This is a genomic window from Xanthomonas translucens pv. cerealis (assembly GCF_006838285.1).
Classification (GTDB): Bacteria; Pseudomonadota; Gammaproteobacteria; order Xanthomonadales; family Xanthomonadaceae; genus Xanthomonas_A; species Xanthomonas_A cerealis.
The window spans coordinates 2345169-2402839 of sequence record NZ_CP038228.1 but is presented as its reverse complement, the minus strand read 5'-3'; the positions used below and the strand labels follow the sequence as shown (position 1 = coordinate 2402839).

The window sequence follows — 57671 nt, the reverse complement described above, 5'->3', positions numbered from 1 at the left end:
TGATCGCCAAGAAGTGGCTGGCGCAGCGTTATGGCGTGCGCGTGCGCGGCTACTTGTCGCAGCTTGGGCCGGTGTTGCCGCACGGCTTCGCCTGGGACGCGGTCGAGGACAACGCGTTCTTCTGGCCGCATGCGGCGCAGGTGCCGGAGCTGGAACGCTACATGGACGCGCTGCGCAAGTCCGGCGATTCGATCGGGGCCAAGGTCACCGTGGTCGCCGACGGCGTGCCGCCGGGCTGGGGCGAGCCGATCTACGGCAAGCTCGACGGCGAACTGGCCGCCGCGCTGATGAGCATCAACGCGGTCAAGGGCGTGGAGATCGGCGACGGCTTTGCCGTAGTGGCGCAGAAGGGCACCGAGCACCGCGACCTGATCGCGCCGGACGGCTTCCAGTCCAACCATGCCGGCGGCGTGCTCGGCGGCATCGCCACTGGCCAGCCGATCGTCGCCTCGCTGGCGTTCAAGCCCACCTCCAGCCTGCGCCTGCCCGGCGCCACGGTGGACGTGGACGGGCAGGCGGTGGACGTCATCACCACCGGCCGCCACGACCCCTGCGTCGGCATCCGCGCCACCCCGATCGCCGAGGCGATGATGGCGCTGGTGCTGATGGACCAGGCGCTGCGCCACCGCGCGCAGTGCGGCGACGTCGGCAGCGTCGCCCCGCACATCCCCGGCGGTGGCGATGGCTGAGTCGCGGCCACGGGTGTGGGTCAGCCAACCGCTGTTCGACGATGTCGTCGTACGGCTCGGCGCGCATTGTGCGCTGACCACCACCGCGGACGTGACCCGGTATTCGCAGCAAGACCTGGCCGCGGCGCTGGCGCCGCTGGACGGGGCGCTGGTGACCCTCAACGAGCGCATCGGCGCGGCCGAGATCGCCGCCGCACCGCGGCTGCGCGCCATCGCCAACGTCGGCGTCGGCTACAACAACCTCGATCTTGACGCGCTCAGCGCGGCCGGCGTCGTCGCCAGCAACACGCCCGACGTGCTCACCGAAACCACCGCCGACCTCGGCTTCGCGCTGCTGATGGCCGCCGCGCGGCGCATCACCGAGTCCGAGCGCTGGCTGCGCGAAGGGCAGTGGCGGCAGTGGTCGTTCCAGACCATGCTCGGCGCCGACGTGCACGGCAGCACCCTGGGCATCCTCGGCATGGGCCGCATCGGCCAGGCCATCGCGCGCCGCGCCGCCGGTTTCTCGATGCGCGTGCTGTACCACAACCGCAGCCGCCTGCCGGCCGCGGTGGAGCGCGCGCACTCGGCCGACTACGTCGGTTTCGACGAACTGCTGGCGCGCGCCGATCACCTGCTGCTGGTGCTGCCGTATTCGGCGCAGTCGCACCATATCCTGGATGCCGCCGCGCTGGCGCAGATGAAGCCCAGCGCCACCGTGGTGAACATCGCCCGCGGCGGCCTGATCGACGAACTGGCGCTGGCCGACGCGCTCGCGCACGGGCGCCTGGCCGCGGCCGGGCTGGACGTGTACGAAGGCGAGCCGGCGGTGCGCCCGGAACTGCTGGCGCTGCGCAACGTGGTGCTGACCCCGCACATCGGCAGCGCCAGCGCCGCGACCCGCCGTGCGATGGTGGCGCTGGCGGTGGACAACCTGCTGGCCGCGCTGGGCTTCGGCGCCGACGCCGGGCGTCCGCCGAATGCGTTGAACCTGGATGCGATCGCGGGCGCCGGCAATGGCGACGGCCGCATCGCGGGCAAAAAACGATAGGGAACCTCCGGCGACCTGAGCGGCGCGCTCGGGAGGTTCCCCGAATCCAGCTGGCAGTGCGGCTGTTCCTCCTTTCTCCTACCCGATCGAACCATCTCCCATGAGCAACGAATCCCGTCGTTTCAACGTCGCCGTCGTCGGCGCCACCGGCGCTGTCGGCGAAACCATGCTGAACATCCTCGCCGAGCGCGACTTCCCCATCGCCACCCTGTACCCGCTGGCCTCCGAGCGCTCCGCTGGCGGCCAGGTCGAGTTCAAGGGCCAGAAGGTCACCGTGCTCGACCTGGCCACCTTCGACCCGACCGGCGTGGACATCGCGCTATTCTCCGCTGGCGGCGGCATCTCCAAGGAATACGCGCCGAAGTTCGCCGCCGCCGGCGCGGTGGTGATCGATAACTCCTCGTCATTCCGCTACGACGACGACGTGCCGCTGGTGGTGTCCGAAGTGAACCCGGAAGCGCTGAAGCAGCGTCCGCGCGGCATCATCGCCAACCCCAACTGCTCGACCATGCAGATGCTGGTGGCGCTGGCGCCGCTGCATCGTGAGTACAACATCGAGCGCATCAACGTGGCCACCTACCAGTCGGTGTCCGGCGGCGGCCGTTCGGGCATGGAAGAGTTGGGCAAGCAGACCGCGCAGTTGCTGGCGTTCCAGGACATCGAGCCGAAGAAGTTCCAGGTGCAGATCGCCTTCAACCTGATCCCGCACATCGACGATTTCCTCGACAACGGCTTCACCAAGGAAGAGATGAAGCTGGTTTGGGAGACGCGCAAGATCCTCGGCGACGACACCATCCAGGTGAATCCGACCGCGGTACGCGTGCCGGTGTTCTACGGCCACTCCGAAGCGGTGGCGATCGAGACCACGCGCAAGGTCAGCGCCGAGCAGGCGCGCGCATTGCTGGCCGCGGCGCCGGGTGTGGAGGTGGTCGACGAGCGCAAGCCCGGCGGCTATCCGACCCCGGTCACCCACGCCTCCGGCACCGATGCGGTCTATGTCGGCCGCATCCGCGAGGACATCTCGCATCCGCGCGGCCTGAACCTGTGGATCGTCTCCGACAACATCCGCAAGGGCGCCGCGCTCAACGCGGTGCAGCTGGCCGAGCTGGTGGCGCAGGAAGGCTGAGCCGCCGGGACCGGGGACCGGGGACACGGGGGTTGGAGCGAGAGTGGAGGGCGCCACTGCGCCAGGCTCTATGTAACGGCAGGCGCATGCGTGCTCTTGCCGTTTTCTATTGCGCTTCCAGATTTTCCGCCGCGGTCCCCCATACGCTTGCCTCCCGCTTTTCGCTCTTCCGGGTCCCCGGTCCCGGGTCCTTGGTCCCGGCTTCATATATATTGCACGCCATGACACCAAGGGCAGAGGCGTAATGCGCCTACAACCACGTAGTTTCCATCGTCTGCGTCACCATGCTGCGTCTGCATCCGGCCCGAGCCGGGCTTGGCGTGCGGCATGCGCGCTGCTGTTGCTGGCCTGCAGTCAGGCCGCGTTGGCGCTGGGGCTGGGCGACATCCGCGTGCTGTCCAAGCCGGGTCAGCCGTTCCTGGCCGAGATCCCCGTGATCTCCAACGAACCGGGCGAACTGGAGAACGCGCGCGTGGCGCTGGCCTCGCCGGCGACCTTCGCCCGGGTCGGGCTGCAGCGCCCGGATGGCCTGGTTGGCAGCCTGCAGTTCCGCTTCGCGCAGACCAACCGGGGCCGCGCGGTGATCCGCGTCAGCAGCAGCATGCCCGTCGAAGTGCCGTCGCTGAGCTTCCTGATCGAGGTCGATTGGGGCCAGGGCCGGTTGATCCGCGAGTATTCGGCGTTGCTCGATGCGCCCAACACCGCCGCGGCGATCGACGCGCCGGCGATCGATGCACCGGCCGCCGCGGTACCGTCCAACCGCATCGCGCGTCGCGAGCCGTTGCCGCCGGCGGCGGCCGCCAGCACGCCGACGCCTGCAGCGCCGACCGCACCCGCCGCGCCGGTGCGCAGCGCGCCAGCGCCGGTCGCGGCGCCTGGCGATGCGCTGGCGCCGGTGCAGCGCGGGCAGACCTTGTCGCAGATCGCCGGGCAGCTGGCGCGCAACGGCGGCCACTCGCTGGACCAGACCATGGTCGCGCTGTTGCGCGCCAATCCTGATGCGTTCATCCGCGGCAACGTCAACCTGCTCAAGCAGGGCGCGGTGCTGCGCACGCCGCGCCAGGAGGAACTGGCCAGCATCGATGCCGCTACGGCCACCGCCATCGTCCGCGAACAGGCCGCGCAATGGCGGCAGGCGCGAGCGCCGGTGCCGCAGCCGGCACAGGCGCAGCAGGCACAAGCGAGCGCCGCGCCGGCCGCCAAGCCGGCAGCATCGACCGCCGCGGCGGCCACGTCTGGCGCACGCCTGGAAATCGCACCGGCGGTGCCGGCGCAACGCGACAACGCGGGAACCAAGTCCGGCACCGGTACCGGCGACGAGGGAGACATGGTGGCGACTCAACAATTGCAGCAGGCGCGCGAAGATCTCGCAGCACGCGATGCCGAGGTCCAGGATCTGCGCTCGCGGGTCGAGCAGCTGGAAAAGCTCAAGGCCCAGCAGCAGCAACTGATTGCCTTGAAGGACAGCGACCTGGCCGCGGCGCAGAAGCGCCTGGCGCAGGCCGGGCAGACCCAGGCGCAGGCGCAACCCGCGCCGACGGCGGGCTCCGGCGGCTGGCCGTTGTGGCTGTGGGGCGGGCTGGCGTTGCTGCTGCTGGGCCTGGGCGCGCTGCTGCTGGCACGCCGCCGCAAGCCCTCGCCGTTGCCGCCGCTGCCGCGGCACGACTACGACACGGCCGCATTGGCCGCGGCGGTGCCGGTGGTCGCGCATCGCGACGTCGATGCGCCGGACCTGCCGCCGCTGGACGAGCACGAGCGCGAAGTGGCCGAAGACGCGGCCGCCGAAGAGCGGGCATACCAGGACCACGCATTCGATCGCGAACTGGCCGCGCAGGCGCAGCGTCACGACGACAGCGGCGCCGTCCCGGCCGCAGAGCATCTGCATTTCGCGCTGCGGCCCGACGCCGAGGTCGCGCCCACGCCGCCACAGCCGCCGCCGTCGGTCGACACCGACGCACCATGGCGGCAATCGCCGCCGCTGCTGGTGCCGACGCCGGTCGCGCCGGTGCTCGCCGAACGCCAGGAGCCGACCTGGCACCAAGCCGATCTGCCGGCCGCCGCCGAACCGGCTCCCGAACCGGCGGCGACCCATCCGCCGATCGGCCGCGAGCGCCTGGAGCTGGCCGTGGCCTACATGGACCTGGGCGACAACGAAACCGCGCGCACCCTGCTGGTCGAAGTGGCGGCCGCCGGCGATCCGGCGGCGCGTGCCGAAGCCCAGCAGTTGCTGGCCAGCTTGAGCTGATGTGCACAGGCGGCGTGTGGCGCACACGCCGCCGCCGTGCTGCCGCGACCGGGAATGCAACGATGCGCGACTACCTCTGCGACCTTGCGATGATGCCGCCGACACGCCGCCAGCCGCTGTCCCGGCCGATGCCTCAGACGAGCGTTGCGGCCCCACGCGCATGCGTGGTGGTCACCGCGTCGCCATGGTTGCCTATGCGCTCGGCCAGCGCCGTTCGGCCGCGCACCGCGCTACCCTCCCGCGCATGCCGCAGTGCAGCGCGGTGGCCGCTGCGGCCCGCGTTGTGCCTCGTGAGGGAGTAAGGCGCGATGCGCTACGCATTGGGCGTGGAATACGACGGCAGCGCATTCCAGGGCTGGCAGCAGCTCGGCGAATCCGGTGGGCCGAGCGTGCAGGCGACGCTGCAGGCGGCGCTGTCGTCGGTGGCCGACAGGCCGGTGAGCGTGATCTGCGCCGGGCGTACCGACGCCGGCGTGCATGGCGAATGCCAGGTGGTGCATTTCGACTGCGATGCGCCGCGCGCGCCGCGCGGCTGGATGCTCGGCGCCACCGCGCGCTTGCCGGCGTCGGTGTGCGTGCGCTGGTGCGTGCCGGCCGCGGACGATTTCCATGCACGCTTCTCGGCGCGCGCGCGGCGCTACCGCTATCGCCTGCTCAACCGCCAGGTACGCCCGGCGTTGTATCGGCAGACGCTGAGCTGGGAGCGGCGGCCGCTGCATGCCGAGGCGATGCACGAAGCGGCGCAGGCGCTGCTGGGCGAGCAGGATTTCGGCGCGTTCCGCAGCATCCAGTGCCAGGCGCTGCATGCGCGGCGCGAGCTGCAGGCGATCGCGGTGACCCGGCTCGGCGAGGTCGTCGAGGTCCAGGTCCAGGCCAATGCATTCCTTCATCACATGGTGCGCAATATCGTAGGCTCCTTAATCATCGTAGGAGCGGGCGACAAGCCGGTTTCCTGGATCGGCGAACTGCTTGCCGGGCGTGACCGCAGCGTCGCCGGCCCGACCGCGCCGCCGCAGGGATTGGTCTTCGTCGGTCCGCTCTACCCCGATATCTGGAAGCTACCGGCCGAGGTCACCCTATGAATCGCACCCTGTATCGCACCCGCATCAAGTTCTGCGGCATGACCCGCGCCGGCGACATCCGCCTGGCGGGCGAACTTGGGGTGGATTCGGTGGGATTCGTGTTTGCCCACGGCAGCCCGCGGCGGGTGGCGCCGGCGGAGGCACGCGCGATGCGCCAGGCCGCCTCGCCGATGGTGGACGTGGTCGCGCTGTTCCGCGACAACCCCAAGGACGAAGTGCGCGAAGTGCTGCGCACGGTGCGCCCGACCCTGCTGCAGTTCCATGGCGACGAGGACGACGGCTTCTGCCGCGGCTTCAACCTGCCATACCTGAAGGCGGTGCCGATGGGCGGCGGCGACATCAATGCACGCACCTTGCAGTTGCAGTTCCCGAACGCGGCCGGCTTCCTGTTCGACAGCCACGCCCCAGGCGGCAGCGGCGGCTCCGGCAAGATCTTCGACTGGACCCGGCTGCCTACCGGCCTGCACCGGCCGTTCCTGCTCGCCGGCGGCATCACCTCCGACAACGTATTCGACGCGATCGTGGCGACGCTGCCCTGGGGCGTGGACGTGTCCAGCGGCATCGAGAGCCAGCCGGGCATCAAGGACGGACACAAGATGCGCAAGTTCGTCGAGGAAGTGCGCCGCGCCGACTGCCACGAGTTGAACAGCAACTGCTGAGCGCTTTCGCAGTCGATGTCGGCGCCGACAGGCGGGGCATGAGGTAGTGTATTTTTCAGCACTTCACAACGCGTGGCAGAGACTTGCGTTGCGGCGGGCGCGCTCGACAGGATCCGTCGCCACTGAAGCCGCTGCCGCAGGTGGCATCGTCCTGCAGCGAAAATAGCCTGGCTGTTTGTCTGCTTCGTCATGACGCCTCGTGCCGCGCTGCACGCAGCACAGCGCGGGTGCTGCGTTCGCTGCGTCACTGCGTGATTTTCTCTGGCGTGAGCGCGTAGTCATGTAAGCCGGCATACCCAGGTTTTCCACGTCCAGTGTTTAGCGCAGCGGGCCGATGGCGCGGCATCGTCGCGCTGTGGTGTCGATTGCAGGTGCGTTGCACCTGCCCCAGGCAAAGCCTGGCGGCACACCTTGGTGCTGTGCCATCGATGGGTTAATCCCCTGTGCCGCTCGCGTCGGTTTAGCGCAATTGCATGCGCAACCACTCCGCCAGCGCGACGATGCGTTGATCTTCGCGGCCGCTTGGCGCGCACAGCGCCCACTGCCCGCCAGTCTCGGCGAAGCCCCACGGCGCCAGCAGGCGGCCGTTGGCCAGGTCGTCGGCGACCAGCGGCTGCGGCGCGATCGCCACGCCGATGCCGGCCAGCGCGGCTTCGAGCAGGTAGTACAGGTGTTCGAAGCCGGTGCCGTAGCGCAGCGTCGCCGGATCCAGGCCATGCGCCTGCACCCAGGACGGCCACGCCTGCGGGCGCGAGGCGGTGTGCAACAGCGGTTGTCGCAGCAGCGCCGAGGGCGGGCTGGCGGCCAGCGCCTGCGCCTGCGGCAGCGCCGTGCTGAGCACCGGGCCGATCCGTTCCGGCGCCAGCACGTGCACCTGCCAGCCATCCGGCCACGGCGCCTGGCCCAGCAGTAGCGCGGCGTCCAGGCCGTCCAGGTCGGCGCCGAACTCGCCTTCGTGCGCGGACAGGTGCAGGGTCAGCGTGGGCAGGTCGCGCTGCAGCGCCTGCAGCCGCGGAATCATCCAGCGCGCCAGGATGCTGCCCGGGCAGCCCAGCACCAGGGCGCTGGCGCGTGCCGGGCGGCGCAGTTCCGCCACCGCGTCCTGCAACTGCGCGAAGGCGCCGCCGGCCGCGTCGCGCAGCCGCTCGCCGGCCGCGGTGGGACGGATGCCGCGGCCCTCGCGCTGCAGCAGCGCCAGCCCCAGGTCCTCTTCCAGCAGCCGGATCTGGCGGCTGACCGCGCCGTGGGTGACGTGCAGTTCGGCCGCCGCGCCGCCGACGCTGCGCAGCCGCGCGGCGGCCTCGAACGCGCGCAGGGCATTCAGCGAGGGCAGGCGACGCAGACTTGACATGTGAGATTTCCTGACGGATATGCGCAGACTTTATCGGTTTTTGCGGGGCGATGCGTGCGCTAAAGTGCAGACCTGTCCTACTTGCCGTGACCGCCATGTCCTCCGTCCCCATCAGCGACTTCCACGCCTATCCCGACGCCAACGGCCATTTCGGCCGCTACGGCGGCCGCTTCGTCGCCGAGACCCTGATCGGGCCGCTGCAGGAGCTGGCCGCGGCCTACGATCAGGCGCGCCAGGATCCGGCCTTCATCGCCGAGTACGACAAGGACCTCAAACACTACGTCGGCCGACCCAGCCCGATCTACCACGCCGAGCGGCTCAGTCGCGAGGTCGGCGGCGCGCAGATCCTGCTCAAGCGCGAGGACCTGAACCACACCGGCGCGCACAAGATCAACAACACCATCGGCCAGGCGTTACTGGCCAGCCGCATGGGCAAGACCCGCATCATCGCCGAGACCGGCGCCGGCCAGCACGGCGTGGCCAGCGCCACGGTGGCCGCGCGGCTGGGCCTGGAATGTGTGGTGTACATGGGCGCCACCGACATCGAACGGCAGAAGATCAATGTCTATCGGATGCAGCTGCTGGGCGCCAGGGTGGTGCCGGTGACCTCCGGCTCGGCCACGCTCAAGGACGCGCTGAACGAGGCAATGCGCGACTGGGTGACCAATGTGCAGGACACCTTCTACATCATCGGCACCGTCGCCGGCCCGGATCCGTATCCGCGCATGGTGCGCGACTTCAACGCCATCGTCGGCCGCGAGGCGCGCGCGCAGATGTTTGAGGACTACGGCCGCCTGCCGGACGCGATCAGCGCCTGCGTCGGCGGCGGCAGCAACGCCATCGGTCTGTTCCATGCCTTCCTCAACGATCCCGGGGTGAAGATCTACGGTGCCGAAGCCGCCGGCGAGGGCGTCGCCACCGGCCGCCATGCCGCCTCGATCGCCGCCGGCCGCCCTGGCGTGCTGCACGGCAACCGCACCTACGTGATCTGCGACGACGACGGCCAGATCATCGAGACCCATTCGGTGTCCGCCGGCCTGGACTACCCCGGCGTCGGCCCCGAGCACGCGTTCCTGTCCGACAGCGGCCGCGTGGTCTACCAGGGCATCACCGACGACGAGGCGCTGGCCGCGTTCCACCTGCTGGCGCATACCGAGGGCATCCTCGCCGCGCTGGAATCCAGCCATGCGGTGGCGCAGTCGATCAAGCTGGCGCGTGAGTTGCCCAAGGACGCGCTGGTGCTGTGCAACCTGTCCGGCCGCGGCGACAAGGACGTGCATACCATCGCTGCGCGCGAAGGGATGGTGCTGTGAGCAAACGTGGCGACGATGGCAAAGATATTTATCTGACTTGGCGCGACCCGCAGCCCGGGCTCGCGGTCCGCTACGAAACCGGAGAAGGCACCGTGACATCGATGTACTGGGGAAGCTGGGACGCCGCGCAACGAGTGGAGGGCTGCGCATGAGCCGCGCCGCGAACCGTATCGCCGCACGCTTCGATGCGCTGCGCCAGGCCGGGCGCAAGGCGCTGATCCCGTTCGTCACTGCCGGCGATCCGTCGCTACACGCCACCGTGCCGGCGATGCACGCGCTGGTCGAGGCCGGCGCCGACGTGATCGAGCTGGGCGTGGCGTTCTCCGACCCGATGGCCGACGGCCCGACCATCCAGCGCAGCTCCGAGCGTGCGCTGGCGCGCGGCGCCGGCCTGGCCTATGTGCTGGAAACGGTCAGCGCGTTCCGCCGCGACGACGCGACCACGCCGGTGGTGCTGATGGGCTACCTCAACCCGGTCGAGATCCACGGCACCGCGCGTTTCGCCGAAGAGGCGGTGGCCGCCGGCGTGGACGGCGTGCTGCTGGTCGATCTGCCGCCGGAGGAGTCGGCCGAAACCCTGGCGATCTTCACTGCCGCCGGCCTGGATCTGATCGTGCTGGCCTCGCCGACCACCAGCGACGCCCGTATCGGCCTGTTGTGCGATACGGCGCGCGGCTACCTGTACTACGTCAGCTTCGCCGGCGTCACCGGCGCCGACCACCTCGATGCCCGCGCCGCCGGCGACCGCCTGCGCCAGCTGCGCACGCGTTCGACGGTGCCGGTGGTGGCCGGATTCGGGATCAAGGACGCCGCCAGTGCCAGGGCCATGGCGGTGGACGCCGACGGCGTGGTGGTCGGCAGCGCGCTGGTCGCGGCGCTGGCCGAGGCGATCACCCCGGAGGCGGTGCGCGAACGCGCGCTGGCCTTCCTGGCGCCGTTGCGGCAGGCGCTGGACCAGGGGTGAGGGCGGTGCCCGTCGGCGCCTGGCGCCGTGCGGCGGCAATGCGCCGCGCGCGCGTCGCAGCGGCGTCGCCGCTTACCTGAGGGCGCCGGCGCGCGCGGCTTCGCCCGGGCCTTCCATCCGCCGCTGTGCCGCCGGCACAGGGCAAGCATCGGCTGCGCTTGCTGCGCGATGCGGTTGCGCGTCGGCAACGGGAGCGCAATTGCTGCGCTGCGGCCAGGCGCGTTGCGCGATCGCCGGTTGGGCCGCGTTGCGGCGCGATTTCCAGCAGCGCGCTAGACTGTCGCCCCTTGGCGGCCTGGTGGGCCGCGCGACTGGATCGTTATTCCGCATGAGTTGGCTCAGCAAATTGATGCCCTCCGGCATCCGCACCGATAGCACGCCCAGCAAGAAGCGCAGTGTTCCCGAAGGCCTGTGGGAGAAATGCCCCAACTGCAGCGCCGTGCTGTACCGGCCGGAACTGGAGGAGAACCTGGAGGTGTGCCCGAAGTGCGGCCACCACATGGCGATCCGCGCGCGCGCGCGCCTGGCCTCGCTGTTCGACCCGGACACCACGCCGACCGAGATCGGCGCGCGCCTGGGGCCGACCGACGCGTTGAAGTTCAAGGACCAGAAGAAGTACAGCGAACGCATCAAGATTTCGCAGAAGAGCACCGGCGAGTACGACGCGCTGATCGCGATGCAGGGCCTGCTCAAGGCGCAGCCGCTGGTTGCCGCCTCGTTCGATTTCGCCTTCATGGGCGGCTCGATGGGCTCGGTGGTCGGCGAGCGTTTTGCGCTGGCCGCGGAGACCGCGCTGCAGATCGGTGCGCCGTTCGTGTGCTTCTCCGCCAGCGGCGGCGCGCGCATGCAGGAAGGCTTGTTGTCGCTGATGCAGATGGCCAAGACCTCGGCCGCGCTCGGGCGCCTGCGCGAGGCCGGCCTGCCGTACGTGTCGGTGCTGACCCATCCCACCACCGGCGGCGTCTCGGCCAGCTTCGCCATGCTCGGCGACATCAATATCGCCGAGCCGTACGCGCTGATCGGCTTCGCCGGCCCGCGGGTGATCGAGCAGACCGTGCGCGAGACCCTGCCGGAAGGCTTCCAGCGTTCGGAGTTCCTGCTCGAGCACGGCGCCATCGACCAGATCTGCGACCGCCGCGAACTGCGCGATCGCCTGTCCGAGCTTCTGGCGATGATGATGCGCCAGCCTGCGCCGGCCAAGACCGAGGTGGTGGCGTGATTGTTGCGGGACCGGGGACCGGGGACCAGGGACCCGGGAAAAGCAGGGGTCTGCGTGTCTTGCTTGCTTCGCCTGGTTGCCGTCAGTTGTACAGCCAGTACCGCTTTGGCTTTTGCGCTTACCCGGTCCCCGGTCCCCGGTCCCTGGTCCCGATCCGGGTCCGGGTCCCATGAGTACCCGCAAATATTTCGGCACCGACGGCATCCGCGGCCGGGTCGGGCAGGGCGCCATTTCCGCCGATTTCGTGATGCGCCTGGGCAATGCGCTGGGCCGCGTGCTCGGCGCCGGCGCCGCTGGCACTGCGCGGCCGACGGTGGTGATCGGCAAGGACACGCGCATCTCCGGCTACATGTTCGAATCGGCGCTGGAAGCGGGGCTGGTCGCCGCCGGGGCCGATGTGCAACTGCTCGGGCCGATGCCGACCCCAGCGGTGGCGTTCTTGACCCGCACGCTCGGCGCCGACGCCGGCATCGTGATCAGCGCCTCGCACAATCCGCACTACGACAATGGCATCAAGTTCTTCTCCGCCGAGGGCGAGAAGCTCGACGACGCCACCGAGAGCGCGATCGAAGCCGCGCTCGACGCGCCGTTCGCCACCGTGGAATCCGAGCGCCTGGGCAAGGCGATGCGCGCACGCGATGCGATCGGCCGCTACATCGAATTCTGCAAGGCCAGCGTGCCGCGCGGCTTCGACCTGCGCGGGCTGAAAGTGGTATTGGACTGCGCGCACGGCGCGACCTACCACATCGCGCCGCTGCTGTTCCGCGAGCTGGGCGCAGAGGTGATCGCGATCGGCGCCGCGCCGGACGGACTCAACATCAACGCCGGGGTCGGCTCGATGCACATCGACAACCTCGCCAGCAACGTGCGCAGCCATGGCGCGCAGCTGGGCATCGCCTTCGACGGCGACGGCGACCGCGTGCTGATGGCCGATGACCAGGGCAACCCAGTCGACGGCGACGACCTGCTGTACGTGCTGGCCTGCGGCTGGCAGGCCAGCGGGCGCCTGCGCGGGCCAGTGGTCGGCACGCTGATGACCAACTACGGGCTGGAACAGGCGCTGGCCGCGCTGCAGCTGCCGTTCCTGCGGGTCAAGGTCGGCGACCGCTATGTGCACCAGGCGCTGGTCGAGCATGACGGCGTGCTCGGCGGCGAGACTTCCGGGCACATGCTGTGCCTGGACCGCGCCACCACCGGCGACGCCATCGTCAGCGCGCTGCAGGTGCTGGAGGTGCTCAAGCGCTCGCGGCAGAGCCTGCGCCAGGCGCTGCAGGGCCTGCGCAAGGTGCCGCAGCAGACCGTCAACGTGCGCCTGCAGCAGGGCGCGCGCCCGGCCGAGGCGCCCAGTGTGCAGGCGGCGCTGGCCGCGGCGCAGGCGGCGGTACAGGGGCGCGGGCGCGCGTTCCTGCGTCCGTCCGGTACCGAGCCGGTGCTGCGGGTCACGGTCGAGGCCGACGACGCCGCGTTGATGCGCGACACCCTGGAAAAACTCGCCGAGGCGGTCCGTGACGCGGCGTGAGTCGATCGCCATCGGCATCGTGGTGGTCATCGCCAAGGCGGCCACCTTCTACCTGCTGTATCGCCTGCTGATCTGATCGCGGCGTTTCTTCCTTTCACCATTACGGCTCCCGCCATGACTGCGCGCATTCCGACCCTGGACATCACTCGCTTCGATACAGATCGCGAGGCTTTCGTCGCCGAACTGGGTGCGGCCTACCGCGAGTGGGGCTTCGCCGGCATCCGCAATCACGGCATCGCGCAGGCGCAGATCGATGCGGCCTATGCCGTGTTCAAGGCGTTCTTCGCGCTGCCGGAGCAGGTCAAGCGCAAGTATCACGTGCCGGGCAGCGGCGGCGCCCGCGGCTATACCGCGTTCGGCGTGGAAACCGCCAAGGACTCCAGGCATTTCGACCTGAAGGAGTTCTGGCATATCGGCCGCGAGATCGCCGACGATTCCAAGTATCGCGACGTGATGCCGCCGAACCTGTGGCCGAGCGAAGTGCCGGGCTTCCGCGAGCACGGCTACGGCCTGTACCAGGCGCTGGACCAGCTCGGCGCGCGCGTGCTGGCGGCGCTGGCGCTGCACATCGGCCTGCCCGAGCACTACTTCGCCGACAAGACCGAGTCGGGCAACGCGATCCTGCGCCCGATCCACTACCCGCCGATCATCGTCGGCGCCGCTTCTGGCGAGCACCCCCCCAACGTGCGCGCCGGCGCGCACGAGGACATCAACCTGATCACTCTGCTGGTCGGCGCCAGCGCTGCCGGCCTTGAGGTGAAGTCGAAGCAGGGCGAGTGGGTGCCGTTCACCTCCGACGCCGACACCATCGTGGTCAACATCGGCGACATGCTGCAGCGCCTGACCAACCACGTGTATCCCTCGACCACGCACCGCGTGGTCAACCCGCCGGGCGAACAGGCGCGGCAGCCGCGCTACTCGGTGCCGTTCTTCCTGCACCCGAACCCGGATTTCGTCATCGACGTGCTGCCCTCGTGCATCAGCGCCGACAACCCCAGCCGCTATCCCGCGCCGATCACTGCGCAGGGGTATCTGGAAGAGCGGTTGCGGGAGATCAAGTTGAAGTGATCGGGACTCGGGACTCGGATCGGGACCAGGGACCAGGGACCAGGGACCAGGGACCGGGGACCAGGGACCGGGGACCAGGGACCGGGGACCAGGGACCGGGGACCAGGGACCGGGGACCGGGGACCGGGGACAGGGGACAGGGGACAGGGGACCGGGGACAGGGGACAGGGGACAGGGGACCGGGGACCGGGGACCCGGAAAAGCCAAGGTCTTCGCGGTCGGTTTGTTTCAGGTCGATTGACCCTCGGGTCCCGGGTCCCGGGTCCCCGGTCCCGAAGCGTGGGACATGGCGGTCTCGCGATGGGCGGCAGTGAGCGGGCAGGGCGGTGTGGCCGCGCCCGTATGGGATGGCGGCAGCGGGTCCTCACCGCGCATCGGCTATCCTTTCAGCACTTTTTCGCCGGAGAACGCGCCGATGCGACGCAAGATCGTAGCCGGAAACTGGAAGCTGCACGGCAACCGCCAGTTCGCCACCGCGTTGGTGCAGGAACTGGCCGCGGGCCTGCCCGCCGAGGGCGTGGAGGTGGTGATCCTGCCGCCGCTGCCGTATCTGGGCGACCTGATCGAGGATTTCGAGGGCCATGCCTTGCGCTTCGGCGCGCAGGACGTGAGCAGCAACGAGCAGGGCGCCTACACCGGCGAGGTGTCGGCGACGATGCTGGTCGATGTCGGCGCCGAGTACGGTCTGGTTGGGCATTCGGAGCGGCGCCAGTATCACGCCGAGAGCAGCGAGCTGGTCGCGCGCAAGTTCGCCGCGGCGCTGCATGCCGGGCTGATCCCGATCCTGTGCGTGGGCGAGACCCTGGAGCAGCGCGAGGCCGGCCAGACTGAATCGGTCATCGCCGCGCAGCTGGCGCCGGTGCTGGCGCTGGCCGGTGCGCCGGGCTTCGCCAAGGCCGTGGTCGCCTACGAGCCGGTATGGGCGATCGGCACCGGGCGTACCGCCAGCCCGGCCCAGGCGCAGGCGGTGCACGCCTTCATCCGTGGCGAAGTCGCCGCCCACGATGCTAGAATCGCCGATTCGCTGCCGCTCCTGTATGGGGGCAGCGTCAAGCCCGACAACGCCGCCGAGCTGTTCGCACAGCCGGATGTCGATGGCGGGCTGGTCGGCGGCGCTTCGCTGGTCGCCGAGGACTTCCTGGCCATCGCGCGAGCGGCGGCCGCCCGTTAACCGAACGGTCGCCGCGCTGGCGGCCGCTCGCTACTTCAGTCGTACTGTCCGGACGGATTTCGAAATGCTGATGGTCATCCTCAATGTGGTCTATGTGCTGGTGGCGATCTCGATGATCGCGCTGATCCTGATGCAGCGCGGTTCCGGCGCGGCGGCGGGTTCGGGGTTCGGCGCGGGCGCGTCCGGCACCGTGTTCGGATCGCGCGGCGCGTCCAACTTCCTGTCCAAGTCGACCAAATGGCTGGCGGTGGTGTTCTTCGGCATCAGTCTGTTCATGGCCTGGTATGCCGGCCACAGTGCGCGCCCGGCCGCCGACGCCAACCTCGGCGTGATGTCGCAGGCCGCGACCCCGGCGACCCCGGCGCCGGCTGGCGAGCTTCAGATCCCGCAGGCGCCGGCCTCGACCGCGCCGGCTGCCGCTGCGGTGCCAGCACAGCAGACGCCGGAAAATGCACAACAAAAGTCGCCTGCCCCGTCGCAGAAACACTGAAGACGGTTACAATATGTTGCGCGGCGGGATGCCGCGCGCGATACGCAAGCCCAGGTGGCGGAATTGGTAGACGCACTACCTTGAGGTGGTAGCGACTTAGGTCGTAGGGGTTCGAGTCCCCTCTTGGGCACCATTGTTTGGCTACGGTTTCTAGGCAGGAGCATCACGTCCCTTGCCGGAAGATCGTCTACCCCATGCCTGCGCCGCACGCGCGCGGGCACAGGCAAGAGAGAATTGCGAGTGCTGGCCGAATATTTGCCGACCCTGCTGTTTCTGATCGTGGCCACCGCAATCGGCGTCGCGCTGATGCTGGTGGGGCGGTTCCTCGGTCCCCGGCGTCCCGATGCCAAGAAGCTCTCGCCCTACGAGTGCGGCTTCGAGGCCTTCGAGGACGCGCGCATGAAGTTCGATGTGCGCTACTACCTGATCGCGATCCAGTTCATCGTCTTCGATCTGGAAATCATCTTCATCGTGCCGTGGACGCAGGTGTTCATGGACCTGGGTGCTCGCTCCCTGGTCACCATGGGCCTGTTCGTCGGCATGTTGTTCCTCGGTTTTATCTACGTGTGGAAGAAGGGAGCGCTGGAATGGGAGTGATTCAGACCCTGGATCGCCTGATGACCAACCCGATCCCGGAAGGGCGGGTCGACGACATCCTGCGTCCCGAAGGCGAGAACCCGTTGCTCGAGAAGGGCTACGTGACCACCAGCGTCGATGCGCTACTGAACTGGGCGCGCACCGGCTCGATGTGGCCGATGACCTTCGGCCTGGCCTGCTGCGCGGTGGAGATGATGCACGCCGGCGCCGCGCGCCTGGACCTGGATCGCTACGGCGTGGTGTTCCGCCCGTCGCCGCGCCAGTCCGACGTGATGATCGTCGCCGGCACCCTGGTCAACAAGATGGCCCCGGCGCTGCGCAAGGTCTACGACCAGATGCCCGACCCGAAGTGGGTGATCTCGATGGGCAGCTGCGCCAACGGCGGCGGCTACTACCATTACTCTTACTCGGTGGTGCGCGGTTGCGACCGCATCGTGCCGGTGGACATCTACGTCCCGGGCTGCCCGCCGACCGCCGAAGCGCTGGTCTACGGCATCTTGCAGCTGCAGAAGAAGATCTGGCGAACCCAGACCATCGCGCGCTGATCCCTCTTACTTCTTAAGAGCACGCCAAGCCCCCATGGCAGAGCAAGCATCTTCCTTTAGCGACCGACTCGGCGCCCGTTTTCCCGGCAGCCAGGTGTTCGTGGTCCTCCCGCGTGGCGAAGTCACGCTGGAAGTGCCGGCCGACGCGTGGCACGCCACCTGTCTGGCGCTGCGCGACGAATTCGGTTTCGAGCAATTGTCCGACCTGTGCGGCGTGGACTACCTGGGCTACGGCAGCGACGAGTGGGATACCGCCGACGTGTCGTCGCAGGGCTTCAGCCGCGGCGTCGAAGGCAAGGGCATGGGCCGTTTCGGTTGGGGCGAATTCCCCAGCGGCGAGACCGCCGGCGACATCCAGCCGTTGCCTGTGCCGCTGCAACGCTACGCGGTGCTCGCACAGCTGATCTCCTATCGCCACAACCAGCGCCTGCGCGTGCGCTGTTATGCGCCGAACGAAGACCTGCCGGTGGTGGCCTCGGTCACCGACATCTGGCCGGGTGCGAACTGGTTCGAGCGCGAGGCGTTCGACCTGTTCGGCGTGGTCTTCGCCGGCCACCCGGACCTGCGCCGCATCCTCACCGACTACGGCTTCGTCGGCCATCCGTTCCGCAAGGATTTCCCGCTGATCGGCAACGTCGAAGTGCGCTACGACGAAGAGAAGCAGCGCGTGGTCTACGAGCCGGTGACCTCGGTCGAGCCGCGCGTCGGCGTGCCGCGCGTGATTCGCGACGATGCGCGCTACCAGACCGCCGCGGGCGAAGCATTCAAGGAGCCCGCCAAGTGAGCGAGTACCAGCAGGCGCACGACGCCTTCGCCAGCAATCCTGCCGAGAGCAAGCAGGAGATCCGCAACTACACCATGAACTTCGGCCCGCAGCATCCGGCCGCGCATGGCGTGCTGCGCCTGATCCTGGAAATGGACGGCGAGACCGTGGTCCGCGCCGATCCGCATATCGGCCTGTTGCACCGTGGCACCGAGAAGCTGGCCGAGTCCAAGCCGTTCAACCAGTCGATCGGCTACATGGACCGCCTCGACTACGTGTCGATGATGTGCAACGAGCACGCCTACGTGCGCGCCATCGAGACCCTGATGGGGATCGAGGCGCCGGAACGCGCGCAGTACATCCGCACCATGTTCGACGAGATCACCCGCATCCTGAACCACCTGATGTGGGTCGGTTCCAACGGCCTGGATCTGGGCGCGATGGCGGTCATGCTGTACGCGTTCCGCGAGCGCGAAGAGCTGATGGACTGCTACGAAGCGGTCTCCGGCGCGCGCATGCATGCGACCTACTACCGGCCCGGCGGCGTCTACCGCGACCTGCCGGACCGCATGCCCAAGTACAAGGAATCGCGCTGGCACAAGGGCAATGCGCTGAAGCGGCTCAACGCCGCGCGCGAAGGCTCGATGCTCGACTTCCTGGAAGATTTCACCAACAGCTTCCCGGGCCGGGTCGACGAGTACGAGACCCTGCTCACCGACAACCGCATCTGGAAGCAGCGCACCGTGGGCATCGGCGTGGTCACGCCGGAGCAGGCCTACGGCTGGAGCATGACCGGGGTGATGCTGCGCGGCTCGGGCATCGAGTGGGATCTGCGCAAGAAGCAGCCCTACGCCAAGTACGACGCGGTGGATTTCGACATCCCGGTCGGCACCAACGGCGATTGCTACGACCGCTACCTGGTGCGTGTGGCCGAGATGCGCGAATCCAACCGCATCATCCAGCAGTGCGTGAAGTGGCTGCGGGCCAACCCTGGCCCGGTGATGGTCGAGAATTTCAAGGTCGCCCCGCCCAAGCGCGCGGAAATGAAGGACGACATGGAAGCGCTGATCCATCACTTCAAGCTGTTCAGCGAAGGCTATTGCGTGCCGGTAGGCGAAACCTATTGCGCGGTCGAGGCGCCGAAGGGCGAATTCGGCTGCTACCTGGCCTCTGATGGTGCCAACAAGCCTTTTCGCGTGCACCTGCGTGCGCCGGGCTTCGCCCATCTGTCCTCGATGGACGCGATCGTGCGCGGGCACATGCTGGCCGATGTGGTGGCGATGATTGGTACCTATGATCTGGTGTTTGGTGAGGTCGACCGATGAAGGCGACAGGTAATTTCGAAGCGGCGCGCGACGTCGATCCGATGGTGGTGCTGAGCGACAAGACGCGCGCGCACATCGATCACTGGCTGGCCAAGTTCCCGCCGGACCGCAAGCGTTCGGCGGTGCTGCAGGGCCTGCACGCCGCGCAGGAGCAGAACCAGGGCTGGCTGACCGACGAATTGATCGTCGGCGTGGCCAAGTATCTGGAGCTGCCGCCGGTGTGGGCCTACGAGGTCGCCAGCTTCTACTCGATGTTCGAAACCGAGAAGGTCGGCCGCAACAACGTCGCCTTCTGCACCAACATCAGCTGCTGGCTCAACGGTGCCGAGGATCTGGTCGCGCATGCGGAGAAGAAGCTCGGCTGCAAGCTGGGCCAGTCCACCGCCGATGGCCGCGTCTATCTCAAGCGCGAAGAAGAATGCCTGGCCGGCTGCGCCGGCGCGCCGATGATGGTGATCAACGGCCACTATCACGAGCACTTGACCAAGGACAAGGTCGACGCGCTGCTGGACGGGTTGGAGTAACTGCAATGGCACAGCATCCCCACGCTCCCACCGGCCCGGTCGGCCCGGCCCCACTGCCGCACCAGGTCGTGCTGACCACGCTGCACTACGACACCCCGTGGTCGTACGAGAGCTACCTGAAGTCCGGTGGCTACGCCGCGCTGCGCAAGATCCTCGAGGAGAAGATCGCGCCGGAGCAGGTAGTCGAGATGGTCAAGCAGTCGAACCTGCGCGGCCGCGGCGGCGCAGGTTTCCCGACCGGCCTGAAGTGGTCGTTCATGCCCAAGGGCGCGCCGCAGAAATACATCCTGTGCAACTCGGACGAGTCCGAGCCGGGCACCTGCAAGGACCGCGACATCCTGCGCTACAACCCGCATTCGGTGGTGGAGGGCATGGCCATCGCCTGCTACGCCACCGGCAGCACGGTCGGCTACAACTACCTGCGCGGCGAGTTCCACCACGAGCCGTTCGAGCACTTCGAGCAGGCCCTGGCCGATGCCTACAGCAACGGCTGGCTGGGCAAGAACGTGCTCGGCAGCGGCGTGGACATCGACATCTACGGCGCGCTGGGCGCCGGCGCTTACATCTGCGGCGAAGAGACCGCGTTGATGGAGTCCCTTGAAGGCAAGAAGGGCCAGCCGCGCTACAAGCCGCCGTTCCCGGCCAACTTCGGCCTGTACGGCAAGCCGTCGACGATCAACAACACCGAGACCTACGCCTCGGTGCCGGCGATCATCCGCAACGGGCCGGAATGGTTCCTGGGCCTGAGCAAGACCAAGAACGGCGGGCCGAAGGTCTTCTCGGTGTCCGGCTGCGTGCAGAAGGGCGGCAACTTCGAGGTGCCGCTGGGCACCACCTTCGACGAACTGCTGGAGATGGCCGGCGGCCTCAAGCCGGGCCGCACGCTGAAGGGCGCGGTGCCGGGCGGCGTGTCGATGCCGGTGCTCAAGGCCGAGCAGCTCAAGGGTCTGCAGATGGACTACGACACCCTGCGCGCGCTGGGCACCGGCCTGGGCTCGGGCGCCATCGTGGTGCTCGACGACAGCGTGTGCTGCGTCAAGTTCGCCTGCCGCATCTCGCAGTTCTTCCACAAGGAATCCTGCGGCCAGTGCACCCCGTGCCGCGAGGGCACCGGCTGGATGCACCGCGTGCTCGAGCGCATCGTCGCCGGCAAGGCCACGATGGAAGACCTGCACCAGCTGAGGACGGTGGCCGGCCAGATCGAAGGCCACACCATCTGCGCGTTCGGTGAAGCGGCGGCATGGCCCATCCAGGGCTTCCTGCGCCAGTTCTGGGACGAATTCGAGTACTACATCGTCAACGGTCATTCGATGGTTGACGGCAAGAAGCTGGAGGCAGCCGCCGCATGAGCGCGCAACCCAACAATCCTGGTGCGACCCCGGCCGTGGTGCCGGAGGGACATGTGACCGTCGAGATCGACGGCCAGTCCCTGGTCGTGCCCAAGGGGTCGATGATCATCCAGGCCGCCGACAAGGCCGGCATTCCGATCCCGCGCTTCTGCTACCACGAGAAGCTGCCGATCGCGGCCAACTGCCGCATGTGCCTGGTCGACGTGGAGAAGTCGCCGAAGCCGTCGCCCGCGTGCGCGACGCCGGTGATGGACGGCATGAAGGTCGCCACGCGCAGCGAGAAGGCGCTGAAGTATCAGCGCAGCGTGATGGAATTCCTGCTGATCAACCACCCGCTGGACTGCCCGATCTGCGATCAGGGCGGCGAGTGCGAACTGCAGGACGTGTCGCTGGGCTACGGCCGTTCGGTCAGCCGCTTCAACGAGCGCAAGCGCGTGGTGGCGGACGAGGACATCGGTCCGCTGGTCGCCACCGAGATGACCCGCTGCATCCAGTGCACGCGCTGCGTGCGCTTCACCGCGGACATCGCCGGCACCTACGAGCTGGGCGGCATGTACCGCGGCGAGAACCTGCAGATCGGCACCTACGACGGCAAGCCGCTGACCACCGAGCTGTCGGGCAACGTCATCGACGTGTGCCCGGTCGGCGCGCTGACCAACAAGGTGTTCCAGTTCCGCGCGCGTCCGTGGGAGCTGACCGCGCGCGAATCGCTCGGTTACCACGACGCGATGGGCTCCAACCTGTTCCTGCACGTGCGCCGCGGCGAAGTGCTGCGCACCGTGCCGCGCGACAACGAGGCGGTCAACGAGTGCTGGCTGTCCGATCGCGACCGCTATTCGCACCAGGGCCTGTATGCCGCCGACCGCGCCACGCGGCCGCTGCGCAAGATCGATGGCCAGTGGCAGGAAGTGTCCTGGGCCGATGGCCTGGCCGCGGCGCTCGAGATCCTGAAGACCCATCGCGGCGATGCGCTGGGCGTGCTCGCGCACCCGGCCACCTCCAACGAGGAAGGCGCCTTGCTGGCGCGTCTGGCCGACGGGCTGGGCAGCGGCAACCTGGACCACCGCATCGGCAACCGCGATTTCTCCGATGCCGCCGTGGCCGAGCCGTTCGCGGTGCCGCTGGCGCAGATCGAGCAGGCCGACGTGATCGTGGTGCTGGGCAGCAACCTGCGCCACGAGCTGCCGCTGCTGCACGCCCGCATCCGCAAGGCGCGGATGCAGCGCCAGGCGCGCGTGTATTCGATCAATCCGGTCGATTTCGATTTCGCCTTCGACCAGGCCGGCAAGCAGATCGTGGCGCCGTCCGGCTTCGCCGCCGCGCTCGCCGATGCAGCGCTGCGCGAGGCGGTACAGGGCGCGGGCGGACGTGCGGTGCTGATCGTCGGTGCGCTGGTCGAGACCCATCCGCAGGCCGCCGCGCTGCGCGCCGCCGCGCGCGACTTCGCCGCCGCCACTGGCGCTGCGCTGTGCCGCGTGCCGCAGGGCGCCAATGCGGTGGGCCTGGCCAAGCTCGGCGTGCTGCCGAGCGCGCGCGACGTGGCCGGCATGTTCGCCGAGCCGCGCAGCGCCTATGTGCTGTACGGCATCGAGCCGGGCCTGGACTTCGCCGATGCCGGCGCTGCGCGCGCGGCGCTGGGCGCGGCCAAGGTGGTGGCGTTCAGCCAGTTCGCCTGCGCCTCCACCCGCGACGTCGCCGACGTGATCCTGCCGATCGGCGCGCTGCCGGAAATCGACGCGACGCTGACCAACCTGGACGGCGTCGAGCAGCTGGCGCGTGCCGCCGGCAAGCTGCCGGACCATGCGCGCGAAGGCTGGCGGGTGCTGCGTGCGCTCGGCGGCGAGCTGCAGCTGGCCGGCTTCGACTTCACCGACCTGGCCGGCCTGCGTGCCGGCGTGCAGCCGCGCAGCGTGAGCCTGCGCGGTTCAGCGCAGAGCGCGGCGGCGGGCGAGGGCATCGAAGTGGCGGCGACGCCAGCGATCTACCGCACCGATGCGGTGGTGCGCCGTGCGCCCGCGCTGCAGGCGCATCCGCTCAACGACGCGCCGGCGATCCGCCTGCATCCCGAGCATGCCGCGCAACTGGGCGTGGCCGCCGGGCAGGTGGTCAAGGTCGGCAACGCCGTCGGCAACGCGACGCTGCCGGTGGTGCTGGATCCGCGCGTCGCGGCAGGGGTGGCCTGGATCGAATCAGGCCATGGGGCGACGGCGCCGATCGGTGCCGGCCGGGTAACGGTGGTGGCTGCATGAACGAGATGCTGTTGAACGTGGTCGATCCGCTGCACCAGTGGTTCGTCGGCCTGGGCGTGATCGGCGTGGTCCTGTGGATCGTGCTGAAGATCCTGCTGATCACCATGCCGGTGATCATCTCGGTGGCGTTCTACGTGGTCTGGGAACGCAAGCTGATTGGCTGGATGCACGTGCGCCACGGGCCTATGTACGTGGGCATGGGCATCTTTCAGGCCTTCGCCGACGTGTTCAAGCTGCTGTTCAAGGAAATCATCCAGCCCAGCAGTTCGCACAAGGCGATGTTCGTGATCGCGCCGCTGATCACCCTGGCGCCGGCGTTCGCGGCCTGGGCGGTGGTGCCGTTCGACGCCAAGCTGGTGCTGTCCAACGCTAACGCCGGCCTGCTGTACCTGCTGGCGATGACCTCGCTGGGCGTGTACGGCATCATCCTGGCCGGCTGGGCGTCCAACTCCAAATACGCGTTCCTGGGCGCGATGCGCTCGGCCGCGCAGGTGGTCAGCTACGAGATCGCGATGGGCTTCGCCCTGGTCGGGGTGATGATCGCCGCCGGCAGCCTCAACCTGAGCACGATCGTGGCCGCGCAGGCCGGCAACTCTGGCTTCTTCGACTGGTTCCTGGTGCCGCTGTTCCCGCTGTTCATCGTGTACTGGGTGTCCGGCGTGGCCGAGACCAACCGCGCGCCGTTCGACGTGGTCGAGGGCGAGTCGGAAATCGTCGCCGGGCACATGGTCGAGTATTCGGGCGGCGCGTTCGCGCTGTTCTTCCTGGCCGAATACGCCAACATGATCCTGGTCAGCTTCCTGGTCTCGATCTTCTTCCTGGGCGGCTGGCTGAGCCCGATCCAGGGCTGGGTCACGGCGGACATCTCGCCGTGGCTCAACTGGATATGGACCGGCGGCTGGCCGTGGCTGCTGATGAAGGTGTTGTTCTTCGCCAGCGCCTACATCTGGTTCCGCGCCAGCTTCCCGCGCTACCGCTACGACCAGATCATGCGCCTGGGCTGGAAGGTGTTCATCCCGCTGACGATCGTGTGGATCGCGGTGACGGCATTGATGGTGTTCTACGGCGTGATCCACAAAGGCGTGTAAGCGATGAATAAAGTCACCCATTACTTCAAGAGCCTGCTGCTGCTCGAGCTGCTCGGCGGCCTGTGGCTGACCCTGAAGTACACGTTCCGTCCCAAGTACACCGTGCTGTACCCGATGGAGAAGTTCCCGCAGTCGGTGCGCTTCCGCGGCCTGCACGCGCTGCGCCGCTATCCCAACGGCGAGGAACGCTGCATCGCCTGCAAGCTGTGCGAGGCGGTGTGTCCGGCGTTGGCGATCACCATCGATTCGGCCAAGCGCGAGGACGGCACACGCCGCACCACCCGCTACGACATCGACCTGTTCAAGTGCATCTACTGCGGTTTCTGCGAGGAAAGCTGTCCGGTGGACTCGATCGTCGAAACCCACGTGCTCGAGTACCACTTCGAGAACCGCGGCGAGAACATCGTCACCAAGCCGCAGCTGCTGGCGATCGGAGACCGGCTCGAGGCCGAGATCGCCGAGCGCCGCGCCGCCGACGCCGCCTTCCGCTGAGGTCCTGAAATGGATTGGGTAAATATCGCGTTCTGGATCTTCGCCACCATCGCCGCGGTCTCCGCCGGCGCGGTGATCAGCGTGCGCAACTCCGTGTATGCGGTGCTGTGCCTGATCCTGACTTTCTTCTCCATCGCCTGCGTGTGGCTGCTGGTGGGCGCCGAGTTCCTCGGCGTGACCCTGGTGCTGGTCTACGTCGGCGCGGTGATGGTGCTGTTCCTGTTCGTGGTGATGATGCTCGACATCGATACCGCGCGGCTGCGCCAGGGCTGGGTGCGCTACCTGCCGGTCGGCTTGCTGGTGGCGGTGGCGATGCTGGTGCAGATGGTCACCCTGATCGGGGTCAAGGCGCGCACCGCCGCGCCGTTCCCGGCCGACAACGCCGCCGCGCAGGCGGCCGACAGCTCCAACATCACCTGGCTGGCCAAGGCGCTGTTCACTCAGTTCCTGCTGCCGTTCGAATTCGCCGCGATCATCCTGACCGTGGCGGTGGTGGCGGCGGTGATGCTGACTCTGCGCAAGCGCACCGGCATCAAGACCCAGAATCCCGGCGAGCAGGCGCGGGTCAAGGCCGGCGACCGGCTGCGCATGGTCAAGATGGAGGCGGAAACGCCCACGCTGCACACCCCGGCGCCGGCACCGCAGGAGGGCCAGCCATGATCTCCCTAGGCCATATGCTGGCGCTCGGCGCGGTGCTGTTCTGCATCAGCCTGGCCGGCATCTTCCTCAACCGCAAGAACGTCATCGTGCTGCTGATGTCGATCGAGCTGATGCTGCTGTCGGTCAACATCAACTTCGTGGCGTTCTCGCGCCAGCTCGGCGACCCCGCCGGTCAGCTGTTCGTGTTCTTCATCCTCACCGTGGCCGCGGCCGAGGCCGCCATCGGTCTCGCGATCCTGGTGACGCTGTTCCGTACCCGCCACACGATCAACGTGGCCGAAGTCGATTCGCTGAAGGGCTGACCCGTAGATGGAAATCACTCTCTCCAAGAGTCTGCTGATCGCCGTGGTGCTCGCACCGCTGTTCGGCAGCATCATCGCCGGCCTGTTCGGCCGCCAGGTCGGCCGCAAGGGCGCCCAACTGGTCACCATCCTCGGTGTGGCGGTCAGCTGCGCGCTGTCGTGCTGGACCCTGTACCAGCTGGTCGGGCAGGGCGCAGCGCCGTTCAACCAGAACCTGTACACCTTTTTCGAGGTCGGCCACTACGCGGCGCACGCCGGCTTCATGGTCGATCGGCTGACCGCGATGATGATGGTGGTGGTGACCTTCGTGTCGCTGCTGGTGCACATCTACACCATCGGTTACATGGCCGACGATCCGGGCTATCAGCGCTTCTTCAGCTACATCTCGCTGTTCACCTTCTCGATGCTGAGCCTGGTGATGAGCAACAACTTCCTGCAGCTGTTCTTCGGCTGGGAAGCGGTGGGCCTGGTGTCGTACCTGCTGATCGGTTTCTGGTTCAAGCGTCCGAGCGCGGTGTTCGCCAACATGAAGGCGTTCCTGGTCAACCGCGTCGGCGACTTCGGTTTCATCCTCGGCATCGCCGGGGTGCTGCTGTGGTTCGGCTCGCTGGACTATTCCACCGTGTTCGCCAACGCCACCGCCGTGCTCGGCAGCGAGGCGGCCGGCGGCCTGGCCCAGGTGCAGCTGTTCCAGGGCCACCCATGGAACGTGGCGACGATCATCTGCGTCTGCCTGTTCATCGGCGCGATGGGCAAGTCGGCGCAGGTGCCGTTGCACGTGTGGCTGCCCGACTCGATGGAAGGCCCGACCCCGATCTCGGCGCTGATCCACGCCGCGACCATGGTCACCGCCGGCATCTTCATGGTGGCGCGCATGTCGCCGCTGTTCGAGCTGTCGGAAACCGCGCTGAACTTCGTGCTGTTCGTCGGCGCGACCACCGCGTTCTTCACCGGCCTGATCGGCATCGTGCAGAACGACATCAAGCGCGTGGTCGCCTATTCGACGCTGTCGCAGCTGGGCTACATGACCGTGGCGCTGGGCGTGTCGGCGTACTCGGCGGCGGTGTTTCACCTGATGACCCACGCCTTCTTCAAGGCGCTACTGTTCCTGGCCGCCGGCTCGGTGATCATCGGCATGCACCATGAGCAGGACATGCGCAAGATGGGCGGCCTGCGCAAGTACATGCCGGTCACCTACTGGACCAGCGTGATCGGCACCCTGGCGCTGGTCGGCACCCCGTTCTTCGCCGGCTTCTATTCCAAGGACACGATCATCGAGGCGGCCGCGCACCATGCGCATACGTCGCACAACTGGATCGCGACCTACGGTTACTGGGCGGTGCTCGGCGGCGTTCTGGTCACCAGCTTCTACAGTTTCCGCCTGCTGTTCCTGACTTTCCACGGCGAGGAGCGCTTCCGCGACGCGCACGACGCGCACGCGCACCACGACAGCGCGCATGCCGACGCGCACGCCACGCATGCGCACGACGACCACGGCCACGGCCACGGTGCGCACGAGCCGCACGAGTCGCCGTGGGTGGTGACGGTGCCGCTGGTGCTGCTGGCGATCCCGTCGATCGCGATCGGCTTCTTCACCATCGGCCCAATGCTGTTCGGCACCGATTGGGCCGGGCATCACGCCGCGGTGGCGATCAAGGGCCAGGCGGTCGGTTTCTTCAGCGGTATCATCGACTTCTACAACCCGGCGCGCGACAGCGTCGGTGCGCTGGCCGAGGAGTTCCATGGCCCGGTCGCGTTCGCGCTGCACGGCCTGATCCAGCCGCCGTTCTTCCTGACCCTGGCCGGCTTCGCCCTGGCCTGGATCCTGTACCTGGGGAAGCCCGAGCTGGCGGCGAAGGCGCGCAAGACGTTCTCGCTGCCGGTATGGATCCTGGAGAACAAGTACGGTTTCGACAAGCTCTGGATCAACGGCTTCGCCGGCGCCGGTCTCGGCCTCGGCAAGGTGTCGCGTGCGGTGGATACGCATGTCGTGGACGGCGTCATGGTCAACGGCACCGCGCGCGTGATCGACCTGGCGGCCAATCTGCTGCGTCGCACGCAATCCGGTTTCCTCTATCACTACGCCTTCGCGATGATCATCGGTCTCATTGCCCTGTTGGGCGTGCTGATGCATTTCTGGCGTTGACCTGTACGGACTAAGAACACGTGTCGAACTGGCCCCTGCTTACTCTCCTGATCTGGCTGCCGATCCTCGGTGGCGTGCTGATCCTCGCGCTGCGCGACGCCAAGGCGGCGCGCTGGGCGTCGCTGCTGGTCGCGTTGCTGACCTTCGCGCTGAGCATCCCGCTGCTCACCGGCTTCGACTACGCCAGCGACGCGCTGCAATTCGTCGAGACCCATGCGTGGATCCCCGCCTACGACATCGGCTACAACCTCGGCGCCGACGGCATCGCGGTGGCGCTGATCGTGCTGACCACGCTGGTCACGGTGCTGGCGCTGATCGGCGCCTGGACCTCGATCGAAAAGCGGGTCAACCAGTACGTGGCCGCGTTCCTGATCCTGGAAGGCGTCACCGTCGGCATCTTCGCCGCCACCGACGCGATGCTGTTCTACGTGTTCTTCGAGGCGATGCTGATCCCGATGTTCCTGATCATCGGCATCTGGGGCGGCCCGCGCCGCATCTACGCCGCGGTCAAGTTCTTCCTGTACACCTTCCTCGGCTCGGTGCTGATGCTGGTCGGGTTGATCTATCTGTACCTGAAGGGCGGCAGCTTTCAGCTCGCCGACCTGTACCAGCTGTCGCTGACCTCCAAGGAACAGACCTGGTTGTTCTTCGCGTTCCTGATCGCGTTCGCGGTCAAGGTGCCGATGTTCCCGGTGCACACCTGGCTGCCGGACGCGCACGTCGAGGCGCCGACCGCCGGTTCGGTGATCCTGGCCGCGATCGCGCTGAAGATCGGCGGCTACGGCTTCCTGCGCTTCAACCTGCCGATCCTGCCCGACGCCAGCAACGAATGGGCCTGGCTGGTGATCGCGCTGTCGCTGATCGCGGTGATCTACGTCGGTCTGGTCGCGCTGGTGCAGGACGACATGAAGAAGCTGATCGCGTATTCGTCGATTGCGCACATGGGCTTCGTCACCCTGGGCATCTTCGTCGCCTTCGCCTTGGTCGGCTTCGGCAGCACCGATGCGGCGCGGCTCGGCCTGCAGGGCGCGATGGTGCAGATGATCTCGCACGGCTTCGTGTCCGGCGCGATGTTCTCCTGCGTCGGCGTGCTCTACGACCGCATGCATACCCGCCGCATCGCCGACTACGGTGGCGTGGCCAACGTGATGCCGTGGTTCGCCGCGTTCGCGATGCTGTTCTTCATGGCCAATGCCGGCCTGCCGGGTACCAGCGGTTTCGTCGGCGAGTTCATGGTGATCATGGCCAGCTTCCAGGCGCACCCGCTGCTCGCGGTCGGCGCCGGCTCCACCCTGGTGATCACCGCCGCCTATACCCTGTGGCTGTACCGGCGCGTGTTCTTCGGCGAAGTGGCCAACGCACACGTGGCCGCGCTGAAGGACATCAACGGCCGCGAGGCGCTGGTGCTGGGCGTGTTCGCGGTGGGCGTGCTGGTCCTGGGCCTGTATCCGAAACCGCTGACCGACCTGATGGAGCCCTCGATCGCAAAGCTGGCGGCGCAGATCGCCACCAGCAAGCTGTAATCGGGCCGTCGAGCGAAATGATTCCAGAGAGTTGATGATGACCACCCCTGCGCTGCTGCCCCTGACCGCCGTCGACCTGCCGCCCCTGCTCCCCGAGCTGGTGCTGACCGCCGGCGCCTTCGCCCTGCTGATGCTCGATCTGTTCGTCAGCGAGCGCAACAAGGCCTGGATTCACATCGTCTCGGTGGCGATCCTGGTCGCGGTGTTCGCGATGCTGCTGGCCGGTGTGGGCGGGCAGGGCGAAGTGTTCAACGGCATGTTCGTGCGCGACGCCGCCGCCGACGTGATGAAGACGGTGATCGTCGGACTCAGCGCGCTGACCCTGATCTACGGCTGGAGCTACCTGCGCGAGCGCAAGCTGTACCAGGGCGAGATCCCGGTGCTGGTGCTGTTCGCCACGGTCGGCATGATGATCCTGGTCTCGGCCGGCAGCCTGCTGATGGTGTACCTGGGCCTGGAACTGCTGGCGCTGTGCTCGTACGCGCTGGTCGCGTCGAACCGCGACAACGGCATGGCAACCGAAGCGGCGATGAAGTACATCGTGCTCGGCTCGTTGGCCTCCGGCCTGCTGCTGTACGGCATGTCGCTGATCTACGGCGCCACCGGCACGCTGAGCCTGGCCGGCATCCATGAGGCGATCGGATCCACCCAGGAGCGCACGCTGCTGCTGACCGGCACCATCTTCATGATCGCCGGCGTTGCCTTCAAACTCGGCGCCGCGCCGTTCCACATGTGGCTGCCCGACGTCTACCAGGGCGCGCCGGCGCCGGTCGCGCTGTTCATCAGCTCGGCATCCAAGCTGGCCGCGTTCGGCATGGCCTACCGGCTGCTGGAAGTGGGCGTCGGCCCGCTGGCCGAGCAGTGGCATTGGGTGATCGGCGGGCTGGCGGCGCTGTCGCTGCTGGTCGGCAACCTGATGGCGCTGGCGCAGAGCAACCTCAAGCGCATGCTGGCGTACTCGACCGTCTCGCACATCGGCTTTCTGTTGCTGGGCGTGGCCGGCGGCGGCGAGCGCGGCTATGCGGCAGCGCTGTTCTATGCGATCTGCTATTCGGTCATGTCCACCGCCTCGTTCGGCGCGATCATCGCGATGTCGCGCAAGGGGTTCGAGGCCGAGCACATCGACGACTTCAAGGGCCTGAACGCGCGTAACCCTTGGATGGCGCTGCTGGTGCTGTGCATCATGGCCTCGCTGGCCGGTGTACCGCCGTTCCTGGGCTTCTGGGCCAAGCTGGCGGTGCTCGGTGCGGTGCTCGCGGTGCCGACCGACAACCTGTGGTGGACCGGCCTGGCGATCCTGTCGGTGCTGTGCGCGGTGATCGGCGCGTTCTACTACCTGCGCGTGATCAAGGTGATGTATTTCGACGAGCCGGTCGGCGAACCGTTGCCGACCAACGACGACCGCGTGCTCGGCGTGGTGCTCGGGGTCAATGCGATCGGTCTGCTGGCACTGGGCCTGGCCTGGAGTCCGCTGATGGCGTGGTGCCAGCGCGCCTTCGCGCATCTGGCCTGAGCGCGCGCCAAAGCGCTGTTTTCAAGCTGTTTGCGACAACGCCGCCGCGCTGGCGGCGTTGTCGTTTGTGCATCGATGGATGCTATCGGTCTTCCGCTTTCGGTCGCTTGCGGTTATCATATCGCTCGAAGACCGGCGGCATCGCCACCGGGTCGGATGAAAATCAGGGCTTGCAATCATCGCGCTGATTCTTCATAATTCCGCTTCTGCTGCGGGGTGGAGCAGTCTGGCAGCTCGTCGGGCTCATAACCCGAAGGTCGCAGGTTCAAATCCTGCCCCCGCTACCATATTTGTCTACGGCGGCAACCAGTTCACCGGTTGCCTGCGGTAGGGAAATCTGGGCTTCGCGAAGATGCATGTTCCCGTCTTTGCAACCGGAATCCAGCGTGACCGGAGTCGTACCGGACAAGGGGCCCAACGGGCCCTTCGTCGTTTCCGGGGTCCGGAAAAACCGCCAGGACCGAATTTTCTTCATTCAGATGCAAGGCAGGCTGTGAGCGACAAGGCAAACGAAATCGCGAATCTGCTGGGCCCGACCGTGGACGCGTTGGGCCTGGAACTGCTGGGGGCGGAATACCTGCCGGCCCCAGGCTCCGCCACGCTGCGCCTGTATATCGATGTGCCGCTGGCCGAACAGCCCGAGCGCATCGTCAACATCGACGATTGCGAGCGGGTCAGCCGCGAAGTGTCGGCGCAGTTGGACGTGGAAGATCCGATCAGCGGCAACTACACGCTGGAAGTGTCCTCGCCCGGCGTGGACCGTCTGCTGTTCACCGCCGCGCAGTTCGCGCGCCACCAGGGCGAGTCGGCCAAGGTGGTGTTGAAGCTGCCGCAGCAGGGTCGCCGGCGCCTGCAGGGGCGCATCGCCCACGCGGACGTGGACGCCGGCCGCATCGTGTTCGAGGTCGACGGCGCCGAACTGGCGGTGGACTTCGACAATATCGACAAGGCGCGGATCCTGCCCGACTGGGCGGCGCTGGGCCTGGCGCCGACCAAGCCGGGCAAGTCGCCCAAGCCGCCGGGCAAGGTTCCCAAGCCGGCCGGCAAGACCGCAAAACCCAATAAGAAACCATCCAACGAACCGGCGGCCGACAAGGCTGCGCGCGGAGCGAAAGAATGAGCAAGGAACTGTTGCTGGTAGTCGACGCGGTCGCCAACGAAAAGGGCGTGCCGCGCGAAGTGATCTTCGACGCGATCGAGGCCGCCCTGGCCTCGGCGGCGAAGAAGCGCTACCCCGATCAGGACGTGCTGACGCGCGTCACCATCGATCACAAGGACGGCAATTACGAAACCTACCGCCGCTGGGAAGTGGTGGCCGACGACGTGGTGATGGAATCGCCGGACCGACAGATCCGCCTGATGGACGCGGTCGACGAAGCCGAGGGCGTGGACGTCGGCGACTACATCGAAGAGCAGATCGAGAACCCGGATTTCGGGCGCATCGCCGCGCAGGCCGCCAAGCAGGTGATCGTGCAGCGTGTGCGCGAGGCCGAGCGCCAGCAGGTGGTGGACGCGTGGAAGGACCGCATCGGCGAGCTGGTCACCGGCGTGGTCAAGCGCGCCGAGCGCGGCAACATCTATGTCGATCTGGGCGGCAACGCCGAGGCCTTCATTCCCAAGGACAAGGGCATCCCGCGCGACGTGCTGCGCGCCGGCGACCGCGTGCGCGGCTATCTGGCCGAAGTGCGCTCGGAGCCGCGCGGCCCGCAGCTGTTCATCAGCCGCGCCGCGCCGGAATTCATGATCGAGCTGTTCAAGCTGGAAGTGCCGGAAGTGGGCCAGGGCCTGGTCGAGATCAAGGCCTGCGCGCGCGATCCGGGCGACCGCGCCAAGATCGCGGTGCTGGCGCACGACACCCGCACCGATCCGATCGGCGCCTGCATCGGCATGCGCGGTTCGCGCGTGCAGGCGGTGTCCAACGAGCTCAACGGCGAGCGCGTGGACATCGTGTTGTGGAACGACAACCCGGCCAATTTCGTCATCAACGCGATGGCGCCGGCCGAAGTGCAGTCGATCATCGTCGATGAGGAAAAGCATTCGATGGATCTGGCGGTGGCCGAAGATCGGTTGGCGCAGGCGATCGGCAAGGGCGGGCAGAACGTGCGCCTGGCCAGCCGCCTGACCGGTTGGCAGCTCAACGTGATGACCGCCGAGCAGGTCGCGGCCAAGTCCGAGGCCGAGCAGGCCGTCGCCCGCCAGCTGTTCATGGACAAGCTGGAAGTGGACGAGGAAATCTCCGCGATCCTGGTCGCCGAGGGCTTCAACTCGGTCGAGGAAATCGCCTACGTGCCGGTCGGCGAGTTGCTGGCGGTGGAAGGTTTCGACGAGGACATCGTCGAGGAGCTGCGGGCCCGCGCGCGCGATGCGTTGCTTAACGAGGCGCTGGCCGCCGAGGAAAGCGACGACAGCGGCGTGCCGGCGGCGGATCTGCTGTCGCTGGAAGGCATGGACGAGGCCACCGCCTACGCGCTTGCCAGCCATGGCGTGCGCACCAGCGAGGACCTGTCGGATCTGGCTGCGGATGAAATTCTTGAATTCGGCATCGAGGATGTGGACCAGGAGCGCGCCGCTGCGCTCATCCTGGCAGCCCGTGCCGAGGAGATCGCCCGATTGGAACGCGGCGAATGAGTCAGCGATGAATGCCGCCCTGAACCGATCAGGGCTTAGAATCCGCGCTACCTTCGCACGCGAGGGGGCGCCAACCAGATCATAGGATCCGAATGTCGCAGCAAACCACCATCCGCAAGCTGGCCGAACTGGTGAATACGCCGGTCGATAAACTGCTGGTTCAACTGGCCGAGGCCGGAATGAAGTTCAGCGGTCCCGACCAGGTCGTGACCAGTACCGAAAAGATGAAGCTGCTCGGCTTCCTGCGCCGTACCCACGGCAAGACCGACAAGCCGGTCGAGGAAGAAGCCCCGGCCGCGCCGAAGAAGATCACCCTGAACCGGCGCAAGCTGCAGGAAGTGACGGTCAGCGCCGGTCGCAGCAAGACCACGGTCAACGTCGAGGTCCGGCAGAAGCGTACCTACGTGAAGACGGCCGAGGATCTGGCTGCCGAGCGTGCGGGTATGTCCTCGGGCGGACGGGTGGATGACGAGCGCGCCGAGATCCTGCGCAAGCTGGAAGCCTCCAAGCAGCGCAATCTGGCTGAACAGCAGAAGCTCGCCGAGCAGGACCGTGCGCGCGCCGAGGAAATCCAGCGCAAGCGCCAGGCCGAGCAGGATGCGCGCGACCGCGTGGAAGCCGAGCGCAAGGCTGCCGTGGAAGCCGAGTCGGCGCCGCCGGCCGCTGCCGCCGCGCCTGCGCCCGCTGCGACACCGAATCCCGGTGCTGGCACCGGTGCCGCCGCCGCCGCCGCGCCGCGCGCGCCGCGTCCGGCCAGCGCGCCGCACCATCCGCCGAAGCCGGCCGCGCCGCGTAGCGACGACCGCAACAACACCGGCAACAAGCACAAGACCCGCGGCTCGCACGTGATGGTCGCCGGCGTCGAGGACGACGACAGCACCAGCCGCTTCGCCGGCCAGTTGCACCTGTCCGCCGCCGATCGCGCGCGCCGTTCCAACGTGCGCGGCAAGCCGCGCGGCGGCAACAGCGGCGGTCGCCGCCAGCCCGAGCCCTCGCGCAGCGGCGGCGGCGCGCATGGCTTCGAGCGTCCGACCGCACCGGTGGTGCGCGAAGTGGCGATCGGCGAGACCATCACCGTGGCCGACCTGGCGCAGAAGCTCGCGCTGAAGGGCGGCGACGTGGTCAAGGCGCTGTTCAAGATGGGCGTGATGGCCACCATCACCCAGTCCATCGACCACGACACCGCGGCGCTGATCACCGAAGAGCTCGGCCACAAGCCGGTACGCGCGGGCAGTGCCGACGCCGAGGACGCGCTGCTGGCGCATACCGAGGACGAGCAGGGCGAGAAGCGCTCGCGTCCGCCGGTGGTCACCATCATGGGCCACGTCGATCACGGCAAGACCTCGCTGCTGGACTACATCCGCCGCACCAAGGTCGCCTCGGGCGAAGCCGGCGGCATCACCCAGCACATCGGCGCGTACCATGTCGAAACCGATCGCGGCGTCATCAGCTTCCTGGATACCCCGGGCCATGCGGCCTTCACCTCCATGCGCGCGCGCGGCGCCAAGCTGACCGATATCGTGGTGCTGGTGGTGGCGGCCGACGACGGCGTGATGCCGCAGACGATCGAGGCGGTCAAGCACGCCAAGGCGGCCGGCGTGCCGCTGATCGTGGCGGTCAACAAGATCGACAAGCCCGGCGCCGATCCGCTGCGGGTCAAGAACGAACTGCTCTCGCAGGACGTGGTCGCCGAAGAATTCGGTGGCGACACCCAGTTTGTCGAAGTCTCGGCCAAGACCGGCGCAGGCATCGACACGCTGCTCGACGCGATCTCGCTGCAGGCCGAAGTGCTGGAACTGAAGGCGGTGTTCGATGGCCGCGCCAGCGGCGTGGTGATCGAATCCTCGCTGGACAAGGGCCGTGGCCCGGTGGCGACGGTGCTGGTGCAGCAGGGCAGCCTGAAGCGTGGCGACTACCTGGTGTGCGGCGTGCAGTACGGCCGCGTGCGTGCGCTGTTCGACGAGACCGGCGGCCAGCCTGCCGAGGCGGGTCCGTCGATTCCGGTGCAGGTGCTGGGTCTGTCCGGCGTGCCGGATGCCGGCGACGACTTCGTCGTGGTCGACGACGAGCGCCTGGCCAAGGACGTGGCGCAGCAGCGCGAGGCCAAGCGCCGCGAGTCGCGCCTGGTGTCCTCGGCGGGCAGCCGCATGGAAGACATCATGTCGCAGCTCGGCAAGGGCGAAGGCCAGCTGTCGCTGAACCTGGTGATCAAGGCCGACGTGCAGGGTTCGGTGGAAGCGCTGAAGCAGTCGCTGGTGGCGCTGTCCAACGAGCAGATCCGCATCAACGTGATCCACTCCGGCGTCGGCGGCATCACCGAGTCCGATGCGAACTCGGCGCTGGCCTCCAAGGCCACGGTGATCGGCTTCAATGTGCGTGCGGATGCTTCGGCGCGGCGCATCATCGAAACCAACGGCGTGGACCTGCGCTACTTCTCGATCATCTACGACGTGATCGACCAGGTGAAGCAGGTGGCGTCCGGTCTGCTCGGCGTGGAAATCCGCGAAGAGATCATCGGTACCGCCCAGGTGCGTGACGTGTTCCGCAGCTCCAAGTTCGGCGCGGTCGCCGGCTGCATGGTCATCGAGGGGGTGGTCAAGCGCAACAAGCCGATCCGCGTGCTGCGCGACAACACCGTGGTGTTCGAAGGCGAGCTGGAATCGCTGCGCCGCTTCAAGGAGAACGTCGACGAGGTGCGCAACGGCACCGAGTGCGGTATCGGCGTGAAGGCCTACAACGACGTCAAGCCGGGCGACCAGATCGAGTGCTTCGAGCGCATCGAAGTGCAGCGCACACTGTGATGTAGCCGGGACCGGGGACCGGGGACCGGGGACCAGGGAAAAGCAAAAGCAGCCGCTCTTGCTCTTCCCGGTCCCCGGTCCCCGGTCCCCGGTCCCGCATCAAAGAGATTCCGGACCATGGCAACAAAATCCTTCCACCGTACCGATCGCGTTTCCGCGCAGATCCGCCGCGACCTGGGCACGATCGTGCATTCGGCCGTGCGCGATCACGGCCTGCCGTCGGTCAGCGTGTCCGACGTCGAGGTCACCCGCGACCTGGCCCATGCCAAGGTGTTCGTTACCGCGTTGCTGCCCGAGCGCTCGGTCGAGGCGGTCAAGGGCCTGAAAGAGCTGGCGCCGCAACTGCGCAGCGAGCTGGCGCGGGCGATGAAGCTGCGCCACGTACCCGAACTGCATTTCCACTACGACGATTCGGTCGATCGCGGCGAGCGCATCGACAACCTGCTGCGCGACATGCCGGAACTGCAGAACACCGAAGACGATAACGGCGACAGCGAGCCGGCTCCGTCCAAGGAGTGAGCGGTTGTCCGATGCGGGAGCATCGTCTGCAGCCATTTTCCAAGTCCGGCCTGCGCCATCGCGCAGGCCTCACCGTCCGATTCCAGATTCGGCTTTTCCGAGTCCCGAGTCCCGAGTCCCCGGTCCCGATTCCCCCATGCCCGTCTTCGGCCCCCGACTGCCCCGTATTTCCTTCCGCCGTCTCGACGGCATCATGCTGCTAGACAAGCCGGCCGGCATGAGTTCCAACGCGGCGCTGCAGGCGGCGCGGCGGCTGTTCCGTGCCGAGAAGGGCGGCCATACCGGCAGCCTGGATCCGCTGGCCACCGGCCTGCTGCCGCTATGCTTCGGCGAGGCGACCAAGCTGGCCGGGCTGCTGCTGGGATCGGCCAAGGCCTATGAAGCCGAGATCGTGCTCGGGGTGAGCACCGACAGCGACGATGCCGACGGCGCGGTGCTGCGCACCCGCCCGGTGCCGCCGATCGATGCGGCGACCCTGCAGGCGGCGCTGGCGCCGCTGCGCGGACGCATCCGCCAGCGCGCGCCGATCTATTCGGCACTGAAGCAGGGTGGCGAGCCGCTGTACGCCAAGGCGCGCCGGGGTGAGGCGATCGAGGCGCCGGAGCGCGACGTCGAGGTCCACGCCATCGACGTGCTCGCCCACGAGGGCGAGCGCCTGCGCCTGCACGTGGCCTGCGGCTCCGGCACCTATATCCGCAGCCTGGCCCGCGACCTGGGCGAGGCGCTGGGCTGCGGCGCGCATATCGCCGGGCTGCGGCGCCTGTGGGTGGAGCCGTTCCGGCAACCGCAGATGGTGACCCTGGAGCGGCTGCAGCAGCTGGCCGCGCAGGAGCCGCAGGCCTTGGAAGCGCTGCTGCTGCCGCTGGCCGCCGGCCTGGTCGACTTCCCGCCGTTGCGCCTGGACCCTGCTGCGGCGCAGCGTTTCCGCATGGGCCAGCGCCTGCGCGATGCCGCCTGGGCGCCGGGCGCGGTCGCGGTGTTCGGCGACGACGGCCTGCCGCTGGGGCTGGGCCAGGTCGATGCTGGCGGGCTGCTGGCGCCGCAGCGCATGTTCAACCTCTGATCCGCGGCCTGCCGCGCGGCCCGGCACGGGCCTTCATGTCGCCGGCCTGGCCGTGACGCGGCGTTAACACCTTGTTCGTCCGGGCTGGGGCCGGTACAATTCGGCGGCCTTTACGGCAACCCTGCGCTCCGGCGCAATCCTTCGCAATCGGCGAGCCAGGCGGTGCGTCTCATCAGCACGTTTCTGCCGGCCCCGCATCTCAGAGAAAACACAGCATGTCCATCGACACCCAGAAAGTCATCGAAGAAAACAAGCGCGGCGCCGCCGATACCGGCTCCCCGGAAGTGCAGGTCGCCCTGCTGACCGCGCGCATCGAGCTGCTGACCGGCCACTTCAAGACCCACAAGAAGGACCACCACAGCCGCCGCGGCCTGCTGCAGATGGTCAACCGCCGCCGCAGCCTGCTCGACTATCTGAAGAAGAAGGATGGCGAGCGCTACAAGGCGCTGATCGAGAAGCTCGGCCTGCGTCGCTGAGGCAACGAACCCTACCGCGGCGCAGTGATGCGCCGCGGTTTCGTTTTGGGTAGTACCGTGGCCCGGGGAATGCTCCGCGCCGCCGGCCGGATCCTCCCGGCCACCCGCCAGCGGCATGGGCCGTCAGCGGTCCATTCGAAGACAGCATCATCCAAGGAAACCCCGTGGCAAAAATCACCAAAACCTTCCAGTACGGCAAGCACACCGTCACCCTCGAAACCGGCGAGATCGCCCGCCAGGCCGGCGGTGCCGTCATCGTCAAGATGGACGACACCGTACTGCTGGTCACCGCCGTCGCCGCCAAGAGCGCGCGCGAAGGTCAGGACTTCTTCCCGCTGACGGTCGACTATCAGGAGAAGTTCTACGCCGGCGGCCGCATTCCCGGCGGCTTCTTCAAGCGCGAGGGTCGTGCGACCGAGAAGGAGACGCTGATTTCGCGTCTGATCGATCGTCCGATCCGTCCGCTGTTCCCGGAGGACTACAAGAACGAAGTGCAGATCATCGCCACGGTGATGTCGATGAACCCGGACATCGACGGCGACATCGCCGCGCTGATCGGCGCCTCGGCCGCGCTGTCGCTGGCCGGCACCCCATTCAACGGCCCGATCGGCGCCGCCAAGGTCGGTTACAAGAACGGCGAGTACATCCTCAACCCGACCATCACCGAGCTGAAGGATTCGCAGCTGGAGCTGGTCGTGGCCGGTACCGCCAACGCGGTGCTGATGGTCGAGTCCGAAGCGGCGCTGCTGTCCGAAAACGTGATGCTGGGCGCAGTCACCTTCGGCCATCGCGAGATGCAGAAGGTCATCAACATCATCAACGAGCTGACCGTCGAAGCCGGCACCAAGCCGTCGGACTGGGTCGCCCCGGCGAAGAACGAAGGCATGATCGCGGCGCTGAAGGAAGCGGTCGGCGATCAGCTGGCCTCGGCCTTCCAGGTGCGCGACAAGCTGCAGCGCCGCGACGCGATCTCGGCGATCAAGAAGGACGTGCTGGCGCAGCTGACGCCGCGCGCGGCGGTCGAAGGCTGGGTCGTCGCCGACCTGTCCAAAGAATTCGGCGAGCTGGAATACCAGACCATGCGCGGTTCGGTGCTGAGCACCAAGGTGCGCATCGACGGCCGTGCGCTGGACACGGTGCGTCCGATCAGCGTCAAGGCCGGCGTGCTGCCGCGCACCCATGGCTCGGCGCTGTTCACCCGCGGCGAGACCCAGGCGATCGTCATCACCACGCTGGGCACCGCCCGCGACGGCCAGGTGATCGACGCGGTCAGCGGCGAGTACAAGGAAAACTTCCTGTTCCATTACAACTTCCCCCCCTACTCGGTGGGCGAGTGCGGCCGCTTCGGCGCGCCGAAGCGTCGCGAGATCGGCCACGGCCGCCTCGCCAAGCGTGGCGTGCTGGCGGTGATGCCGAGCATGGAAGAGTTCCCGTACACGATCCGCGTGGTCTCTGAAATCACCGAGTCCAACGGTTCCTCGTCGATGGCGTCGGTGTGCGGCAGCTCGCTGGCGCTGATGGACGCCGGCGTGCCGATCAAGGCGCCGGTCGCGGGTATCGCGATGGGCCTGGTCAAGGAAGGCGAGGACTTCGTGGTGCTGTCGGACATCCTGGGCGATGAAGATCACCTGGGCGACATGGACTTCAAGGTCGCCGGTACCGCCGAAGGCGTGTCCGCGCTGCAGATGGACATCAAGATCGAGGGCATCACCGAAGAGATCATGAAGCAGGCCCTGGCGCAGGCCAAGGCCGGCCGACTGCACATTCTCGGCGAGATGGCCAGCGCGCTGACCACCCCGCGTTCGGAGCTGAGCGACTACGCGCCGCGCCTGCTGACGATCAAGATCCATCCGGACAAGATCCGCGAAGTGATCGGCAAGGGCGGCTCGACCATCCAGGCGATCACCAAGGAAACCGGCACCCAGATCGACATCCAGGACGACGGCACCATCATCATCGCCTCGGTCAACGCGATCGCTGCGCAGGCCGCCAAGGCGCGCATCGAGCAGATCACCTCGGACGTGGAGCCGGGCCGCATCTACGAAGGCAAGGTCGCCAAGATCATGGACTTCGGTGCATTCGTCACCATCCTGCCGGGCAAGGACGGCCTGGTGCACGTGTCGCAGATCTCCAGCGACCGCGTGGAAAAGGTCAGCGACGTGTTGAAGGAAGGCGATCTGGTCAAGGTCAAGGTGTTGGAAGTCGACAAGCAGGGCCGTATCCGCCTGTCGATGAAGGCCGTGGAAGAAGGCGAGGGCGTGACGGCCGAATAAGCCGTCGGCGTCCATTGCTGCAAAGAAAGCGGGCTTCGGCCCGCTTTTTTCATGCGCGGCGCTGGGACGTGGTGTGCGAGTTGGCTCGGCGATCAAGATGCGTAGCAGGCGAGGAACATTGTGGGAGCGACTTCAGTCGCCACGTGGCTGTGCCGGTAATGCCCGTCGCGACTGAAGTCGCTCCCACAACACTGCGTCAGCTGGAACACCTCGGTCGAAATGCCTTTGCGAGGCCAGTCGCGCGCTCAGTCCGCCTCGTCGCTGATCGCCGGATAGCGCGCCAGGTGCGCCGACAGCGGCCCCGGATGCGCCAGTTGGTAGCCTTGGCCGTAGCGCGCGCCCAGCGCCTGCAGGGTGGACAATTCGCTCTCGGTCTCGATGCCTTCGACGATCACGCTGGCGTTGGTTTCGGCGGCGAAGGACAGGATCGCCAGCGCCAGCCTCTGGCGCCGCGGTTCGGCATCGATGCCGCGGGTCAGGGTCAGGTCCAGTTTGATGATGTCCGGCGACAGGTGCAGCAGGTGGCGCAGGCTGGCGAAGCCGGTGCCGGCGTCGTCCAGCGCGATGCGCAGGCCCTGCCGCTGCAGCGCGCCGATATGCTCGGACAGGCGCGGGTAGTCTGGCGCCTGCAAGTGCTCGGTGATCTCCAGCACCACCCGCGACAGGTCGTGGCCATGCAGCAACTCCTCCAGCTGCGGGTGCAGCAGGGTCTGCGCGGAGACATTGATCGCCAGGTACAGCGGCGCCGGCAGCTGCGCCAGCAACGGCAGCGCTTTGCGCGCCGCGGCCAGCTCCAGTTCCAGCGCAAGCCCGACCTTGTTCGCGTCGTCGAACCAGCGCAACGGTGCCAGGCCGGGATTGGACGGGAACCGCGACAACGCCTCTACGCCGACGATGCGTTGCGTTGACAGCGCCAGCACCGGCTGGGTCACGATCTGCAGGCGTTCGTTGGCGATGACCTCGCGGATCCGCGTGGCGATCGCCGCCTTCTCGCGGAACGCGTGTTTCTCTGCGTTCTGGCGGCGCGCGATGTCGGTCTGCAGCGCGGCGCGGTCCATCGCCAGCGCCAGGGTCGCGCCGACCAGGGTCGCCAGCATCTCCAGCGTGCGCACGTCCTGCGCGGTGTAGCTGCAGGGGTAGGGCGACATCACCTTGAGCACGCCGATGCCGCGCTCGCCATAGCGGAGCGGCACCACCAGCATCGAGCGCAGGCCGACCTTGCGGCAGGCCTCCAGATTGACCCGCGGGTCCTGCTCCGAATCGTCGCACTGCAGCACCTTGCCGCTGCGCATGCATAGCCCGGACAGGCTGCAGGTGCTGGGCAGGCGCAGGCCCAGATGCTGTTCAGCGCTGCCGCTCGCCGACCAGTACAGCATGTCGTTGCCGTCGCGCATCTCCACCACCGCGCCGTTGGAGCGGGTCAGCTCCTGCGCGCGGCGGGTCACCACATCGACCACCTGCAACGGATCGCTGCCGGCGGCAGCGATCTCGCCCTGGGCCAGGATGATCCGCGATAGCAGCAGCGCATCCTCGCTCATCGTCGAGACAACCGGGTCGGACTCGGCAGTGGTATCGGCAGGGCGCTGGACCCAGTCCGAAACATCGGATTCCTTGGTCATGCCCGGATCATGCGCCGATGGTTCGGCGCAGGGCAATCGGATTTCGCCGGAGTTGCGCTAGCGGAGCATGGAATTGCAGCGCGCATCACGCTGCGCCATGGCATGCCCGAGCGCGGCGTTCAACCGGCCGTGCCGCCCTTGCGCGGTTTGCCGTACAGGATGCGCAGCTCGTCCTTGGCCTGCTCCAGCACTTCGCGCCGCTGCGCCGGCAACTGCTTGCCGGCGCGATTGATGTAGAACGTCAGCATCGACATCGCCGAACGATACGGGCCGGTGCGGCGCCGTGCGCTCTTGTCGGCGGAGTGCTTGAGCGAACGGGCGATGGACACCGGGTCGTCGCGTTCGAACACGCTGGGCGTGAGTTCTTGCGCATCGCTGCTTTCGTTTACCGGCTGGACCCAGTGGGTGTTAGAAACGTTCGAGCTGCTGTCTGCCACTGCTGATGCTCCTTGGCTAGTGAAAAATGCGGAGATGAAGTCAATGCCGGATCGCCGCCTCGCCGATGGCGGGCGGATGGCTCAGGGAAAGGAAACACGATGCGCCAACGTGCACGCCGTGCCGGTGCGAACTGCTACAGCGTGTGAAGAACGCTGCAATACACTGCAGCGCGCGATGGTCTGCGCGGCCCGGGTGTGTGCTGCGCAATGCCGTCGCACTGGCGCAGGCAGGCGCCACCACTGCATTGCTGCGTCGGCATCGACGCAGTTGTTCGATCATGCTGCCATGCTGCATGCAAGGCTCCCCAAAGCGAATTTTGCGTCCAGTGCGCTAACGCTAGATGCGCAGGCGTGACGGCATCGACAACATAGCCGCGCATTTTGGTGTAAGTGGTAGACAGTGTGGTCTTCACTGAATCATTAACCGAAAACCCCTTGAAAACAGCTGCGCCGCGCATGCTTGCTTGATCTGCATTGGTAACGTCACCATGTTTTCGGTGCGTGACTGACTCGGTTGTTGTGCCAAGGACGATCGCGACATTCCATGTTTTCGCCCGCAGTGCATTCGATCGCGACGTTGCGTCGCAGGAGATCGCATGTCGTTCGTGCAAGCACGCTTCCATCCTGCCGTCGCCCGCTGATTCGAGCGCCGTTTTGCCTCGCCGACGCCGGCGCAACTGGCTGCGTGGCCGGCGATCAAGGCCGGACGGCACACCTTGGTGGCGGCGCCCACCGGCTCCGGCAAGCCCCTGACCGCGTTTCTCGCTGCGCTCGATGCGCTGTTGCGTGAAGGTCTGTGCGATGGCGGACTCGCCGACCACACCCAAGTGTTATACGTGTCGCCGCTGAAAGCGCTTTCGAACGATATCTTGCTCAATCTCGCGGCGCCGCTGACCGGCATTCGCGCCGAGTTGGCCGCGCTCGGCCTGCCCGACGTGGAGATCCGCACCGCGGTGCGCCCCGGCGACACGCCGCAGCGCGCGCGCGCGCAGGCGCGGCGGCGCCCCGCCGCATGTGCTGGTGACCACGCCCGAGTCGCTGTACGTGCTGCTCGGGTCGGTGTCGGGGCGCGATGCGCCGCGCCACGTGCACACGGTGATCGTCGATGAGATCCACGCGCTTGCCGCGAACAAGCGCGGCAGCCACCTGGCGCTGTCGCTGCAGCGCCTGCAGCAGCTTTGCGCGGTGCCGCCGCTGCGCATCGGCCTGTCGGCGACGCAAAAGCCGATCGACGCGGTCGTGCGCTTTCTGGTCGGCAGCGCTGCGGTGCACGCCGGCCAGCCCGAGTGCGAGATCGTCGACATCGGCTATGCGCGTGCCCGCGACCTGGCGCTGGAGCTGCCGCCGACGCCGCTCAGCGTGACCATGTCCAACGACCAGTGGCAGCGGGTGTATGCGCGCCTGGCCGAACTGGTGCGCGCGCATCGCACCACGCTGGTGTTCGTCAACACCTGGCGCATGGCCGAACGCACCGCGCGGCATCTCGGCGAACTGCTCGGCAGCGGCATGGTGGCGGCGCACCACGGCAGCTTGGCGCGCGAGGCGCGGCTGCTCGCCGAGCAGCGGCTCAAGGCCAGCCAGTTGCAGGTGCTGGTCGCCACCGCATCGCTGGAACTTGGCCTGGACATCGGCGAAGTGGACCTGGTGTACCAGCTCGGCTCTCCGCGTTCGATCGCCAGTTTCCCGCAGCGCGCCGGGCGTTCCGGCCACGCCGTCGGCGGCACGCCGAAGGCGCGGCTGTTCCCGCAATCGCGCGACGACCTGGTCGAATGCGCGGCCCTGCTCGACTGCGTGCGTCGCGGCGAACTGGATGCGCTGCGCATCCTCGACGCGCCGCTGGACGTGCTGGCGCAGCAACTGGTCGCCGAGGTGGCGTGCCAGGAATGGGACGAGGACGCGCTGTACGCGCTGGTGCGCGCTGCCTGGCCGTACGCGGCGCTGCCGCGCGAACGTTTCGACACGGTGTTGCGGATGCTGCGCGATGGCTTCAGCATCCGGCTTGGTCCGCGTGCCGGCTATCTGCATCGCGACGCAGTGCATGGCCGCGTGCGCCAGCGCCGCGGCGCGCGCATGGCCGCGCTGACCTCCGGCGGCACGATTCCAGAGACCGGCGACTACAGCGTGTTGCTGGAGCCGCAGGCCGCGACCATCGGTACGGTCAACGAAGACTTCGCGGTGGAGAGCCTCAGCGGCGACGTGTTCCAGCCTGGCAATGCCAGCTATCGCATCCTGCGCGTGGAGGCAGGGAGGGTGCGGGTGGAAGACGCGCGCGGCGCGCCGCCGAACATCCCGTTCTGGCTAGGCGAGGCGCCGGGGCGCAGCGACGAACTGTCGGTGGGCGTGCCGCGGCTGCGCGCGCAGCTGGAGCGGTGCCTGGAGCAGGGCGGCACAGCGCAGGCGCTGGCCTGGCTGCACGCGGAACTGGCGCTGGACGCCGCCGCTGCGCAGCAGTTGCTGGACTATCTGGACCGCGCACGCACTGCGCTGGGCGCGCTGCCCACGCAAACTTGCATCGTGCTGGAGCGCTTCTTCGACGCCAGCGGCGGCACCCAGTTGGTGATCCACAGCGTGTACGGCAGCCGCATCAATCGCGCCTGGGGTCCGGCCTTGCGCAAGCGCATCTGCCGCATCTTCAATTTCGAACTGCAGGCGGCGGCCACCGAGGACGTGATCGTGTTGTCGCTGTCGACCCGGCACAGCTTCGCGCTGGAAGAGGTCGCGCGCTCTCTGCATGCGTCGTCGGCGCTGCAGCTGCTGGTGCAGGCGCTGCTGGACGCGCCGCTGTTCGGCGTGCGCTGGCGCTGGAATGCCACCAACGCGCTGGCCTTGCCGCGCTTCAGCGGCGGGCGCAAGGTCGCCCCGCCGCTGCAGCGGATGAAGTTGGAAGATCTGTTGGCCACGGTGTTCCCCGACCAGGTCGCCTGTGCGGAGAATCTGGTCGGCGAGCGCGAGATTCCCGAACACCTGCTGGTCGCGCAGACGCTGCACGATTGCCTGCACCAGGCGATGGACAGCGACGGCTGGCTGCAACTGCTGCGCGGCATCGAGGACGGCAGCGTGCGTGTGTTGGCGCGATCTGGCGGCGCCGTCGCCGCTCGCGGCCGAGGCGCTGGACGCGCGGCCGTACGCGTTCCTCGACGATGCGCCGCTGGAAGAGCGCCGCACCCAGGCTGTGCACAGCCGCCGCTACCAGGATCCGGACAGCGCCGATGACGTCAGCCGGCTCGACCCCGACGCGATCCCGCCGTGCGCGAGGAAGCCTGGCCGCAGCCGCGCAGCCGCGACGGGATGCACGAGGCGCTGGTCGCGCTCGGCGTGCTGGCGCAGCTGGAAGGCTTCGAAGCGCCGGCGGCGCTGTGGGAAGCGGAGCTGTTGCCGGCGCGGGTGCGCGACTACGCGTTGGCCTGGCTGGACGACCTGTGCAGCGCCGGGCGCACGCTGTGGACGCGCACGCCCCCGGCAGCGGTCAATGCCGGCGGCGCCGGTTCGCTGCGCAGCACGCCGATCCTGCTGCTGCCGCGGCGCAGTGCCGCGCAATGGTCATGGCTGGCGCCGGCCGCGGATGCCGCCGCGTCGGGTGCGCCAGGCTCGCGCGCGCAGAAAGTGGTCGATTACTTGGGTACGCATGGCGCCTCGTTCTTCGACGAGATCGCCGATGCCACGCGGCTGCTGTCCATCGAACTGGAAGATGCGCTGGCCGAGCTGGTGGCCGCAGGCCGCATCCACTGCGACAGCTACGCCGGTCTGCGCGCGTTGTTGGTGCCGGCCTCGAAGCGACCGTCGGCGCTGTTGCAGCGCCGGCGCCGGGTGCCGCTGTACGTCATCCAGGATGCGGGGCGCTGGGCGCTGCTGCGCGGCGTCAGCGAGGCTGGCGACGCCTCGGCGCGCAGCGAGGCGCTCGAGCATCTGGCGCGGACCTTGCTGCGTCGCTACGGCGTGATCTGCTGGCGTCTGCTCGAACGCGAAGCGTCGTGGCTGCCGCCGTGGCGCGAACTGCTGCGCGTCTATCAGCGGCGGGAGGCGCGTGGCGAGATCCGCGGCGGGCGCTTCATCGGTGGCCTGTCGGGCGAGCAGTTCGCCTTGCCCGAGGCGATCGGCCTGCTGCGCCAGGTGCGGCGCCAGCCGCACGACGGCGCCTGGCTGTGCGTGCCTGCCGCCGATCCGGCCAACCTGCTCGGCAGCGTGCTGCCGGGCAGCCGGGTGCCGCGCGTGCCCGGCGCACGGGTGCTGTACCGCGACGGCGTGCCGGTGGCGGCCTGGGTCGCCGAGCGTTTCGAGCCGTTGCAGGAATTGAGCGCTGCCGACAGCGCGCTGGCACGGCAGCGACTGACCGAAGCGCCTGCATCCGGCACACGCAATGAGATCGCAGCCATGCTCGCCGGCCTGCGCTGAGGCGCGATGCTCGCCTGCCTCCCTGTTCAGTAACGTATTTCATTCAGAGATCGCAGAGAAACCCTGTCCATGGGCAAAGTTTTCACGCTTTGTCTACGGATCGCCTAGGTTTGCATCACGCTTTTGCAGCTGCCCTGCACGGTCCGAATTCGTTTACAGAACAAGTGCAGCATGTGCGCAAAACGCGCCAAGCCGTTTCCTGCTGCTTCCAAAGCCTCTTCCAAAGGCTGTCGAGCGTATTCATCGAATACCCGCACGCCCACGCCTGTGTGCTGAATTCCGCAATTGAGGCATCGATTAAAGGCGGCTTCGGCGAGCGCCGATAGCGTTCAGGCAACGGGCGCTACCGCAGCAAGGACATCGCGGCCTTACGCACGTTGATGTTCATTCCCGACGACGTCAGGCGGATTGCCACGGGAAGGAGCATCGAGACCGGTCGTGGTGACACGGTCGTTACCAAACAATCGGGGAAACATCATGTTGGGCAATATGAAAATCGGTATCAGGCTGACCTGCGCGTTCCTGATCGTGGCGGCCATCGGCGCGTGCATAGGCGCGATCGGCATCCGCAATTCCGGGCGCATCAACGACTACGCCACGCAGTTGTACGAGCGCGAGTTGCTCGGCCTGTCCAACATCAAGGAAGCCAACATCAACCTGATCAACGCCGGCCGTGCGCGCGCCAACCTGCAGCTGTCCTCCACCCAGGAGGAGCGCGCCAAGCATCTGGCCAGCCTGGACAAGTACACCGCCAACGTCGTCGATTACGTCGCCAAGGCGCGGGGGTCATTCAGCGCCCCGGAGTCCAAGGCCAAACTGGCGCGTTTCGACAGCGTGTGGAAGGACTACCTGCTGCATCGCGGCCGGTTCGTCGAAAAGGTCGCGCGCGAGCCGCTGCAGCATACCAGCCCGGAACTCATCGACCTGTCCGGCAAGGTGCGCGGCGCTTCCGACGAACTTGATCTGCTGATGAGCGAACTGGCCGCCATCAAGGAAACCCGCGCCGCCGAGGCAAGCGCCGAAACCCATGCAATCCATGTCAGCAGCGCCAGGATGCTGACCGCGATCATCGTCGGCGGCGTGCTGCTCGGGGTCGGTATGGGTTTCTTCATCAGCCGCAGCGTGACCAAGCCGATCGGCAAGGCGGTGGATGTCGCCAATGCGTTGGCCGAGGGCGACCTGAGCGTGCTGATCGAGGTCAAGTCGAAGGACGAGGCAGGGCAGTTGCTGCTGGCGATGCAGCGCATGGTCGGCAAGTTGCAGCAGGTGGTCGGCGAGGTCAACGCCAGCGCGCAGACCCTGGCCGGCGCTTCGGAGGAAGTCAATGCGACCGCGCAGTCGCTGAGCCAGGCCTCGACCGAGCAGGCGGCCGGGGTCGAGGAGACCAGCGCCTCGCTGGAGCAGATGACCGCCTCGATCGGGCAGAACACCGACAACGCACGCATCACCGACGGCATGGCGGCGCAGGCTGCCAGGGAAACGCTGGAGGGCGGCGAAGCCGTGGTGGCCACCGTGGCGGCGATGAAGCAGATCGCGCAGAAGATCGGCATCATCGACGACATCGCCTACCAGACCAATCTGCTGGCGCTGAATGCGGCGATCGAGGCGGCGCGCGCCGGCGAGCATGGCAAAGGCTTCGCCGTGGTCGCCGCGGAAGTGCGCAAGCTGGCCGAGCGCAGCCAGATCGCCGCGCAGGAAATCGGCGAGGTCGCCGGCTCCAGCGTCGAGCTGGCGGAGAAGGCCGGACGCCTGCTGGAAACCATCGTGCCCAGCATCAAGAAGACCTCCGATCTGGTGCAGGAAATCGCCGCCGCCTCGCAGGAGCAGGCGTCCGGTGTAGCGCAGATCAATGCCGCAGTGGTGCAGTTGAGCCAGACCACGCAGCACAACGCCACCGCCTCCGAGGAGTTGGCGGCGACCGCCGAAGCAATGAGTTCGCAGGCCATGCAATTGCAGGACAGCATGGCGTTCTTCCAGTTGCCCGGGCTTGCGCGCACCGGCAGCGCACAGATGCGCGAAGGCGATGCGGAAAGCTCGGCGCGCAACCCCCGATCGCGTCCGGCAGTGCGCGATCGGATGAGTGCTGCGCGCCGGCCGGGCAGCGCAAAGCCGGACCGCGGCGAGGTGCGGCTGGGTCATGCCTGATGCGCCGCGCGGCGACACCGCGCGGCGCTCGAACGCTTCCCTGCCCCCATAACGTGCATCCCCTTTCGGAGAGAATTCCGTGATCAAAAACACCAAGATATCGACCAAACTCTACGGCGGATTTTCGGTCATTCTGTTGATTCTCGTGGCGCTGGCAGCGGTGGCCTACTACAACGTCACCGCGTTGTCGCAGGCCAACTACTGGAACACGCACACCTACAAAGTGATCGCCGAAGTGGACGGCGCGCTCACCAGCCTGATCAACATCGAGACCGGCACCCGCGGGTTCTCCCTGACCGGCGAAGACGAATTCCTGCAGCCCTACCGGACCGGCCTGGCCGATTTTGAGCAGCACCTGACCAAAGCCCGCGAGTTGACCGTTGACAATGCCAAACAACAGACGCGGCTGAATGCGTTGAAGGAGGCGCAGAAGCAGTGGCTGGGCCAGGCAGTGCACCCGCAGATCGCCTTGCGCCACAACGTCAACGGCGGCGACGCGACGATGGAGGCGCTCGCGGCCGCGGTGCGCTCTTCCAAGGGCAAGGCCTACATGGACGCCATGCGCGACAAGATGGCCGAAGTGCGCCAGGCCGAGAGCGATCTGCTGGCGGCACGTGCGGCCGAGGCCGAGCAACTGCAGCGGCGCACCAGCATCACCTTGATCATCGGCAGCCTGGCCGCGGCGCTGTGCGCGGTGATGATCGGGTTCCTGATCACGCGCTCGCTGATGACCGAACTGGGGGGCGAGCCGGGCATGGTGATGGAAGTGGCCACGCGCATCGCGCAGGGCGATCTCACCGTGCAGGTGCCGACCCGCGGCAACGATACCAGCAGCGCGATGGTGGCCTTGCAAATGATGGTCGACCGCTTGGCGGAGGTGGTCGGCGACGTCAACAACAGCGCGCAGTCGCTGGCCGGTTCGTCGGAGGAGGTCAGCGCCACCGCGCAGGCATTGAGCCAGGCGGCCAGCGAACAGGCTGCCGGGGTGGAGGAGACCAGCGCCTCGCTGGAGCAAATGACCGCTTCGATCGGGCAGAACACCGACAACGCCCGGATCACCGAGGGCATGTCCGCGCAGGCGGCCAAGGACGCCGTCGAAGGCGGCGCCGCGGTGCTGGCCTCCACCCATGCGATGAAGCAGATCGCGCAGAAGATCGGCATCATCGACGACATCGCCTACCAGACCAACCTGCTGGCGCTGAACGCGGCGATCGAGGCCGCGCGTGCCGGCGAGCATGGCAAGGGCTTTGCGGTGGTCGCCGCGGAAGTGCGCAAGCTGGCCGAGCGCAGCCAGGTGGCCGCGCAGGAAATCGGCGAGGTGGCGGCCAACAGCGTGGGCCTGGCGGACCGCGCAGGCAACCTGCTGGAGACCATCGTGCCCAGTATCAAGAAGACCTCCGACCTGGTGCAGGAGATCGCCGCCGCGTCGCAGGAGCAGTCCTCCGGCGTGAACCAGATCAATCTTGCGGTGTCGCAGCTGAGCCAGACCACGCAGCAGAACGCCACTGCCTCCGAGCAGCTGGCGGCGACCGCCGAGCAAATGAGCTCGCAGGCCGAGTCGCTGCAGCATGCAATGGCGTTCTTCCGCTTGAACCGCGGCCAGGAGACGTTGCCGCCGCGCGGCGTCGAGCGGCCACGCACGGGCGTGGTGCGGCCGGCGCGGGCGGCGGCAGGTAAGGCCGCACGTGCGCGGCCTTTGCCTGCCGCCTATGCGATGGTCGAATCCCCGGACGAAGCGCAATTCGTCAATTTCTAGAGGATGAGCTGATGCAGAACGCGACGTTTGGTGCTTCGGCGCAAGAGCCCGATCATGGCCCATTGCAGTTCCTGACCTTCCAGCTGGGCCAGGAGTTGTTCGGCCTGAGCATCGTGGGCATCAAGGAAATCATCGAGTACCGTGCGCCCACGCCGGTCCCGTCCATGCCTGCGTGCGTGCGCGGGGTGATCAACCTGCGTGGCGCGGTGGTGCCGATCGTGGATCTGCAACGGCGGCTCGGCCGCGCGTCCAACGAGGTCACCCGGCGCAGTTGCGTGGTGATCGTGACGCTGGAACGCGAAGGCGCCGATCAGGCGTTCGGGTTGCTGGTCGACGCGGTCAGCGAGGTGCTGGATATTTCGCCGCAGCAGATCGAGGCGGCACCGTCGTTCGGTTGCGGCATCGGCGACGAACTGATGCAGGGCGTGGGAAAGTTGGACGGTCGGCTGGTGATCCTTCTGGAGCGCACGCGTGTGCTGGCGATCGACGGCGACGTCCATGCCCACGCGCCTGCGGCCGCGTTGGCCGCCTGAGCGTTCTGCGCTGTCGCCGTGATACGCGCATCACGTTGGACCGGCTAGTGTCGTGGCGGTAGGGCATCCGCCCGCCACAGCGAGGTCCGTACATGCCGAACCAGGACAAACAGCACAGCGACGAACAAGGCATCCGCGAAGGTCAGCAGGACCGCGCCCAGGACGACACCGCCAAGCAACGGCAGGGACTGGAGGACGAGAAACTGCGCCAGGCGCACGAGCGCGGCCCCAGTTCCGGCGAACACACCGGCTGAAGCTGCCGTCGCCTGCCGTTCACAGCGATGGCGAGCGCGGCGCCGCTGCCCCGTGCGCAGCAGATCAGCAACTGAACCGCGCAGCGCCAACCGCCGCGCAATGCCATCGCGGTAGGGGCGTGTCCTATGTGTGCCGGCGCCGGAATGCAGCCACAAAAAAGCCCCGGAGTTGCCTCCGGGGCTTTTGTCTGAACAAGTGGTGGAGCGGAAGGGGATCGAACCCTCGACCTTCGCATTGCGAACGCGACGCTCTCCCAGCTGAGCTACCGCCCCACATCAGACGCATAGTCTAACTGGCCCATGGCATGCGTGCCAAGAGGGGCGGTGGATCTGTGGCGGCGAGGCAGTCCCGACGCGCCGCGCGCAGCGCGGCTTGCGCAGCGCATCCGTAGGCGCAAGCCGCGCCGGCTCCATGTGAAGACAGGAATACGCACGCGCATTCGGGCAGCCAGCGGACAGAGTCGATATAATAGGAGGCCGAAATCCTCGCCAGACGATTTCGTCGTTCCGGATGAAATATTCCGTCCGTTCCAAATCTTTTATCCACGGGTCTTTGAAAAATGACGGAAGTTCGCAACTTGCAACAAATCGCCGAAGCCAAGGCCAAGCTGCACGAAGAAATTCGCAAGCTGGAAGAGCAGGAGAAGCAGGCGCGCGAAGGCGAGACCAGCGCCGCGCATGCCAACATCCTGTCGCTGCTGGAGCAGTTCGCCGAGTTCTTCAGCGCCAAGCAGCGCAACGAGATCGCTGCCTACGTGACCAGTGCGGCGCCGAAGCCGGCCAGCGCCAAGTCCTCCGGCGGCCGCAGCGAGGTCAAGCCGAAGTACCAGCTGCCGCACACCGGCGAGACCTGGTCCGGCCGCGGCCGCACCCCGAAGGCGTTCGCCGCCTGGGAAGGGACCGCCGCCTACAACGAATGGAAGGCGCGCAACCCGGACCTGAAGTTCCCGCTGGTCAAATACTGATCGGTCGAAAAAGGCCAGGTTTCCTGGCCTTTTTATCCCCGATGGTTTTTAAACAGTATGGCGCTGGCCTCGCTTCGCCATGGATGAACGGATTGCGTCCGGCATGCCGGAGCATGGCGCGCAGCGCCAGGACCTGCTTGCCTGGGCGGCCTGGCGCCGGAGAATACGTTGCGATTGCCAGGTGCTTTTCGTCCGTGCGCTGGCGACCCTGCGGTCGCGACTTCAGTTGCGACGTGTTCTACCAGTAAAGCCGTCGCGACTGAAGTCGCCCACAACGCTTCGCTTGCTGACGCTTGCGCCGATGCTGTCCTAGCCCGCGCTGCCCAGCAGCGGCTGCAGCGTCGCTTCCAGTTCGCGCCGGCGCCAGCCGGCCAGCGGCTGCGGCCATTGGCCGCCTTCCAGCAGGGCTTCCAGGTGCTTGCGCGAAGCGAGCAGGCCGTCGGCCAGGCCGAGTTCGGCGCTGCGTGCGGATACCGCGTCCTGCAGTCGCTTCAAGGCGGCCTTGTTGTCGTCGCTGGCGGCCAGCGCCAACGGCGCGTCCGCTTCGTCGGCCAGCGGCGTGGTCAGCGCCTGCCACAGCGCGTCGCCGAGCTTGCGCGGCGCTTTGGGGTGCTTGTCCAGCATCGCCTGCAGCGCGTGGCGGTCGCCGGGAGGGAAGCGCGCCAGGGTGGCGGCCAGTTCGTTGTCCAGGATCCAGCTGCGCGGCTTGTCGCTGTGCCGTGCTTGCACGTCGCGCCAGCGCAGCAGGCGCAGCAGGCGCTGCTGCGCCGGCGGATCCATGAACTGCGCCGAGCGCATGCCCAGATGCGGCCAGCGCTCTCCTTCGTCGTGCTCCACGGTGCCGAGCAGGCGCTCGCCGTCTTCGTGCAGCCAGGCGCTGCGGTCCAGCGTTTGCAGCCGTTCCTGCAATGCGTCGTGGATCGCGAACAGGTGGCGCACGTCGTCGGCGGCGTAGTCCAGCTGCGCAGGCGACAGCGGACGGCGCAGCCAGTCCGAGCGGGTCTCGCCCTTGGCCAGGTGCACGCCGGTGATTTCCTGGACCAGCTTCTGGTAGCCCATGCCGGCGCCGATGCCGGCCAGGCCGGCGCCGATCTGGGTGTCGAACAGGGGCCGTGGCAGCGCGCCGCAGGCACACTTGAACGCGACCAGGTCTTCGCTGGCGCTGTGCATGACCTTGAGGATGGCCGGGTCCGACAGCCACGGCGCCAGCGCTTGCGGCATGCCGGGGATCAGCGGATCGATCAGCAGGATCTCGTCGGCCACCGCCATCTGCACCAGTGCCAATTGCGGCCAGTAGGTGCGTTCGCGGACGAATTCGGTATCCAGGCCGATCCTGGCCGGGCGCTGCGCCAGCCGTTCGGCCAGCTCGGCGGGTTGCTTGATCCAATAGGGCACGTGGTTTCCGTCGAATGCAGGGTTTGCTCAGGCAGGCGAGAATAGCCTAACGTCGGCCCGCCGGCCGCACGGACGCGATGCGCGGATGCCATCGGGAGGCCAATGTCGTTGGGAGGAAGCGTGCGTACGAGCGGCACCGTGATCGCCTGGACCCTGCTGGTCGCGCTGCTGTGCGGCTGCAGCGGGCCGGCGCCTGCGCCACCGGCGCAACCCGCCAGGCCTGTGCTCGCCAAACCCGCGCAGGCGGCGGCAACGGCAGCCAGCAAGTCGGTGCAGGCGCCAAGCGTCACCATCGGCGGCGAGGATGCCGCCGAGACGGTGGCGCGCTGGCAGCCGCCGCTGCCGGCGCTCGAGCGCGCGCAACTGGCGCGGGCGCGCCGCGATGCCGCGCGCGCGCTGGCCGAGGACCGCCTGTTCGAGGACCCGCAATCGGCGATCCCGCTGTACCTGGCGATCCGTGCGCTGGCGCCGCAGGACCCGGTCGCGCGCGACGGCCTGCGCAAGGCGCGGCGCCGGCTGCTGCAACTCGGCGACGACCTGTTGCGCGCATCGGAGCAGCAGGAGCAGGCACCCGGGCGCGCCGATCGCATCGCGATGGTGGCGCTGTCGCTGGATGCCGACGATCCGGCGGTGCGGCGCCTGCAGCAGCGGGTGGAGACCGCGCAGCGGGTGCTGGCCTACAACCGCGCTGGCGAAGACGATCTACGCGCCGGTCGGCTCGGCGAAGACGGCAACGGCGCGCTGGCCAACTTCCGCGAAGCACTGCAACTTGACGCCGACGACGCGCGCGCCCGTCAGGGCGTGGCGGCGGTGGAGAGCGCGTTGATCCGGCGCGCCGAGGCGGCCGCGAGGCTGTCCGATTTCGCCGCTGCCGGCAGCTGGCTGGCGCGCGCGGCGCGGATCCGCGACGCTGCCGCCACCGTGCGTGACGCGCGTGTGCGGGTGGAAGGCGTACGCACCGCGCGCATCGCCGTGCTGCGCGACGCCGGCCTGCGCGACCTGGCCACGCCGGCCGGACTGAAGGCGGCGCGCGAGAAACTGGGCGATGTGTTGCGCATCGCCGATCCGGGCGATCCGGTGGCGGCGATGCTGCGCGAGCGTATCGACCTGGCCACCTACTACGGCAGCTTCCGCCCCGGCCAGGTGTTCACCGACGCCATGAGCAGCGGCGAGCGCGGGCCGCAGATGATCGTGGTGCCGCACGGCGGCTTCCGCATGGGCGCCAGCGACAGCGAGCCGGGCGCGATGCCGGCGGAGCAGCCGCTGCACTACGTGCGTTTCGACCGCGGCTTCGCGATGTCGATCACCGAGGTCACCGTGGCCGAGTTCCGTCGCTTCGTCGAGGTCAGCGGCGCGCGGCCGCGGGCCACGCGGCGCGGGCATTCGATCGTCTACGATGAGCGCAGCGGCAACTTCGTGCGCCGCAGCGGCACCGACTGGCAGTCCGGCTACAACGGCGCGCGCGCCGCGCCGAACAGCCCGGTGATGCACGTCAGCGTGCGCGATGCCGAGGCCTACGCAGCGTGGCTGTCGCAGCAGACGGGGCGCCACTACCGGCTGCCCAGCGAGGCCGAGTTCGAATACGCGCTGCGCGCCGGCGGCCGCGGCCGTTATCCCTGGGGCAACGCCGGCACGCCGCCGCCCGGCGCCGGCAACTTCACCGGCGGCGGCGACGTCTCGCCCGGCGGCCGGCACTGGAACAACTCCTTCGTCGGCTATGCCGACGGCTTCTGGGGGCCGGCGCCGGTCGCCAGCTTCAAGGCCAACGCCTGGGGTCTGCACGACATGGGCGGCAACCTCAGCGAGTGGGTCGCCGATTGCTGGCATTCCAGCTACCGCCGCGCACCGGCCGACGGCGCCTCTTGGTACAACCCCGGCTGCCGCTCGCGTGTGGTGCGCGGCGGCAACTGGGCCAACGCGCCGGAGCAGACCCGTTCCGCCTGGCGGCTGATGCAGGACTCCGATACCACCAGCGCCCGGGTCGGTTTCCGCCTGGTGCGCGGAATTTGACGCGGCCGCGCAGCGCGCCCGGCTACAGTGCCGCGCACAGGCAGGCGCCTTCGCCGCCCACCAGCCAGCAAGGGGATTGGAGATGAGCAACGTGTTCGGCCGCCAGGGCGGGGAACAGGGCGGGAACCGCCGCGGGCCGCTGGGCGGCGTGCGCTGGCTGGTGCTGCTGGGCTTCGCGGTGTACGCAGGGTTCTATTGGTTCTCCAACCGCAGCGAGGATCCCTACACCGGCCAGAAGGTGCTGATCGACAATTCGCTCGGCGTCGAGGACGAGAAGGCGCTGGGCCTGCAGGCTTACCAGGAGATCCTGGCGAAGGAACACCCGGTCGATCCGCAGTCGCAGGTGGCGCAGCAGGTGCGCGCGATCGCGCAGCGGCTGATCGCCAAGGTCGACGTGGTCGAGGACGCGCTGGCCGCCGAGCACGGCATGCAGGCCAGGCACTACGCGCGCGGCTTCGACTGGGACGTCAACGTGATCGAGTCCGAGCAGGCCAATGCGTTCTGCCTGCCCGGCGGCAAGATGGCGGTCTACACCGGCTTGTTGCCGGTGACCAGGAGCGCCGATGCGATGGCGGTGGTGATGGGCCACGAGATCGCGCATGCACTGCTGCGCCACGGCGCGCAACGCATGGCGCAGCAGAAGCTGACCCAGATCGGGCAGATGGCCGGCGCGGCCAGCGGCATGGACCCGCAACAGCAGCAGATGGCGATGGCGGCGATGGGCTATGGCTATCTGCTGCCGTACGCGCGCAGCCACGAGACCCAGGCCGACGAGGTCGGGCTGATGCTGGCCGCGGCGGCGTGTTTCGATCCGCGCGAAGCGGTGCCGCTGTGGCAGCGGATGAGCGCCAGCGGCGGCGGCCAGGCGCCGCCCGAGTTCTCGTCCACGCACCCCAATCCGGGCACGCGGATCCAGAACCTGCAGGCGCTGATGCCCAAGGCGCTGGAGTACCGGCAGCGCTTCTGCGAAACGGCGAAGACGGCGCAGCGATAAGCGCGCCGTCGCCACGCGCCGCGGCAGCTGCCTGGTTGCTGAATGTGGCTGGGTGCGGCTGCGAGGGCGCGCATGGCGCGGGTGCATCATGCGCCTGTCGCCACCGCGAGACTCATCCATGAAACGCTTGCTGCTGTCATTGCTGGGACTGGCCGCGCTGCTGGCCGGCTGCGCCAGCAACCGGATCAGCGACGACGAGCGCCTGGCGCTGTACCGCGCCCACGCTGCTGCGCCGGTGCGCGACTTCCAGTACTTCAACCGGCTCAGCGGCTGGACCGCGCTCGGCGACAGCGCGCTTGCGGTGTGGACGCGGCCGAACCAGGCCTATCTGCTGGAGTTGAGCGGCCGCTGCACCGATCTGGACTTCGCTCCCAGCATCGCCATCACCCATTTCAGCGACCGCGTGTCG

Annotated in this window: 48 protein-coding genes, 3 tRNA genes and 3 pseudogenes (2 of these 54 cut by a window edge); 48 read left to right on the top strand and 6 right to left on the bottom strand. The window is 67.9% G+C overall.

The genetic code is table 11. The features are described 5' to 3' along the window. The 6 genes from aroC to E4A48_RS10500 form a co-directional block, all read left to right on the top strand. A protein-coding gene (gene aroC / locus E4A48_RS10525) for a chorismate synthase (protein WP_142742379.1) crosses the window boundary here: on the top strand, positions 1–689 show its 3' portion. The gene continues 415 nt to the left of window position 1, outside the view; only the last 689 of its 1104 coding nucleotides appear in the window; its start codon lies off the left edge, out of view; its stop codon occupies positions 687–689. Continuing rightward, a complete protein-coding gene (locus tag E4A48_RS10520; protein ID WP_142742378.1) occupies positions 682–1719 on the top strand; it encodes a 2-hydroxyacid dehydrogenase in 1038 nt (345 codons plus the stop codon). Before aroC ends, E4A48_RS10520 begins: the two co-directional genes overlap by 8 nt. Before the next feature lie 100 nt (positions 1720–1819). Further along, positions 1820–2845, top strand: coding sequence for an aspartate-semialdehyde dehydrogenase (locus tag E4A48_RS10515; RefSeq protein ID WP_142742377.1), 1026 nt, complete (start codon positions 1820–1822; stop codon positions 2843–2845). A gap of 244 nt (positions 2846–3089) precedes the next feature. After that, positions 3090–5090: a FimV/HubP family polar landmark protein gene (locus tag E4A48_RS10510; protein WP_142742376.1), complete on the top strand. Its 2001-nt coding sequence runs from the start codon at positions 3090–3092 to the stop codon at positions 5088–5090. A gap of 308 nt (positions 5091–5398) precedes the next feature. Beyond that, entirely contained in the window at positions 5399–6172 is a 774-nt protein-coding gene (gene truA / locus E4A48_RS10505; RefSeq protein ID WP_039006814.1) for a tRNA pseudouridine(38-40) synthase TruA, read from the top strand. Continuing rightward, positions 6169–6831, top strand: coding sequence for a phosphoribosylanthranilate isomerase (locus E4A48_RS10500; protein ID WP_058197157.1), 663 nt, complete (start codon positions 6169–6171; stop codon positions 6829–6831). Before truA ends, E4A48_RS10500 begins: the two co-directional genes overlap by 4 nt. 460 nt (positions 6832–7291) lie before the next feature. Here the strand turns inward: E4A48_RS10500 and E4A48_RS10495 are convergent, their stop codons facing one another. After that, complete coding sequence (locus E4A48_RS10495) at positions 7292–8182, bottom strand: LysR family transcriptional regulator (RefSeq protein WP_039006810.1); 891 nt, start codon at positions 8180–8182, stop codon at positions 7292–7294. A gap of 95 nt (positions 8183–8277) precedes the next feature. Here E4A48_RS10495 and trpB point away from each other — a divergent pair, with 95 nt between their 5' ends. The 31 genes from trpB to pnp all read left to right on the top strand — a co-directional run bounded on the left by trpB (position 8278) and on the right by pnp (position 40762). Beyond that, positions 8278–9495: a tryptophan synthase subunit beta gene (gene trpB / locus E4A48_RS10490; protein WP_039009145.1), complete on the top strand. Its 1218-nt coding sequence runs from the start codon at positions 8278–8280 to the stop codon at positions 9493–9495. After that, positions 9492–9647, top strand: coding sequence for a hypothetical protein (locus E4A48_RS20565; protein ID WP_155522038.1), 156 nt, complete (start codon positions 9492–9494; stop codon positions 9645–9647). The genes trpB and E4A48_RS20565 overlap by 4 nt, the downstream gene beginning before the upstream one ends. Next, positions 9644–10459, top strand: coding sequence for a tryptophan synthase subunit alpha (gene trpA / locus E4A48_RS10485; RefSeq protein WP_039006807.1), 816 nt, complete (start codon positions 9644–9646; stop codon positions 10457–10459). Before E4A48_RS20565 ends, trpA begins: the two co-directional genes overlap by 4 nt. 328 nt (positions 10460–10787) lie before the next feature. After that, the gene (gene accD, locus E4A48_RS10480; RefSeq protein WP_009590585.1) at positions 10788–11678 is read left to right on the top strand and encodes an acetyl-CoA carboxylase, carboxyltransferase subunit beta; all 891 of its coding nucleotides are present in this window, start codon (positions 10788–10790) and stop codon (positions 11676–11678) included. Between the two features lie 169 nt (positions 11679–11847). Next, the gene (glmM, locus tag E4A48_RS10475) at positions 11848–13197 is read left to right on the top strand and encodes a phosphoglucosamine mutase (RefSeq protein ID WP_039006805.1); all 1350 of its coding nucleotides are present in this window, start codon (positions 11848–11850) and stop codon (positions 13195–13197) included. Between the two features lie 114 nt (positions 13198–13311). Further along, the gene (locus E4A48_RS10470) at positions 13312–14265 is read left to right on the top strand and encodes an isopenicillin N synthase family dioxygenase (RefSeq protein ID WP_142742375.1); all 954 of its coding nucleotides are present in this window, start codon (positions 13312–13314) and stop codon (positions 14263–14265) included. Between the two features lie 415 nt (positions 14266–14680). Beyond that, entirely contained in the window at positions 14681–15436 is a 756-nt protein-coding gene (gene tpiA / locus E4A48_RS10465; RefSeq protein ID WP_009590596.1) for a triose-phosphate isomerase, read from the top strand. Between the two features lie 64 nt (positions 15437–15500). Further along, entirely contained in the window at positions 15501–15926 is a 426-nt protein-coding gene (gene secG, locus E4A48_RS10460) for a preprotein translocase subunit SecG (RefSeq protein WP_039006799.1), read from the top strand. Between the two features lie 48 nt (positions 15927–15974). Beyond that, positions 15975–16059 (top strand) — tRNA-Leu (locus E4A48_RS10455). Between the two features lie 107 nt (positions 16060–16166). Continuing rightward, the gene (locus E4A48_RS10450) at positions 16167–16523 is read left to right on the top strand and encodes an NADH-quinone oxidoreductase subunit A (RefSeq protein WP_003467430.1); all 357 of its coding nucleotides are present in this window, start codon (positions 16167–16169) and stop codon (positions 16521–16523) included. Beyond that, positions 16514–17068 carry a NuoB/complex I 20 kDa subunit family protein gene (locus tag E4A48_RS10445; RefSeq protein WP_003467428.1) on the top strand — a complete coding sequence of 185 codons (555 nt, stop codon included), beginning with the start codon at positions 16514–16516 and terminating at the stop codon, positions 17066–17068. Before E4A48_RS10450 ends, E4A48_RS10445 begins: the two co-directional genes overlap by 10 nt. A gap of 34 nt (positions 17069–17102) precedes the next feature. Beyond that, on the top strand, positions 17103–17852 hold the full coding sequence (locus E4A48_RS10440; protein ID WP_003467426.1) for an NADH-quinone oxidoreductase subunit C: 750 nt from the start codon (positions 17103–17105) through the stop codon (positions 17850–17852). Continuing rightward, complete coding sequence (locus E4A48_RS10435) at positions 17849–19156, top strand: NADH-quinone oxidoreductase subunit D (RefSeq protein WP_039006797.1); 1308 nt, start codon at positions 17849–17851, stop codon at positions 19154–19156. Before E4A48_RS10440 ends, E4A48_RS10435 begins: the two co-directional genes overlap by 4 nt. Further along, positions 19153–19680 (top strand): NADH-quinone oxidoreductase subunit NuoE, encoded by a 528-nt coding sequence (nuoE, locus tag E4A48_RS10430; protein ID WP_039006794.1) that lies wholly within the window; start codon positions 19153–19155, stop codon positions 19678–19680. Before E4A48_RS10435 ends, nuoE begins: the two co-directional genes overlap by 4 nt. A gap of 5 nt (positions 19681–19685) precedes the next feature. After that, positions 19686–21029: an NADH-quinone oxidoreductase subunit NuoF gene (nuoF, locus tag E4A48_RS10425; RefSeq protein ID WP_039006793.1), complete on the top strand. Its 1344-nt coding sequence runs from the start codon at positions 19686–19688 to the stop codon at positions 21027–21029. Next, a complete protein-coding gene (gene nuoG, locus E4A48_RS10420) occupies positions 21026–23278 on the top strand; it encodes an NADH-quinone oxidoreductase subunit NuoG (RefSeq protein ID WP_142742374.1) in 2253 nt (750 codons plus the stop codon). The genes nuoF and nuoG overlap by 4 nt, the downstream gene beginning before the upstream one ends. After that, positions 23275–24366, top strand: coding sequence for an NADH-quinone oxidoreductase subunit NuoH (nuoH, locus tag E4A48_RS10415; protein WP_039006791.1), 1092 nt, complete (start codon positions 23275–23277; stop codon positions 24364–24366). Before nuoG ends, nuoH begins: the two co-directional genes overlap by 4 nt. Before the next feature lie 3 nt (positions 24367–24369). Continuing rightward, positions 24370–24858: an NADH-quinone oxidoreductase subunit NuoI gene (nuoI, locus tag E4A48_RS10410; RefSeq protein ID WP_003467418.1), complete on the top strand. Its 489-nt coding sequence runs from the start codon at positions 24370–24372 to the stop codon at positions 24856–24858. Between the two features lie 9 nt (positions 24859–24867). Beyond that, positions 24868–25518, top strand: a complete 651-nt coding sequence (locus E4A48_RS10405) for an NADH-quinone oxidoreductase subunit J (RefSeq protein ID WP_003467417.1) — start codon at positions 24868–24870, stop codon at positions 25516–25518. Beyond that, on the top strand, positions 25515–25820 hold the full coding sequence (gene nuoK, locus E4A48_RS10400; protein ID WP_003467416.1) for an NADH-quinone oxidoreductase subunit NuoK: 306 nt from the start codon (positions 25515–25517) through the stop codon (positions 25818–25820). Before E4A48_RS10405 ends, nuoK begins: the two co-directional genes overlap by 4 nt. A gap of 7 nt (positions 25821–25827) precedes the next feature. Continuing rightward, complete coding sequence (nuoL, locus tag E4A48_RS10395; protein ID WP_058196770.1) at positions 25828–27966, top strand: NADH-quinone oxidoreductase subunit L; 2139 nt, start codon at positions 25828–25830, stop codon at positions 27964–27966. A 20-nt stretch (positions 27967–27986) separates the two neighbouring features. Next, entirely contained in the window at positions 27987–29489 is a 1503-nt protein-coding gene (locus E4A48_RS10390) for an NADH-quinone oxidoreductase subunit M (protein WP_039006789.1), read from the top strand. 37 nt (positions 29490–29526) lie between these two features. Continuing rightward, positions 29527–31002 carry an NADH-quinone oxidoreductase subunit NuoN gene (gene nuoN / locus E4A48_RS10385; RefSeq protein WP_039009143.1) on the top strand — a complete coding sequence of 492 codons (1476 nt, stop codon included), beginning with the start codon at positions 29527–29529 and terminating at the stop codon, positions 31000–31002. Between the two features lie 210 nt (positions 31003–31212). Then, positions 31213–31289 (top strand) — tRNA-Met (locus E4A48_RS10380). Between the two features lie 206 nt (positions 31290–31495). Then, on the top strand, positions 31496–32122 hold the full coding sequence (gene rimP, locus E4A48_RS10375) for a ribosome maturation factor RimP (protein ID WP_039006788.1): 627 nt from the start codon (positions 31496–31498) through the stop codon (positions 32120–32122). Beyond that, the gene (gene nusA, locus E4A48_RS10370) at positions 32119–33630 is read left to right on the top strand and encodes a transcription termination factor NusA (protein WP_039006787.1); all 1512 of its coding nucleotides are present in this window, start codon (positions 32119–32121) and stop codon (positions 33628–33630) included. Before rimP ends, nusA begins: the two co-directional genes overlap by 4 nt. A 92-nt stretch (positions 33631–33722) precedes the next feature. After that, positions 33723–36431, top strand: a complete 2709-nt coding sequence (infB, locus tag E4A48_RS10365) for a translation initiation factor IF-2 (RefSeq protein WP_142742373.1) — start codon at positions 33723–33725, stop codon at positions 36429–36431. A gap of 117 nt (positions 36432–36548) precedes the next feature. Then, the gene (gene rbfA / locus E4A48_RS10360) at positions 36549–36950 is read left to right on the top strand and encodes a 30S ribosome-binding factor RbfA (RefSeq protein WP_058196353.1); all 402 of its coding nucleotides are present in this window, start codon (positions 36549–36551) and stop codon (positions 36948–36950) included. A gap of 136 nt (positions 36951–37086) precedes the next feature. After that, positions 37087–38013, top strand: coding sequence for a tRNA pseudouridine(55) synthase TruB (gene truB / locus E4A48_RS10355; RefSeq protein ID WP_039006784.1), 927 nt, complete (start codon positions 37087–37089; stop codon positions 38011–38013). 215 nt (positions 38014–38228) lie between these two features. After that, positions 38229–38489: a 30S ribosomal protein S15 gene (rpsO, locus tag E4A48_RS10350; RefSeq protein WP_003467392.1), complete on the top strand. Its 261-nt coding sequence runs from the start codon at positions 38229–38231 to the stop codon at positions 38487–38489. A 164-nt stretch (positions 38490–38653) separates the two neighbouring features. After that, complete coding sequence (pnp, locus tag E4A48_RS10345) at positions 38654–40762, top strand: polyribonucleotide nucleotidyltransferase (RefSeq protein ID WP_058196354.1); 2109 nt, start codon at positions 38654–38656, stop codon at positions 40760–40762. Positions 40763–41007: 245 nt separating this feature from the next. Here pnp and E4A48_RS10340 read toward each other — a convergent pair whose 3' ends face one another. From E4A48_RS10340 to E4A48_RS10330, 3 genes are all read right to left on the bottom strand, one after another. After that, complete coding sequence (locus tag E4A48_RS10340; RefSeq protein ID WP_142742372.1) at positions 41008–42381, bottom strand: sensor domain-containing phosphodiesterase; 1374 nt, start codon at positions 42379–42381, stop codon at positions 41008–41010. Between the two features lie 119 nt (positions 42382–42500). Beyond that, a complete protein-coding gene (locus tag E4A48_RS10335) occupies positions 42501–42818 on the bottom strand; it encodes a DUF3175 domain-containing protein (RefSeq protein ID WP_039006777.1) in 318 nt (105 codons plus the stop codon). 134 nt (positions 42819–42952) lie between these two features. Next, positions 42953–43429: a hypothetical protein gene (locus E4A48_RS10330; protein ID WP_142742371.1), complete on the bottom strand. Its 477-nt coding sequence runs from the start codon at positions 43427–43429 to the stop codon at positions 42953–42955. On the opposite strand from E4A48_RS10330, the pseudogene E4A48_RS10325 reads away from it, so the two are divergent. The 7 genes and pseudogenes from E4A48_RS10325 to E4A48_RS20560 form a co-directional block, all read left to right on the top strand. Further along, positions 43415–46622 (top strand): annotated as a pseudogene (locus E4A48_RS10325) (DEAD/DEAH box helicase); the annotation flags it as partial. The gene E4A48_RS10330 and the pseudogene E4A48_RS10325 sit on opposite strands and share 15 nt — an antisense overlap. 3 nt (positions 46623–46625) lie before the next feature. After that, a complete protein-coding gene (locus E4A48_RS21720; protein WP_458296316.1) occupies positions 46626–47210 on the top strand; it encodes an Lhr family helicase in 585 nt (194 codons plus the stop codon). Positions 47211–47687: 477 nt separating this feature from the next. Next, entirely contained in the window at positions 47688–49355 is a 1668-nt protein-coding gene (locus E4A48_RS10320; RefSeq protein WP_142742370.1) for a methyl-accepting chemotaxis protein, read from the top strand. A 79-nt stretch (positions 49356–49434) separates the two neighbouring features. After that, positions 49435–49968, top strand: a pseudogene (locus tag E4A48_RS21580) (CHASE3 domain-containing protein); the annotation flags it as partial. A 153-nt stretch (positions 49969–50121) separates the two neighbouring features. Next, a pseudogene (locus tag E4A48_RS21575) lies at positions 50122–51111 on the top strand (methyl-accepting chemotaxis protein); the annotation flags it as partial. A gap of 11 nt (positions 51112–51122) precedes the next feature. Further along, a complete protein-coding gene (locus E4A48_RS10310) occupies positions 51123–51644 on the top strand; it encodes a chemotaxis protein CheW (RefSeq protein WP_039006769.1) in 522 nt (173 codons plus the stop codon). 92 nt (positions 51645–51736) lie between these two features. Continuing rightward, positions 51737–51898 carry a hypothetical protein gene (locus E4A48_RS20560; protein WP_185910642.1) on the top strand — a complete coding sequence of 54 codons (162 nt, stop codon included), beginning with the start codon at positions 51737–51739 and terminating at the stop codon, positions 51896–51898. A gap of 197 nt (positions 51899–52095) precedes the next feature. Here the strand turns inward: E4A48_RS20560 and E4A48_RS10305 are convergent. Next, positions 52096–52171 (bottom strand) — tRNA-Ala (locus E4A48_RS10305). Positions 52172–52458: 287 nt separating this feature from the next. Between E4A48_RS10305 and E4A48_RS10300 the strand changes: the two genes are divergently transcribed. Next, positions 52459–52863 (top strand): H-NS histone family protein, encoded by a 405-nt coding sequence (locus tag E4A48_RS10300; RefSeq protein ID WP_039006767.1) that lies wholly within the window; start codon positions 52459–52461, stop codon positions 52861–52863. 309 nt (positions 52864–53172) lie between these two features. Here E4A48_RS10300 and rnd read toward each other — a convergent pair whose 3' ends face one another. Next, a complete protein-coding gene (gene rnd / locus E4A48_RS10295) occupies positions 53173–54258 on the bottom strand; it encodes a ribonuclease D (protein WP_039006765.1) in 1086 nt (361 codons plus the stop codon). 120 nt (positions 54259–54378) lie between these two features. Here rnd and E4A48_RS10290 point away from each other — a divergent pair, with 120 nt between their 5' ends. From E4A48_RS10290 to E4A48_RS10280, 3 genes are all read left to right on the top strand, one after another. Beyond that, positions 54379–56268, top strand: a complete 1890-nt coding sequence (locus E4A48_RS10290; protein ID WP_235426467.1) for a formylglycine-generating enzyme family protein — start codon at positions 54379–54381, stop codon at positions 56266–56268. Between the two features lie 82 nt (positions 56269–56350). Next, on the top strand, positions 56351–57262 hold the full coding sequence (locus E4A48_RS10285; protein WP_142742369.1) for a M48 family metallopeptidase: 912 nt from the start codon (positions 56351–56353) through the stop codon (positions 57260–57262). A gap of 118 nt (positions 57263–57380) precedes the next feature. Beyond that, positions 57381–57671, top strand: the 5' portion of a protein-coding gene (locus E4A48_RS10280; RefSeq protein WP_039009141.1) for a DUF6491 family protein. Its footprint extends 171 nt past the window's final position; the window shows 291 of its 462 coding nt (coding positions 1–291); the start codon lies at positions 57381–57383; the stop codon falls past the right edge of the window.

Coding starts and splice junctions, on each gene's coding strand:
- E4A48_RS20560 (WP_185910642.1), top strand. CDS start 51,737: ATGCCGAACCAGGACAAACAGCACAGCGACGAACAAGGCATCCGCGAA.
- E4A48_RS10520 (WP_142742378.1), top strand. CDS start 682: ATGGCTGAGTCGCGGCCACGGGTGTGGGTCAGCCAACCGCTGTTCGAC.
- E4A48_RS10285 (WP_142742369.1), top strand. CDS start 56,351: ATGAGCAACGTGTTCGGCCGCCAGGGCGGGGAACAGGGCGGGAACCGC.
- nuoN (WP_039009143.1), top strand. CDS start 29,527: ATGACCACCCCTGCGCTGCTGCCCCTGACCGCCGTCGACCTGCCGCCC.
- E4A48_RS10470 (WP_142742375.1), top strand. CDS start 13,312: ATGACTGCGCGCATTCCGACCCTGGACATCACTCGCTTCGATACAGAT.
- nusA (WP_039006787.1), top strand. CDS start 32,119: ATGAGCAAGGAACTGTTGCTGGTAGTCGACGCGGTCGCCAACGAAAAG.
- nuoF (WP_039006793.1), top strand. CDS start 19,686: ATGGCACAGCATCCCCACGCTCCCACCGGCCCGGTCGGCCCGGCCCCA.
- trpA (WP_039006807.1), top strand. CDS start 9,644: ATGAGCCGCGCCGCGAACCGTATCGCCGCACGCTTCGATGCGCTGCGC.
- glmM (WP_039006805.1), top strand. CDS start 11,848: ATGAGTACCCGCAAATATTTCGGCACCGACGGCATCCGCGGCCGGGTC.
- truA (WP_039006814.1), top strand. CDS start 5,399: ATGCGCTACGCATTGGGCGTGGAATACGACGGCAGCGCATTCCAGGGC.
- nuoL (WP_058196770.1), top strand. CDS start 25,828: ATGGAAATCACTCTCTCCAAGAGTCTGCTGATCGCCGTGGTGCTCGCA.
- truB (WP_039006784.1), top strand. CDS start 37,087: ATGCCCGTCTTCGGCCCCCGACTGCCCCGTATTTCCTTCCGCCGTCTC.
- trpB (WP_039009145.1), top strand. CDS start 8,278: ATGTCCTCCGTCCCCATCAGCGACTTCCACGCCTATCCCGACGCCAAC.
- nuoE (WP_039006794.1), top strand. CDS start 19,153: ATGAAGGCGACAGGTAATTTCGAAGCGGCGCGCGACGTCGATCCGATG.
- E4A48_RS10300 (WP_039006767.1), top strand. CDS start 52,459: ATGACGGAAGTTCGCAACTTGCAACAAATCGCCGAAGCCAAGGCCAAG.
- infB (WP_142742373.1), top strand. CDS start 33,723: ATGTCGCAGCAAACCACCATCCGCAAGCTGGCCGAACTGGTGAATACG.
- E4A48_RS10340 (WP_142742372.1), bottom strand. CDS start 42,381: ATGACCAAGGAATCCGATGTTTCGGACTGGGTCCAGCGCCCTGCCGAT.
- E4A48_RS10500 (WP_058197157.1), top strand. CDS start 6,169: ATGAATCGCACCCTGTATCGCACCCGCATCAAGTTCTGCGGCATGACC.
- E4A48_RS10495 (WP_039006810.1), bottom strand. CDS start 8,182: ATGTCAAGTCTGCGTCGCCTGCCCTCGCTGAATGCCCTGCGCGCGTTC.
- rbfA (WP_058196353.1), top strand. CDS start 36,549: ATGGCAACAAAATCCTTCCACCGTACCGATCGCGTTTCCGCGCAGATC.
- accD (WP_009590585.1), top strand. CDS start 10,788: ATGAGTTGGCTCAGCAAATTGATGCCCTCCGGCATCCGCACCGATAGC.
- E4A48_RS10405 (WP_003467417.1), top strand. CDS start 24,868: ATGGATTGGGTAAATATCGCGTTCTGGATCTTCGCCACCATCGCCGCG.
- nuoH (WP_039006791.1), top strand. CDS start 23,275: ATGAACGAGATGCTGTTGAACGTGGTCGATCCGCTGCACCAGTGGTTC.
- E4A48_RS10320 (WP_142742370.1), top strand. CDS start 47,688: ATGTTGGGCAATATGAAAATCGGTATCAGGCTGACCTGCGCGTTCCTG.
- secG (WP_039006799.1), top strand. CDS start 15,501: ATGCTGATGGTCATCCTCAATGTGGTCTATGTGCTGGTGGCGATCTCG.
- E4A48_RS10510 (WP_142742376.1), top strand. CDS start 3,090: ATGCGCCTACAACCACGTAGTTTCCATCGTCTGCGTCACCATGCTGCG.
- E4A48_RS10445 (WP_003467428.1), top strand. CDS start 16,514: ATGGGAGTGATTCAGACCCTGGATCGCCTGATGACCAACCCGATCCCG.
- nuoI (WP_003467418.1), top strand. CDS start 24,370: ATGAATAAAGTCACCCATTACTTCAAGAGCCTGCTGCTGCTCGAGCTG.
- rpsO (WP_003467392.1), top strand. CDS start 38,229: ATGTCCATCGACACCCAGAAAGTCATCGAAGAAAACAAGCGCGGCGCC.
- tpiA (WP_009590596.1), top strand. CDS start 14,681: ATGCGACGCAAGATCGTAGCCGGAAACTGGAAGCTGCACGGCAACCGC.
- E4A48_RS10310 (WP_039006769.1), top strand. CDS start 51,123: ATGCAGAACGCGACGTTTGGTGCTTCGGCGCAAGAGCCCGATCATGGC.
- nuoK (WP_003467416.1), top strand. CDS start 25,515: ATGATCTCCCTAGGCCATATGCTGGCGCTCGGCGCGGTGCTGTTCTGC.
- E4A48_RS10515 (WP_142742377.1), top strand. CDS start 1,820: ATGAGCAACGAATCCCGTCGTTTCAACGTCGCCGTCGTCGGCGCCACC.
- nuoG (WP_142742374.1), top strand. CDS start 21,026: ATGAGCGCGCAACCCAACAATCCTGGTGCGACCCCGGCCGTGGTGCCG.
- E4A48_RS10440 (WP_003467426.1), top strand. CDS start 17,103: ATGGCAGAGCAAGCATCTTCCTTTAGCGACCGACTCGGCGCCCGTTTT.